Here is a 55,644-nt window from a genome sequence, read left to right on the forward strand (position 1 = left end):
AACTAACGGATGAACAAAGGTGGTATTTAGATAGATATTTGGATATGTCGGAGGAACTCTGTAAGGCATATCACCTAAAAGAAGCCTATAAGGAATGGTTTGAAAACGCTAAAAGTATTGGCGAGGATAATATTATGGAGGTTAAGGAAGGGTTATTCTCGTTTTATGAAATGGTGGAAGACGCTGGTATTCCCGAAATGAAAGAAGCGATTAAAACGTTTATAAACTGGCAAATAGAAGTGCTGAACAGCTTCACTTATAATTATTCCAATGGCTTTTTAGAAGGTATAAATAATACCACTAAAGTTCTAAAAAGAAATGCTTACGGGTTTAGGAACTTTAGGCGATTCAGAGCAAAAATCTTATTGAATCGTCAGTATAAAGGAATTGGGTTACAAATAGGTTAGGGTGGCGAAATAAAATCACCACCCCAACATTTGACTTAGAACCTTTATTTATAAAGTGAAACTTCAATCAGTGGGGGTTTTTGTACTTCCCCCACTGATTGTTAGTTGAACGAACCTTAGCTTTTGACTGGCTGTTGATCCCCCACTTATATTCTTGAATTTCACTCGAATTCCTCTCGTTTAGGGTCTTACAGCCAGTTAACCTGCGATAAATAAAATCGAACTATAACAACGCTTTTCGGGCAATCTGCTTCATTTTCATTATCATAGGGAAACTTTTTTATTGTAACATCGTATAACAGATAAGATATAACTAGGATGAAGAAGTTAGTAATCCGTTTTAACAGATTAGAGAATAGCAGGTGAAAAATTGAAGAAGAAACAAATAACGAAAGATGATCATCAAAACAAAAAAAGATTTCGAATCCTCATGATTCTATTAGCGATTGCTGTTTTCAATATTATAATTGGTGTCGCGTTATTTTCATACTATGAATTTTTTATCAGGGACCATTACCTATCCTTTTTATATAGTTATATTAGTCAAATTTTTATATACACTGGATTTTTATTTTTGTGTATTTTTTTCCTTTATCCTATTACTATTATTACCTTTAAAAATCCCCAGAAGAAGAAAAAGTCAGTCGTATTGGGATTTGCTACGGCGGGAATTATTATTTTATTGTTCACCATATGGTTTGTAGATGTTGGCATTAGTGAAATAAGCAAGGGAGCTATTGATATTAAAGCTTATTCAAAAAAAGAGTGGATTGTAAAAGACTTACAGGTTACAAGGGTATATGAAGGGACGTCGCAATCATCCGTATCTCCTATCACACTTATTACAACTGAGGATGGTGATTTAGTGTTATATAGAGGAACTGCTAGAGTAGGAAGTTGGTATCACATTACATATTTAGAAGAAACGAAAACGGTTATTGATTTTATACCCATCCAAATCATTAAACATGAAAATACCCCCAATCAGATTAAGGCATCCATCTATCTCGGGGGATAAATTCTTCATGAATTATTAGATAGCTTAGTTTCCTATCCCATTCTGAATATAAGGAATCGCTGTTTTTATAAATTTCTCAGGAGAAACAGAACTTCTATTTCTTCTCCATTCCATGGAAGCCCCATAAAGTCCCCAACTTAACATGGTTGCATTAAGTTTTAATCCTTCTTCTACTTCATCTGGATGCTGACGTACTAGCATTCTGAATAAAATAACCTCTAGTTGATCACGAATAATCCGTGCAATCGTTTCTTCATAACCACGATGACAACGATTGGATAATGAAACTTGAAAATCTGTAATGGCAATGAATAAGCTAACCAGATTTTCTTTGGTAAGATCACTGTTCTCATAGTCTCTACAATTCAAATTCACAAATAAAACCTCTGTTAAGGCTTTATCTAATAAGTCATAAATACCCTTAAAATGATAATAAAATGTTGCCCGATTAATCATCGCTTCTGTTGTGATATCTTTAACTGTAATATCCTTAAATTCCTTTTTACTAGACAGATTAATGAAAGAGTCCATGATTAATTTTCTAGTGCGAAGAATTCGCGGATCTGTTTTTGCCTCAGACACTTTAATCCCCCTACTTTTCCGACACTTTCCTTGATGTGTTGGATATCCAACATTTTCGCTTAACTATTGGTGTTCCTTATTGTTATTATCTTATAGACTAGACTTAGGAATCAAATAGAAGGATTAATTTTAAACATCTATTGGAGGAATTTCAAAGGTAGCCACTGTCGGAACACATGTAGGAATGAGCCTATTCACAGACTTTGAGAATAAGAGCAAATTTTAAGCCAGTATCGTTCCATCAAGATACAGTGAATACATTACTAGATGAAGTTATTGCTTGGGCTACTGCATTATAAACGATTCGGGTTAAGGAGGAAGTTTCCGTATGAGCAACAAAAATATGATTTGTGATTTAGAAACTGGAATTTGTGGTGAATCTGGTGATGAAGAAATGGAGTTTATTGACTTTAACAAACCAACAAAAAAAATAGACTTATACTATGTTACCGACCCAATCTGTTCCCATTGTTGGGCTATTGAACCAACACTTCGTCGTTTTAAAGAACAATATGGGCATTACTTCAACTTCCATACTGTCATGGGCGGATTATTGGAAAAATGGCATGATGGGCCAATCGACCCTGCAAATGGTATTTATAAACCAGCAGATGTTGCTGGACACTGGCGTGAAGTAGGCGAACACACACGAATGCCTATTGATGGCTCACTAATGATTGACAATCCGGTTCAGTCATCATTCCCACCATCACGTGTATTTAAAATTATTCAAAAACACCATGGTGATGATAAAGCATTTGAATACTTACGTCGTGCGAGAGAATCACTTTTTGCTTTTAATGAAAATATTGGTGAGAATGCAGAACTAATTGAAATCGTTAATCAGATGGGCTTAAACGGAGAAGTAATTGTTAACGAAGCAAATGAACAATCCGGACAAGATTTACTACTAGAAGATTTTACACTTACAAAAAACCTTGGTGCTAGAGGATTCCCAACCATCATCATCGTTAACGAAGAAAATAAAGGGGTAAAAATAGTTGGTGGGCGACCATTTGAATATTATGTTTCAGGATTAGCTCAAGTCTTAGAAGAAACTCCTGATCCAAAAAAGCAGCCACCCCTTCCTAAATTGCTTAAAGATGAAAAACTTCTATTTGCTAAAGAGTTGGAAGTCATGTACGATATTGAGCCAGCCAATCTAGCTAATTTTATAAAAGAAAACTTAGCTGGTGGAACATACAAAGAAAAAGAAATACTTGGTGAAAAATACTTTATCAGTTTATAATAAAATAGAAGATTAGAAAAACTAAAATTCGTTCGTCATTTAGCGAATGTGTTAGTTTTTCTTATGTCAGCGGAAGGTTTTCATACTTACTTATCTTCGAACCAAAAATAAATATTCTTTCACTAACAATGACACTCTTAAAAGAGCAACGAAGATTATCTACGTTGCTCTTTGTTATATAAGTTTTAGTTTCTAATGAAAGGTGGATTATCATGTATATACCGAGACATTTTAAAGTAGAGGACTTTGAAGAAATCACTGATTTTATCCAGAAGAATTCCTTTGGAACAATTGTAACTGCAAAAGAAGGAAAACCGATTGCTACTCATTTACCATTAGAATTACACAAAGTTGGAAATGATTACTACATCACTGGACATATGGCATATGCAAATCCTCAGTGGAAGATTCTCAAGGAAAATCAAGACAATGTCCTTGTTATGTATCAAGGTCCACATGCTTATATTTCATCATCTTGGTATAACCATGAAAATGTACCTACTTGGAACTATCAATCCGTTCACATATATGGAACAGCCAGTATTATGAGTGAGCAAGAACTAGAGGTAGACCTTATTCTGTTGTTACAAAAATATGAGAGGAATCGTAAAAATGCAGCTTTATGGGAAAACCTTTCCTCACAAACAAAAAAACAAATCAAAGGTATTGTTGGATTTAAAATTAAAATACAAGAATTCCAAGCCACATATAAATTAAGTCAAAATCGAAATGACGAGGATTATCATAACATCATTGAAAAGCTGTATAAAGAAGACTTACAATTTCATAAACTAGCAGAAGTTATGAAAAATATAAGGAGTGGTTTAAATGAATGATAACCCAGCAGGATTTTAGGTAAGGTTTGGAGCATCTATTCTAGATGGAATACTGCTAATGATAGTGTCCGGAATTGTAGGTCTAATGTTGTATAATCAATTTTTAATTGATGGCTTTTCTTTCATAGATATTATGGACATGTTGTATTATTTGTTGCTACCTGTTTTTTGGTATGGCTACACTGTCGGGAAAAGATTATTAGGTATTCGCATCGCTCGGATTGATGGTGAAAAAGTGGGCCTTGGTACTATGCTTCTCCGGGATCTAGTCGCTGGGCTAGTATATACACTAACATTAGGTATAGGAATCATTGTTCGTGCGTTTATGGTCGGTCTTCGGGAAGATAAACGTTCGATCCATGATTTTATAGCAGGGACCTACGTTACTTATAACAATCCTGATTTTTGAGGAACAGCACCCCACTGATTTAGTCTTTCTACAAAATAATTATTTTACTTGTTATAAAGAACTGCATTGCAGCTCTTTATTTCATTCTGGCAATCAAATGCAAAATTTAATAAAAAATACCTAAAACTTACAATTATATCTTATAATCATATTAACTAATTTTATAAAAGCAGAGATTATATTTAGAGTAGGAGAAAAGAAATGAAACAATACATTGGGGACGGGATGCTACTTATTACTGCTATTGTCTGGGGTAGTGGATTTGTCGTCACTGCCATTGCATTAGAATATTTATCAGCATATCAAGTGATGGCTGGGAGATTTGTTTTAGCTACTATTATTCTTATATTACTATTTAGAAAAAGGTTTAAAACGTTCTCGAAATCCATCATTTGGAAAGGTGCCATTCTAGGAACCATTCTTTATATTGGTTTTGCCTTACAAACGGTTGGTTTAGAATACACAACACCATCTAAAAATGCCTTCTTAACAGCGGTAAATGTTGTCATTGTACCGATTATTGCCTACCTTATTTATAAAAGAAAAATAGATCGATATGAAATATTCGGATCCGTCATAGCCATTGTTGGAATTGGCTTTTTGTCCTTACAAGGTTCTCTAACCATCAATATAGGTGATGCACTGTCTTTAGCCTGTGCGGTAGCCTTCGCATTCGATATCTTTTACACCAATCATTTTGTCAAAAAAGAAGATGCAATTTCTCTTACCATCATGCAATTTATTACTGCATCGTCCATTGGAATTATTGCTGTATTGATTCAAGGTGATATCCCAACAACATTTGAGAAAGAAGCGGTTTATTCCATTGTCTATTTAGCAGTGTTTTCTACAACGATTGCATATGTTTGCCAGAATGTAGCTTTCCGGTATACGACAGCAACAAAAGGGGCAATTATCCTTTCCTTGGAATCCTTTTTTGGAATGGTTTTATCCGTTTTATTCTTACATGAAATCTTAACTGGACGAATGATAACAGGAGCTATATTAATTCTGATGGCTATTTTCATTGCGGAATTGAAGCCAAGCTTCCATAGGAAACGTACACTAAGGAATACCTAGAAAAAGTATATCCGTTTCACAAAGAAATTATGAAGAGGTGTAGCAATGGAACTTCGATTAGAAAGAGCAACAGAAAAGGACGCACAATCTATTTTTGATATTCAAGTTAAGGCGTTTCAACCACTGTTGGATAAATATAAAGACGACGATTCTAACCCAGCAAATGAAACGATTGATAGAGTTTTAATTAGAATAAATAATCCTCATGGAGGTTTTTATAAAATAATAGCGGACAATATCTTAGTTGGTGCAATCTGTGTCTTTTGGAAAGAAGGCGTACAGTTTTGGATAAGCCCGATGTTCATTCTTCCTTCCTATCAAGGAAAAGGAATAGCACAAAAGGCGATAACAGAAATAGAAAAAATGTTCCCACAAGCTGTTACATGGGAATTAGCCACCATCTTGGAGGAAAAAGGCAATTGCTATTTATATGAAAAAATGGGCTACAACAAAACAGGAGTTAGCAAGAAATTAAATGACCATGCGACCCTAATTTTTTATAAGAAGATCCTGAAAGAAACCACTCCATGAGATAAGGAGCATGAAAATTGGTATTACTTCATGCTCCTTTCTCAATGATTATAGTTAACGTTAAGAATTGACTTCCCTCTTACTAGAATAACCTCCCTTAACCCTCTTTAATGTCGCTACGATTAGGAAACTAACAATTACTAATAAGACCCACGAACTGACCTTACCAAGATGAACCAAGCTCCATGCTTCAGTTTGGTTTGGATATTTCCAAGCACCAAAAAATGTTGCGATGTTTTCAGCAATCCAAATAAAAAATCCGATGAGTACAAAAGAAAGTGCAAGTGGCATTCGGTAACGTGTTCCATTAACATCATATGTAACCCATGATTTCCAGAAGACTATTATGACAAGTCCAGCTAACCAATAACGAACGTCTATCCAATAATGGTGCGTGAAAAAATTCAAATAGATGGAAACTGCAAGAGGAACAACTAACCAAAATGGTGGCCATTTAATTAGTTCGACTTTTAGTCTTCTCCAGGCTTGGCATAGAAAACTAGCTACACTGGCATACATGAAGCCACTGTATAATGGCACTCCAAAAACTTTAAAAAACCCTTCCTCTGGATAAGACCAGGATCCCATGTGCACCTTAAAGATTTCTAGAGCTAGCCCAATCAAGTGAAACAAAGTAATGACCTTTAGTTCATCCTTCGTCTCCAGACCAGAACGAACCATCCACCACTGCATGAGAAGGAAAATAATTAACAACCAATCATACCTTGGAAGTAATGGAAGTGGTAGGATTTGCGTAACTGCTAAAGAAATAAAAATTACGACTGGAAATACACATGAAAGTGCTTGTTCCCATCCAAAATGAATGAGTTGTTTAAGTGTTCCCGGAAATATCTTCTTCCCAGTCTGGGAATCATTTTGGATGTAGACATTCATTAGTAACGCTCCTTTAATTAATTTCAAGTTTTAACTATACTTTTTTACACTTGGTCTTTTTTGCTTCGATATTGATAGTTTAATAGCATTCTCATATTGATTATAAAATATTTTTTATCGTTTTACAATAAAAGATTATTGTTTTATATTATTTCCTTATTGTTTTTTCCTCAATAGAAAAAGACATCCCTCCTGAGAAATATTCTCAGGAAGGATGTCCCCGGCATTAAAATACCAATAGTTATTAGACATATTGAAGGATTATCAAATATATTGCTATGCTAAAACCTAATATACTCGCCTTCATTTTAGAAGGATGATTTCTTTTATTTCCAAGCGCATAAAAGCAGACAAAAATAAAACCCAATGGAATCCAAAGCTGAAAGACCCCTTCTCGTGTACTATGAGAATATATAGGCGTTATGTACATGCTAATTATGAAGTAAAAGAAAACTGTAAAACGTCGAGTTTCTAACTGTTTGCTCCACCTTACCAATAGGAAGATTATAATAAGTATGATAACCGATATATGTAATGGTGGTAGGACAAGTGTGCCAATGCCCAAATTGAATTCCATTAGGTAGCTCCTTTCTTATTTCATTATTATAATTACGATTTCAACTGACTATATTTTTGATGTATATTTTTTCTCTTTACTAGATTAATGATTTAACCAGTGTGTAATAACTACTCCCAGGAATGTTCCATCTACTATCCTCCAATACTATTCTTCCCTATGAATAAATTGGCAAGTAAATCTCTACCTCTTCTTCGCCATTCTCCATTGGATGATAGGTTTCAATGATATAAGCTTCAAGATTTCTATTGTAACCCTGTTCATTTGCCCATTCTACTAAACTTGAATGAAGCTCCCCAATCCTAGTAATGCTCCCTCTTGTGGTTACATAGTCTTGTTCCGTATCCATATAATCCATTCCAGCTGGTACTTCATTAATAAAGTTGTTAACGATTAATCCTACATAGTAGTGACCTTCCAGATGATTTTCATCTTTTTTCGGTTCATAAAAAGCTATTTCTATTTCCGTCCTGCTTGGGATTTCATTAGCTCGAAGTAATACTTGCTGGGCAAGTGCAGGAACCTCTTTATCAAAGTTTTTAAACGCTCCTCTACCTTTCATAACTACTACTTTAAAAGCTTGTTTCACCTTTTTATATTCCATCATTATCCCTCCAAGTTAGGTTCAAACTCTTTTTCAGCAATCTTCTTTAATTCATTAGCTCTGTTAGCTAGAAATCTAGTCATATATTTCTCTAAAAATAACTTATCAGCAATTTTTCCTAGTGGCCCCAGGGGTGACTTGTACTCAAATGTATCAACCATGAAAGTCCCGTCATTTTCTTCTAAAAACTCATGCGTATGGGTAAATGAATGAAAGACTCCAGTCACCATGACATCGATGAACATTATAGGCTCGTCCATGAAAATGACCTTAGCGGTTAGCTTTTGTTTAATCCCAAAATGAGTAGCTTGCCACGTAACGATATCGCCTTCTTCTAATAATCCTTGCGTAATCCCTGCCACTGCTTTTTCCTTCGTATCGGTTGTCGTTTTTGTATGTACTTCAACATTTCTTGCAAGGTCAAAGCATATCCTTATCGGTGCATTGATTAATTGCTTATGGATGATAATAGGCATTGTATTCTCCTTGTATCTTTTATTTGCTGCTCCAAAGTCTAACTATTATTTCTTGCCAGATCATAAAAAATCTCATACAGTATGAAATTAGTCATGAAGTCCCCATGAAGATTATGAAGTTGCCTATTTAAAGTCGATCTTGACTTCGCTTTACCAGTTTGTATCTCAATGATAGATTCTTCTAAAATAAGTAAACTCCCGATACTATCTACTAAATACTGTCTTTGCTCACTTGTATAATCCTCTCGAACAATAAGATCAAGCAACGTCTGTCTAACATTCCTAGTCTCAAATAATATGATATCCAAATCATCCATATCAAACTTAACGGTATCCTTGCTAACTATCCAATCTTGCTCAAACAATGGTAGTACATATTGTGTGCGGTCAATTGTATAATCCATTATTCCATCTTTCGAATAATTCTGCTCTAACTCTTCTTCAAACAAAGCTTTAAATTCATCTAAATCCTTTATGTATCCGTCAACCATCATAGGGTCTGGTGTATAAGCATAACTTTTATAAATACTAAAGTTCGAATACGGATAACACCAAGTCATAATTAAAATAAATATAGAAATAATGGCAACAACACTGATTAGACCCCTTTTGATACTCACCTTCACTATTAATCCTCCAACATTAAAAATTCTACGTTATTTTTATCGCTTATCTCTGGTTCATGAATATAACTAAATGAGGTTTAATTTTATGCCATAAAAAACCCTTGGATAGATACAATTATCGCAAATAAGGACACAATTATACTTAACCAACCAGATCTTTTCTTCCCTTTTTGAAATTCTTCTATCCCTAAAACTAGCATCATTAACCCCAAGAATAGAATCATAACATGCCCATACTCAAAGTTTTGAGTAGTTAATCCATAAACAGCTAATCCCATCGTTACAATAGAAAATACAATCCGTAGAATTTTCAGCACCATAATACCCTCCTGTTGGAGATTTTTTATACTCATCATTGGAGAACTACGACACTTTAGGCACCCTTTAGCCACTATGTTAGTAAAAAGGATGGTTATGCTGCTTGCAACCAAACAAGTAGCAGCCTCCTTCAATGTAAAAATCAATTTCAATCAGTGGTACAAAGCCTGATTTTAATTTTTCAGGAAGGCCCCTTACTTGTTGTAGCTGTTCTTCTAAATCCTGAATCAGTTCCGTACGTTCTTCTTCCGTCCAATCCTCTTCACTTTGTACTTCTTCCAACTCTTCTTCTATTTGCCGTAAAGTTTGCTCCTGAATTCCTATTAGTTGCTCTTCAAATCCTAATTGATATAGGACATAGCCAAAACGTTCTACTGGATAAGGAGAGGATATCGTCGTATCCCATTCCTTTTCATAGCACTCCTTAGCCTTTATGAATTCCCCCATTTCAATCCATAAATCAGCCGCTTCCATCCAACCAACAAAATCATCTTGTTTTTCATCCCATTGAAGTAATAATTCCTTGGCCATAGCATCCCCAGCTTGAATCAGACAATAGACTTCAAGCATTTGCACATAGCTAGATGGTCTAGCAATTTCATGAAAACATTGTGCAGCCTTTTTCCACTCTTTTTTCCTCACATGAAGAACTCCTAGATTATGTAGGACATTAGGAATGCGGTCCATTTCTAAAACACTGTATAGAAGTGGTTCTGCTTTATCTAAATCATTCTTCCTCATATAGACTTCCGCTAATAGAGCATACGGAAAAGGATGCTCTGGTACTAGTTTTACAGATTCTTCTGCTAACGTAAGACCCGCATCCAAATCCTCTTCTTCGTTTACAAACATCCATGCTAAATTATGGAGATTTTCAATCGAACGATTCTGTTTCACTAAGTCTTCCATTCGTTGTAAAGCCTGATCATACTCATTTGAATTTAAAAAATCTAATGCTTGTTTCACTCCGTGTATCTCCTTGAATTTCTCTTCTATTTCTTTAAACTATCCAACAATACATAACCAAAAATAATCCCAGCAATTGTCGTCATTGTCGGACCACCAATTAAAATTATTTCTGGTATTCGAATCTTTCCTTCACCCATTGTGTATGGAATAATGGACATCACTACAATGTATAAGGATGGTAATCCAACTACAACAAACTTTATCCAATCGAATGTCCATTGCTTTCTTTCTTTTATTTCCATAATGAACAAAGGTAATCTTAGTAACAGTCCGATCACTACAGGGAATACCGCAACAAAGATAGTAATTGGAACAATATTAAATTCCATGTTACTTACTTCTGCTAAATGTAAACGATATTTCATTCCAAAATACAAAACCAACCCGATGCCAATTGTCCAAAACAAATAATAGAGAAATTTTCTAATCTAGATCCCCTCCAATTAATGTTAAAGAGCTAGAAAAACAGACCAAATAATCGAAAGCACAATAAATCCAAACATAATCGCAGTGAAGAACGTTTGATTATGCACATCCTGGCCTTTAACAATTTTCTTGCCAATAGAAACACAATTGATGAAGAAGATAATTGCAATGATTGGCGAAATATAAAAGAAAACCCATTCCATTATTGCTTCCTCCATTTAATAACGTTCTCACTAAATATATGTATGTGTACTTTTATACAATTAGGAAAGAAAAATCTATATAAGTGATTTCTACCCGTTCTACTTAGCTCGGTTTTCCCTTTTAAGGCCTCGACTGATACGGAATGTGAGTTATAAATTCATTTAATTTTATATCATAGAACGCTTCAATATCATCCATTAGCTTTTGTTCCAAATTAATAAATTCAGTTATAATATAATCCAAATCAAAGACATAATCATTATCCACTTCTGCCCAGATTGATTTAAGCCTCGCCTTATTAGAGAATGGTACTAATGAAAGAATAGCCCCATCATCGTACTCATCATATTCAATCGTATAATAGCGGAATTGCGGTACATTATTCTCTGTAAACTTTTCCTTCCACCTAAAAAGTGATTTATAAAACTCTAAGATAGGAAGTTCTGCCTGAAAATATATCTTTTCATTAATATAAATAGAAAATAAGGCATCTACAGCTAATATGGCTGGTACATCTCTACTTTTCTTATTTGAGAAAATTGCTTTATCACTAGTAAACTTGTATTCGAAATGAATTGTATGTAAGTTGTGATCCATGTAAATATTTCAATCCTTTTTATTTATTTTTGTTAATCAAGATTTTCTCCAACGCTTTAGCCTCATCTAAAAACCCATATCCTTCATTTTCATTGTTACTAATGATCGTGGCAGTCCCATCCCCATTAAACCAAATTCTATATTCATATAGTCTTTCCGGCATATTTTCTTCTATAAAATAAAATAATGTAACAAAAACATCCTCTTTTCTAGCCATATCTGCTATAGTATTAGGTTCCCATTTTATCTTTTGAAAAACGTTTTTTATTGTGTTCAGTGTTTCTTCATCTTGAATGATTTTTTCCTCCACGTATATCTCTTGATCATCAGCCACTTGGACATCTACTCTGGTCAACTTTTCAGATGCTTGCTCAGAACATGCAGAAAGACAGATGGAAAGAAATAAAATAAGTGAGAATATCATTATTTTCTTCATAATCATCCCCCGATATCAAACATCAATTCTTATCAGCAACAGCTTCAAAGGTAATGATTTCATTTGTCTTTGTCGGATATTCTCCGTATTGATAATCTGCTGATATCGTTATATCCACAAATCCGACTTGTTCCAAAATCAGTTTAAACTCTTCAACACCATACCAACGAAGTGGAAAGCGTTCTAATTCCGTTTGGATTAATTCCCCATTACGCCATTTCTCATATCGATGATGCGAGACGGTGTGTTGGTTAATATGGTCAACCTCAACCACCTTGCTTTCTAGTGTAAGAATGTTGCCATTTTCAGTTTCCCAAGTTCTTGTTGAAACTTTTTCCGTCGAATAATCAGTTTGTAAAAATATATCTACAATCAATCTTCCCCCATTAGTCAGTTGGTTAAAGAAATTCTTTAATGCTTTAATAGAATCTGCTCTTCTATATAGGAGTAAGAATGATCCAGTTGGTATAATAATAGCATCATATTTATCTTCTAAAGAAACGGACTCCATTTCACCTATAAATAGTTTAGGATTTAATCCTCTATTTTCACAATTTTGACGGCATATCGACAACATTTCTTCTGATACATCAAAGCCATCAACCTTCAAACCTTTCTCCAAAAGTGGAATTAGAATACGCCCTGTTCCAACTGCTGGCTCTAAAATACGCCCCTGACAATCCGCTAATCTAGATTGATAGAATTCAACATCTCCAAAGGATAGACCCACATATTTATCTAAGTCATATACTTCCGATGAAAGATTACTATAATATCCCAGCATACGCTTATCTCCCTTACTTACAGCTTTATATGAAACACAATTTCATCTGCCGCTACTTCGCCTGTTTTAGCAAAACCAACATTCTCATATAATTTTATTGCAACGTCATTTTCAGGTTCTGTTGCTAGTCGTAAATCGATATTTCCATAGCTAGTTTGAAAGTAATCGAGGAACTTTTTCAGCGCAGCCTTTCCGTAACCTTTATTCTGATACGCCTTATCTATCATAAATCTCTCTAACCACCATGAATCTAAGGGATAATCCGCATCAGCGGGATAGAAGGTGTACATAAGGAAACCGATTATTGTTTCACCATCATAAATTCCCAAAGGATATCTTTCCCCCTCTTCGTATTTATCCTCAAGCAATGACCACCAGTTTGGTGCGACAAAATCTTCCTGTTCTTTATGAACAGTCAATTCTACACACGCTTCATAGTTATTTTTATCAATCTTTTTAAATTCCAGTTGCATATTCATCCCCCTCATAATACAAAGAAAGTCCGATTTTCATATAATTTTCTTACCTATCCGAGTTCTAATTAGAAAACTATGCTTTTCCAATCAACTTCTTAAATTCCTTTCTTGCCTTAACTTCAAAGTGAGTGAAAACAAAGAGAAGAACTAGCCCTAAAGCTAACAATACATATCCAAAAAAGTAATGTTCATTAAAATTTAATATAAGACCAATCGAAATTACTAGCGCATTTAAAAGCCGCATAAGAAAATACTTAAGTTCCATCCGAAACCGTCTCGTACTCATGTATTCCTTCCACCTCACATCTAATTTGGTAAAACTTTCGTATTAACGAATGAACTTCCTGATTAACAGCTAATTTTTCTATTCTTCTCTTTCCTAATCTTCTATCAAACATGGAATAGGCCTTGATAATGACATTTTCAGATGTCATTGCCTCTTCAATGGATAAAGTGGCATATTTCATGAACGATTCATAGAAATGAAAGCTTTCAAAAATATTTTGGTTAACCAACGTTGTTTCCACTTCATCAGAAGCTTTTATTAACTCTTCCCTTTCCACTGAGTTAAACATGTTTTCCCAGTTTTCGTCATAGGGTATGGATGTTAACTTTTTATTCTCTTTCGTTTGCTTATATAACTTTTCATATTGAGTAGTATAAGTCACATCGGAGGCAGTAATGATTTCCTTTTTGTCAAAAATAATCCACACTCTACCTGGACTATCATGAAATTTACGGTATACTGTAGCATGAATTTGTATCCTTCCTTTTAACTTGTCACATAGAAAACCTTCTAGTGTTGTTTTTGTCTTACTCCATTGCAATATTAATCACCATCTCTATTCACGTTTTCTAACTATTAATCAACTACATTCTCTCCAAAATTAAATAATCCTTTGTCTTTCTGATAGAAATATTATTTTTTTCAGCAAAATCCAATAGATGCCCATATGCCTCTGAATTGTCGATGACAGCTAATCGAATACTTACTCCATTGTTTAATCCTATTTTCGCCGCTTTCTTAGCCCAACCAATCCGGAAGAATTTAATCTCACTAATTTCTTTAGGATAAACGTTTCTATTAATGAGGGATAGATTCAGAAATGAAACTTGATGAGTAAGATAATCATCCTGTATTTTAATTCTAAAACGAATAGTAACAAGTCCGATTGCCAATATCAATACTACTAAAAATGCTGGGATTGATGGTCCAAATTGTTCAGCTAATACAATCCAAAAGATAACTTAAAAGAAAGTTATGAACCAATTTAATCTGACAGGTCTAATGTGATAGCTCAATCTATTTCTCCTCTCTTTATATTTTACGTTGATTATGTTTTTTAGGTTTCACTTACTAAAAAGTGATCCTTCAAGACTACAATCACCTAATTTCTAGACTTTTTCTGGTATCATGAAGACATAGTGGATACAATACATTCAAACCACCTTATACATGGAGGGATTTCAAAATGGAAAATGAAAAAGCAGACCGATTGAAAGTAATGCTGGAAAAAGCATTACAACCTATCGTTGAACGTCTAGACCGTATTGAAAAAGAATTAAAGGAAATAAAAGAAACAAACGAAAAGTAATGGTATGTCTCCAATGGAAACAGGTAGGATTTCTTACGTCCTATCTTTTTTTACATTGGCTATTTCTTTATAATTTTTAATAAAGTAATTTACCGTATCCCGATGGGTTAGTATTTCTGCTGCTTCATCCATATCTAAGAAGATAATCTGACTGATTTCACTATCAATTGACCGAAGCGAATTTATATCTCCAAAAAACTTCACAAGAAACATGGTTGTTTCCTGGCTCTTAAAGCCAATCTGATTACTAATTTTATCCGGAAAATCAAAGCATATTTTTTCCTTTAATACTTTAATAATCTTAAATTCAATTGAACCCGTTTCTTCCTGCAATTCTCGTAATATAGAATGCTGCAAATCTTGATCTTCTTCCTCTACTCCGCCTTTTACAAAATCCCATTCCCCTTCAATGGTTTGTTTTCCTTTTCCCGTATTGATATTGGTTTTATGTACAATTAATAATTTATCTCCTTGATAAACGATTGCTCCTACAGCTTTTCTAATCATTACGCTTTCTCCTTCTTCATAACGGTAAAAATTCTTTCACATTATGGCGAAATATATCCTCTCTTAGCAATCTCGATAAAAATAGTAATTGTGGGAATGGCTGCAACACTAAATTCTTATTCATTTCAGACTTAATAATCGATAATCCATTATTTCTTTCAAAATCATTCAGAGTAAGTTTGTTGCAGCATAGTTTATGAATATCTTGGGGTGAAAGTAATAGAAGCCCTTTTGTTTCTGCAGCCGGTCTAGGAGCTGTATCTGTATAGGAAAGGTACATAACTGTTTCCGCAGTACCTTCTCTTCCTTTTATTAGAATAGGCCTAATTGGATCTTTCATTAATACGTCAATTGGCTCATCGTCCCATTCAAGAATGTGGTACGTTTTTAATGCGTCCAATATATTAATGTGTACTCCTGCTTCCTCTAATACCTCCCGCTTAGCTGTTTCTATAGCTGTTTCACTTTTTTCTCTATGTCCACCTAGTCTCACTATTCCCAGTACGTTACCGGCTTTGTTCGGACCAACCTGAAACACAAATCGACCTTGATATAATACATAAGCACCCGAGGTTCTGAAGTTTACTAGTTTCATTGGTAATTCTCTCCTAAATTTCATTCACGTTTAGCTGTTACTCGGAAAGTAACTTACATATTATGTTAGCATAATATTCCAAATACTCATATTAAAAATTAGGCTGTTTTCGTAAAGTTTGTTGCTTATCACTTTCGCAGTTGATGGAAAATGTGCGGTAACTACTGTAAACATTTCCTCACTCCTAGGAATGAGTAGGTGTAGTGCTAAAATCCCGCTCCGACAGAATACTCCGCTTTCCACGGGCACGGCCTCAGCCTCCTCACGGAAAGACCACCGCTGCGGGGTCTTCGGACTCGTGCTGTTCCCGTAGGAGTCTCCGTATTCTGCCTGCGCTAGTATTGGCTTTCTAAATAAAAATTGTTTTATCACATATTTTCATTAAAAATCACTTTTAATCAAATTCAAGCTAAACCAGCTCCGGAAATACACGGAGACTCCTGTGGGAGGATAGGCATAGGTGAGACCCCGCAACGACGAAGGAGTGAGGAGGCTCACCAGCCGCCCACGGAAAGCGAAGTGTATTTCCGGAGCGGGTACGATGCGCTACCAAAAATTATTAGTTACCGCACAGTCTACAGAAATTGTGTAATTAACAACAATCTTTTAGAAAACACCCGAAAATTAATACTATATATTGAATTAATGGGACACACGTATTAAAAAGAAACCTTTAATGGACTTTTTTCATACACTTTTTATAGAGGTGATAAAAATGGCGAGGGTAAAATATACAGATAGTGACGTAGCTTTAGTTGCTAGGATGATGAGGGCAGAAGCTGAAGGTGAAGGGCAATTAGGGATGTTAATGGTTGGTAATGTCATTGTCAATCGACTAGCAGCAAATTGTTTGGACTTCGTTGGATTAAGGTCGATATCGGATGTAATTTATCAAGTTCAAGGTGGTAATTATTCCTTTGAAGCAGTACAAAAAGGGAATGTCTTTTACAATAGAGCAAGAGGTGTAGAAAAGAGGTTGGCTAAACAAACCTTAGATTTTTGGCGGGAACATCCCTCTAAGTATGCACTTTGGTATTTTAATCCTTACGCTCCATGTCCTCCTACATGGTATGATCAACCATTTGCAGGACAGTTTAAACAACATTGCTATTATGAACCAGCTGCAAATACATGTGAGAGTGTTTATATGGGGTAATAATTTTTCTGTTTACCGTGGTTATGATGGGCGGAAAGTATAATAGCTTTCCGCCATATATTTGGGCCATTTTATAAATTCAGGATTTCCTGCCCTGACTTAGTGGTGTTATAAGGAACTAACTATATTTATATAACTACAGATATTCTCTTAATAATCCATCCGCTAGCTTTACATTTTCTATTAAATAGTCTGGCAAATCAACATGCGATATAATTTCCTCCGTTGTCTTCCAAATAACCTCATCAACCTCTTCCGTACTTTTAGCATAAGGTTCCCCTGATTTATGTTGACACAGGAAAACAATATCAACAACATTCATACCAGAATCAGATACAAATGAAGAGCTATTTACATACCCAAGAATAGTTACCTCAATTCCCACTTCTTCAAGAATTTCTCTATGTAATGTTCTTTCCAAAATATCCGTGGAATTTCCCTCTATCTCACACTTACCACCAACAAGTGAAAGAGAGCCCCCTGCATGTTCTTCTTTTTCACTTCTACGGATTAATAGCCATTTTCCCTCCCGGTGAATGGCACCTTCTACATTTACGATGAACATGATAATCCCCCTTGAATTAATTACTACTATGGTTTCTAGTCCCTTAGGAAATGTTCTTTTCCATTTTACGAATATAGGTTATTTGACCAATATGGTAGGCATTATGTGTGGTAGCATTTCCAATTAATGCCCACCATTCTGCTTCCACTGGGAAACCAATAACCTGTGATTCTAGCTTCTCTTTTGAAATCAATTTTTGCCAGCGTAATAGCACCTCAAGTAATTGTTCCTTAAGCTCCGGGAAGCTTTTATCTCCTGGGACTAGAAAGCTATCTGCATTATCATTAATAGGTTCCACAGCATGAACATTTGATTTTTCATACCGTAATTGCCACACCTCATTCCAATAGATAAGATGTTGTACAATCTCTGCGATACTATGACTCTTCTTATCTGGCTTCCAATTTGCTTCTTCTTCTGAGATTCCTTCCACAGCTTCTTGAAAAGATACATACCAGCTGCGGTCATTTGCATTGGCTAACAACTGGTCTAACAATACCGTTTTAGCATGAATCATTTTTATTCCACCTCCTTGCTATTTGATGACCTTCTAGAAACTCATGAAGAAAAATACTCCATCGGCTCTGTGCAACGAACATACCCATTCTTCTCATAATAATTAATAGCATCATCACTTGGCCAAACAATTACAAACTCGTAATTATTTTCTTCAATCCATTTATTAATAGAACGTAGTAATTTACTACCAATGCCTTTATTTCTGTATTCCGGAATTGTAAAAACATTTGTCATATATGCGAATGGATGCGTTATTCTGCCAGGACGTGGCACCTTTTGTATTAATTCTATGTAAATATGAGACACAACTCTATCATTTTCTTCCGCAACCCAGATAAACCAATCACGCCCATTTAAGGCATTTTTTAAAAAGGTTTGGCACTCCTTTTCGAAGTCATCGTATGATTCGTTCGCTTTACTCTCATCATGTTCGATGGTGAAATCCCATCTCATTTTTATTAATTGCTTTATGTCTTTCATTTCAGCTAATCTGATATTCATTTGTACCCTCTTCTCCATTATTAGCGTGGAATAATCCATTATTATTTTTTAATCCCCTACTAATATGGTCTGTTTTTTTAATACCCAATAATCATTATAGATAAAGTTCAACTCCCATTACCTCAAAATGGTGGTCAAATGCAAAGATTTTTTGGATTTTTTGTTCTTTCATTAGGGATACACTTATAGCATCACAATATGAGATTTTTTGATCACTGTATTGTTCAAGTATCTGAGAGGCTGTTTTTCTAATTAACACATCTATATCAGCAATAATAAAGGGGGGACCTGCTAGTACTGTCTTAAGGAAAAAAGAAGCTCTGTGATAACCTATACGGTATCTTAAGATGTTATAGGTCTCATTAATAATGGCATCAGAAATAATAAACTCTATGTTAGTTAACTTTGAAGCGATGTCCCGTGCCTTGGTGTGGTATTGGTCATTAACATTATTTAAGGCAATCAAGGCACTAGTATCTACAAAACACCTACTTTTTTCCATCTGTATATTTCTCCAGTAGATAGTTGTCATGGTTTACTGAGAGATCCACAGGTGTATCAGCAAAATCTCGTTCAGCCCCTATTGCCATATCAAATAAAGGATTTTTCTCCTCAGCGTTTTTTGCAGCGTACTCCCTAATAGCTTCTCTTACAATTTCTGCTTCAGACATTCTCTTTGTTTTCGCTATATACTTTAAAATTTCTTCATCTTCATTGGTCAGATGAAATTGTTTTCGTTTCATTGGTTTTTCCATATTATTTCCCTCCTACACACCAATTATATCAAGGGTGTGTAGGATATTCAAGCGTATTATACCAAATATTCAGATTTTATTCTTTCATTTTACTTATCATGGTCTTTTTTCCCATGGCTCCAACGTACCTACAATAGTTTTTCTCTCTCTACTTTTAATTGCTTCAATAACTCCCTCTGATATTTCTTGATGTGTTAACCATCTAGAAGACACTCCATTGTAAATAAAACCTAACTGTACCTCTTTTACAATACAATTATCCGGGACATCCGCTTCATAGGCAGTAATACTAGCTAAATGACTACTACTGCCCTTTACAATCACTAAAGTCCACGTATGGTTCTTCTGCAGTTCAGAAATTTGTTTCTTAATTGTCGGGATAGCATCTGGTGCAGTGCTATGAATCCAAGCGACTACTAAATCTATCTCACCGTATTCTTCATATGCAACTTCTATCTTATGCATTAAATCATCTATATTGGAATAATCCATTTCTTCTGCCTTGAGTCCATGTTTACCATATTTTTCGCCCAGTCGTTCTAATCGTAGTCTAAACTACCAAAAGCAACAGTATGATTGGCATGTTCCGCAACCCACCCAGTTGCCTTAGCAAGCATTCCTGTTCCACCAAAAACTAATACATGGTTTAAATTCAATATAATCCCCTCTTACCCGTTATAAATAGTTTTCACATAATCTACTAGTCTTAGTTTTTCTGTAATAACATGTTCTCCAACTTTTATATAACCCAATTTCTCATAGAAATGATGATTTTTACTATTCAAGTGGGGTGTATCTAAACTCCACTCCTTTGCTTGGGAAAATTCACTTTCCATCACTTGCATAATCCTAGTCCCTAATCCTAGCCCCTGAAAATCAGGTGATATAAAAATTCGATTAAGACGGTATTTACCATCGCCTAAATCCCGGACATCTATGCCACCGATAATTTCATCATTAAGCCAAATCGTGTAATGAAAGAATAATTCTATCTTCATTCGTAATCTCTCAATTGGCTCGTTTACAGGACTGCTTTCGTGGTCCTGGTACTTCTCTAAGTCGTCTTTGAAAGCTTTCTTCTGTATTACCAAAAGCTTAGAGGCTTCCTCTTTTTTAGTTCTTAAAATGATTAAGTCCATAGTTCACCCTTCTTCCTTCTGGTTCAGGTTCTAAACCTGAGAGCTATTTAACAGAAAAGAAAACAACCAGTCCCCCAATTCCTGCCAAATTGCTTAGAGCTCCACCAAAGCGTGTAGAGAAGATATACAGTAATGCATAATTCTGGAGCCCAATTATCTTCCCCCCCCTTTGCTTTAAAAACAGGATAAGCGTTTGATGAGACGGTACCGTTTAAACTACTTTTTATTTTCGAATTCTACATCCTCCACACGTTTGAAATACCAATTTTTCATCTCGAGCGCAAAGTCTAGAGGAAGATCTTGGATCGTTTCCACATGTACAGGAGTAGAACGATTGGTAGTTGAAACAGTCGCGACTTGAAAATGGCTTTGAAGTCTGGATTGTGAATAGCTCATCTCGACTATGTTTTTCCGCTTTGTAATAAACATACGACTCGTTAGACCACCCTCCCACCATTGGACCTGATCATCTGTTACGACATACCTGGTATGGATATAATTCAATATCCTATTCAATAAAATAATACCTAATAATAGAAGACTCCATCCCCACCAAGCAATATGGAGAAAATCTGGTTTAAAATAAAACAAAACAGCCGTTACGATAATCCACATCCAATTCAGCCGAAACAACTTAAGCCATAAAGCAATGCGTGGCAACCTTTCCAACTGACTATTCACCTGGTAGATAGGCAATATTTCTTCTATTAGCTTATAGGCACTTTCCAATGGTAAAAAAGGATATAAAGAATTAACATTTACGGAACCATCCTCCTGATTCGGTTTGGCGGAACTAATTAATTTCACTTCTGCTAATCCTAATAATCGTTTCAAAAACGACTGTTCCATTTCCAACCCTTGAATTTTCTTCTTTTCAATTGCAAAATAACTTTCATTCAGTATCCCGCGATCAATATAGATATGGGTAGCATCTGAGGAAATTTCATACTTACCATAGCGGATAAATGTTCTTCCAATACCAAATGAAACCGCAACAATAACAGCAATCGCAATCATAATACCGAACAACCATGAACTATCCAATAGCATTTGAAGTATCCCTTCAAATCGACCCTCCAAAAATGGTTGTATATTATCGAGTAATCCAGCAACAATTGGAATAATAGCAAGGAAGCTTAATGATGTAAAACTAGCCTTCCATAAATCCTTCTTCTTCGGTGTGAAATGAACCGTTCGATAAGAATCTTGAACTGGTTCCTGTTCCACCTCTTCTTCCAATTCCATAGTCGATACTAGTTCAGGCTCACTTACTTTTACTTGATTAGCCTTTACTAAATCAATTAATTCATCAGCATGTTTCTTAGATATTACCTCGAAATGAATCCCATCCTCTACCCCATCCATTGCTGTTTCAAAGGTTAAAGAAGTCAAGCCTACAATCTTATGAAAAACAGTTGTCTTTCGGGTCACATTTTGAACTTTATTAAAAGGAATCGTGCTAGATTGTTTGACAAATATCCCCTTATGTATATGAAAAACTCGGTCTTTCCACTCATACTTTTCAACAAACCACGAGAGGACAATGGAAATTAATCGTACGATAATATAAAGCAAAAATACATATCTTCCATACTTCCAAATCCAGAATTCAGATTCCCTATTTAGTACAAACAATAAAATTGCAATAAAAAAATTACTTTTCACCAATTGATAGATTCGAAATGCAATGGTTAACGGATGATAACGCATTATTCATCCACTTCCTTCAGTTTTGCAAACTCAGCTATTTTTTCCCTTAACGCGAATGCTACTTCTTCTTCCAATGCTGGAATCGCATGGGAGGAACCAACTGTCTCTACTTTAATCGAACGAGCCCTGTATCGCTTTAAAATCGGCCCTTGACTCGTTGTGACCGATTGTATTTTAGTCATTGGAACGGTCACCCATTCTTTCTGAAGGATTCCATAGCTCAATTGAAGGTATTCATCATCATACTGATAACTCCAACTTCGATATAAATAAGTAGGTTCAAATATAGACCAGATTATTCCTAATATAGTTAACACGGTTAAACCAACTAAAATCCAGAAAGTCCATATCGGCCAATCAAAAAAGGATTGTAACCAAAACAGTATCCCTATAACCAAAAGTCCAATAATATTCCCAATAGTTTCTGAGATTCTTCGTATTTTTGGAAAAGAAGGAGATAACGAGTTTTCTAGTTTTATGTCATTCATGGGCGATTTCCTCCAAATATATTATTCATCTATAGGTTATACGAAATAATAGACAAAAGGTTTTCATTTTGTTGTTATCTTTCAACTCAATTTCAGGGACAATGTATTTTTCCGTTACTTCCAGCATATGGATAATCGGTAGGCATTAATACTTATAGAGAGGAATTTGATATTGAAAAGAAAATTACTATTCAGCTTGATGGGGTTAACTGTATTACCCCTCCTATTAGCCGGTTGTGGAGATGACACTAGCATAAAATTCAAGGATAAGGAAACGAGTAGTGAATATGAAGTCGAAACAGATGAGGAAGGAAATTCAACCATAAAAGTTGAAACAGAAGAAGGAGAAATTGTTTCCGAAACTGGTAGTAGTGCTAAAATACCTGAAGCTTTACCAGCAGATTTTCCTTGGCCCAAAAATATGATCATCGAAGTAACTCAATCCCATTCAGATGAAAGTACAGAAACACATACTGTCCTATTCAACTTTGAAGAAGAGGCTGATGAAATATTTGAAGCGATGAAAAATTATGCTACGGATAATGGATTACCGATTAATTTGGAACAACAAAGTGAAATGGACGGAGAGAAGTACTTTTTACTCAATGCTGGTACAGAGGAAAATGGTTTTCAAATAAGCATGGAGGCAAGTTCTGGAATGGTCATCTTTTTTGCTCCCAAGAAATAATTTTAAAATAGAAGTACTTTATTACTGCTCTTGACAGAAATAAAGTTATGTACATTATTCTAAAGAATCATCATAGGGTAATATTATGAGCAATTATGCTTAGTAAATAACAGGACTAAATAATGATGTAAAGGAGATGAGAACATGTCTGATTTGCAAAATGATAACAATGAGCAATCAGAAAAAAATAAGAAAACAAATGAAAGTAAAAACAAAACATCATCAGGGATAGAGGAAAACGTAGCAGGTTTACTATGTTATTTGCTTGGATTTGTTACCGGACTAATCTTTTTACTTATTGAGAAAGATAACCACTTCGTTCGTTTTCATGCTTTACAATCCATTATTGTTTTTGCTGCTTTATTCGTTCTCAATATCGTAATTGGTCTTATCCCACTCCTTGGTTTTGCAATTACTGCATTATTAGCACCTCTTTCATTAGTTCTATGGATCGTGTTAATGATTCAAGCTTATCAAGGAAAACTATTTAAATTGCCTATGATTGGAGATATCGTTGAAGTTCAGTTAGAGAAGATGAAGGGCTAATTATCATGCGAGCCAAAATAAGATCACAAGTGATTTTACTCTACTCTAGAACGCCCATTGCAATAACAGCTTAGCAGTGTTATTATTGTTCTATTATTTTAGGGGGGTTTTTAAAATGGCATTCATTAAATTCCGATTAGCTTATTTAACAATTAAATAATAATAAGACTCTACTAAGTGGTAGGGTGTTCGGAATGCGTCTGTCTTTTTAAAAACTCTATAAGTACGATTAAAAAAGGAGACTTGTCTCCTTTTTTGTGTTCTTAAGACCTGATTAAAAAGGAGTGCTTGCGCTTTCCTCATCTCCATTCCTGCTTTCCACCTACATTAGAATGGGTCTTAAAAAAAAGGAGACATTTATGAATAATAACAACGAACCAAAAAAATATGAATTTTTAGTAGATGACCCAAATGTAAAGGTATTGCCAATCATGCTTTCATTAATTATTGGTGCTTTTTTCGCTGTATTAAATGAAACATTGTTAAATATTGCACTTACTACATTAATGGGTGAATTTAATATAACCTTACCAACTGTTCAATGGATGGCAACAGGTTTTATGCTGGTGATGGGAATTGTCATACCAGTATCCGCTTTGTTACTTCAATGGTTTACCACAAGGCAACTTTTTCTGGGAACCATGATCATTTTCACCATTGGGACTACGATAAGCGCGTTTGCTCCAACTTTTTCAATATTATTAGTTGGACGACTAATACAGGCAGCTGGAACAGGACTTCTAATGCCAATCATATTTAATGTTTTCTTATTGATTTATCCGCCACACCGACGTGGGAAAATCATGGGAATCATTGGTCTAGTCATCATGTTTGCTCCAGCTATTGGACCTACTTTGTCCGGGGTGATTGTTGAATATTTAGGATGGCGATATTTATTTATTACTGTAATTCCGTTTGCGCTATTTTCAATCGGATTTGCATATAAATATTTAATTAATGTTTCAGAGGTTACCAAACCTAAAATTGATATCTTGTCATTATTCTTTTCTACAATTGGGTTTGGAGCTATTATATATGGCTTCAGTGCCGTCGGAGAAAGTAAGGAAGGCTTCTTAAGTACGAATGTATATTTTCCAATTATTGCTGGGATCATTGGAATTGTATTATTTTCTATTAGGCAATTTAAGTTAGAAGAACCCGTGATGGATTTAAGAGTATTTAAATATCCAATGTATACGCATGCGGTTATCATGTTTTTAATCATTATCATGTCCATGTTTGCCTCAGAACTTATTTTGCCTATCTATATGCAGGGACCTTTGGCTTTAGCTCCAGCTGCAGCAGGATTAATTTTATTGCCTGGGAGTATTCTAAATGGGGCAATGTCTCCGTTTATGGGATATTTGTTTGATAAATTTGGACCACGTTTATTGATGATTCCTGCAACCCTTGTTTTAAGTGGGACCTTATTTATGATGAGTAGGTTAACTATAGATACGCCTTTATGGGTTGTAATTGTTGGTTATATCTTATTAATGATATCTGTTTCTGCAATAATGATGCCTGCGGAAACCAATGGATTAAATCAACTCCCAAAACAGTTGTATCCACATGGGACAGCTGTTATGACAACCTTACAGCCGGTTGGTGGTGCAATTGGGGTTTCCGTATTTATCAGTATCATGAATGCAAAGCAGCTTCACTATTTGGAAGATGCTAGTAATCCAACAGATCCTATCACCAAGAATCTAGCAATGGTATCAGGCGTGGAGCTTGTGTATTTTATCGCATTTGCTATATCAATTGTTGCCGTTATCTTAGCATTCTTAGTATACCGAGCAGTGCCACAAGACTTGGATGAGAAGACTCAAAATGATTTACAGCAGAATAACAAATAATTCAAAAGAGCTACGACATATACTTTGTCGTAGTTTTTTTAGTAGTTTATAATGCATAAAGACTTTTCCAATAATTTAAAACTATCTATTTCCCTATATTTTAGTCCACTAAAGGTAACACAAACCAAAACGTATGATAGTTTCCTATCGATTCTATTCCTATACTACCATGATGGTGTTCAATAATTTCTTTGGAGATTGCTAATCCAAGTCCCGTTCCCTCATAATCATTTGAATGTAAGTGTTCTATACGATAGAACCTCTCAAAGATCCTATTGTGTTTATATATTGGGATAGTTTGACCTGGCCCACTTATTGACAGCTTATAGTCATTCTTACGTTTTTCACCTGTGATCATGATTGGACTATTTCCATCATAATAACGAATGGCATTATCGATTAGATTACTAATAACTTGTGAGATTCCACCATTTGATACATTGACTATTCCAGAGTCCAATTTTAAATCTACGGAGATAGTTGTTTTCTTTAATGTCCAACGAAACATATCAATTGATTGACTAACTAGTACAGCCATATCTTCTTGAGTTCTTTCGGAAAAAGTTTGTTTGGATACATAATCCCATTCCTTAAGTTGCTCCATCTGTTCCACTAACTTAATAAGTCGCTTCGATTCTCCATATAGAGATTGATACAATTCTTCATCCGCTTCCACCACACCATTCTTTAACGCATTTAAATAACCACTTAAATTGGACAATGGTGTGCGAAATTCATGAGATAGGTCTGATACAAGTTTTTGTCTATGAGTCTCATTTTCTTTTAATTGCGCCACCAATCCATTGAAATGATCAATTAATTCTCCAATTTCATCTTTAGATTTTACGTTAATGGAGGAAGGATAATGACCTTTTTTCATGAGCTTTGTTGAATGAATTAATGCTCGTAACGGGTTAAGTAGCTTTCTTGTAAAATAAAATTGAATAAGACTTCCAATTACAATCGTAATAATACTAAATATCCACAAATACTGAAGAAGTGTTGATTCAAAATGGGCCTGTCTATGGCTACTCATTATTACCAAGCCATCTGCCAAAATACATGCTGTATTATAGATTGCAAAACTACTAATTACCACAAAGGAAGTAATAACAATAATATTAATAAACGTTAATCGAATTAAAAATTGTTTTGGAACAAGTGATTTACCATTCTTTTTATGGAACAAATTTATACCCCATTCCTCGAACGGTTTGTAGGCGTAGGGGGAAAGCAGGGTTTTCCTCGATTTTTTTTCGAAGCTTTTTAATATGGGCATCAATGGTTCTCTCCAGCACTATTTTTTCTGCTAATGGGTACAGCTGTTCCACAAGACTTTCCCGAGAAATAACAACATTTGGATTCTCCATGAAATAATAAAGAAGGTTGAACTCATGCTTTGTTAAATTCAAACTTTTTTCAAATAGCAATACCTCACCTTTTCGTGGTTTAATGCATAACCCATCATATGTAATCTTTTGACAGAACTGACCAGTTCGCCGTAATACAGCCTCCACATGGGCAAGTAATTCATCCGGATCAAATGGCTTCACCATATAATCATCGGCCCCCATTTTCAAGCCCTTTATTTTGTCATCTGTTCGTGACTTGGCAGAGAGCATAATAATAGAAACCTCATTCCGCTCATCTTCTCGAACCCATTTACAGAATTCCTCTCCGCTTAGTTTTGGTAGCATTAAATCTAGGATAATAAGGCATGGATGCTCGGATAGGAAGATTTCCTTTGCTTCTTCCCCATCACTCGCTTCTACTACTTCATAACCTGCTCTTGATAAATAAATTCGGACAAGCTCCCGAATCATCTTATCATCTTCAACTACTAAAATTACTGGCTTCACTCAAGTCACCTCTTTACAACTATAGTAGAGGATTAATCCATTTTTTCCAATTCTTGAACCATTAGCTCATAATTCATTGCACCAAATGCCTTATAGTGAATCAAACCATTGGAGTCAATCATAAAACTAGTAGGTATGGGTTGAATCATATATAGCTCCGCCACCTCAATATTCTCATCTAACAGAATAGGAAATGTTAATTCATATTCATTCACAAAATCCTCGACTTGCTGTAAATCCTTTTCTGCATCTGTTAAATTTACTGCTAAAATAACAACATCTTTATCCTGATGAAACTGTTTCATATCTGGCATCTCTGCCCGACATGGTGGACACCATGTTGCCCAGAAATTTAACATCACGCGCTCCCCGCGAAAGTCGGATAGTTTTACATTGTCACCTTCTAATGTTTGCAACTGAAAATCAGGAGCAATATTACCAACATTTAAGCCGATTACAGTATCCTCTTTCCCCTTGGAGCTAGATTGTTCTTCGGCCTCTATTGAAGATTCACTAGTATCCATTTTTTCATTTGAATCAATAAAATCATAGACAGCCCAACCTAACATTCCCAATATGACGACGATAAGAATACTTTTTTTCATGAAATATTCCCTCCACTTACTCATCCTAATTTTGACAACCATGTATCTTGAACTAAATCAAGAAGAAATCCTGAAATACGTGGCAGCAATCCAAAAAACAATACAAGTCCCATTATGATCATGATGACGCCACCTATTTTCATAATCAGTTGACTATGCCGTACAATCCACCTTGTAGAACCAAGGTAGAAGGTTAGCACAATAAATGGTAATGCAAACCCAATCACATAGAAAAACGTGTAATACATCCCTTGACCAGGATTACTTGCAGCAAGTAGTAGGATGGAACCAAAGATAGGACCTATACATGGCGTCCAGCCTGCAGCAAATCCAAGACCGATAAAGAACGTTCCCAAGAATCCTACTGGTTTCTTTGAATAATGAACTCGTTTTTCCTTCATTAACGTTGGTATAGTTATCCACCCTGCAATAAACAGCCCCATTATGATAATGAAAATTCCCGCAATACGTTGAATGAATATTCCGGAATTCCCTATCAATAAATGCTGTACCCATTGTCCTAGAAAGGAAGCACCAGCACCTAAGCTAATAAATACGAGAGATACACCTAGTAAGAAAAAAAGTGAATGACTTAATAACTGGCGACGTATCTGTGTGTTTTTCTTTCCTTGTAATTCTTTCACACTAATCCCTGTAATATACGACATATACGCAGGAAAAATTGGTAATACACAAGGGGATAAAAAAGATAACGCTCCTGCCCCTATCGCTAATAGCGTACCTACCATTAACATCGTATCTGCTTCAATACCACTCACTATATCCCCCTCTTTCTATAGTTAGTAATAATCATAAAAGTTCCAATCAGGAAGAACACCCCTATAAACCAAGGTGATATCATATAACCAAATACGGTTATATATGGATGGTATAAGGATATCCCTACCATTCCAAATGACCATCCAACTAGCATAACGATAATTAATTTAGTAGTTGTTAGGCGCTCTTGAAGTAAAAAGTATGATATAAGTAGCATTGTGAATAAAACTAAATATCCTAAACTGAAAGGATTATTATTCCAAACTAATTGGATAAATTCATAGACAAAGGATGCCATTAAAAATACATGGATGAAAGTATCCATAAAGTGTAGGACTTTCATTTTTTTATATTTCGACTTATATACATGAACAGCTCCGCTAAATAGAACTGCTACATAAAATGCAACGGAATTACTTGGATAGGCTAATACTGCTAATGGATCACTAATAAAGATCTGCCAATTTGCAAAAATTTTTCCAAGCCAAATAAAGAGGATGAAATTTATCAAACTTGACGTTAATTCCCCTATTTGTCTTTTCTTTGCATCCTTTGGTAAGTCGGTCATGATATAAAAGGAAATAAGTCCGGCTAATACACTTATCGCAACTATACCAATCATTATTAATTTACTTGCTATCGCCATAAGATATTTCCCCCGTTCTGACGTTTACATTACCTATAATGGACATCTATTGTGAAAATTTGATGAAAGGATCGAACTTTTTTTGAAAAGCTTGGATTCCATAGCTGATCCCTATTAATACCAAGCACCCATTCCGCCCTTAACATTATAAATCTTTTCAAAGCCCTGCTTTTTTAATAACTTTGCTGCTCTAGCACTTCTCATACCACTTTGACAAATCACAACAATCTCTTTTTCTTTATCTAATTGATTAACTTTATTAATTAAATTAGATACTGGAATATTTTTAAATGGTGGACAGTGGTTCGCCTTAAATTCATTCGGTGTACGGACATCGATGAATTGAACATTTTTGTCATTAAATTTATTTTTTGTTTCCTGGACCGTTATATTTGTGATACCTTTTGTTGGAATAAAACGATTAACGGCAAATGCTGCTATAACTAGTAATATAATCCATTCCATATTCTTATTAACTCTCCTTTATATACCTGTATGGGTATATTTATATTTAAAAGAAAAAGTCCAATAACTTTTTCCAAAGTCAATTGAACCTTATCTACTTTTCACTAATAAATTTACTGCTTCTTTTACTAGTTCTCCCGTGCTTTCCCCTTTTTCCATATTTTCACGTACACATTGCTCTAGGTTCATGCTAACTATTAATCCTATTGTACGGTCAATGGCACTTCGGGTAGCTGATAATTGGGTGATTACATCACGGCAATCTTTATTCTGTTCAATCATACTTAAAACACCTTTAATCTGACCTTCAATTCGTTTTAAGCGATTCACCACGGATTTATCATATTCCACCTATTTTCCCTCCTTTAGTAAAGATAAAAACATATACTGACTATTATACCCCAAATGGTATAATAGTCAGTTATTTTTATTTAAAATTATATGCTGTAACAATTTTCTCTCTTCCAGTAACTATATCATTGTAGTATTCGTATAAGTTAATTCCTAAATACGAACCTGAAATATTATAGATATTTTCATAGCCTAAATTATTTAATGCCATCACCATATTATAACTTCGTTGACCAGAACGACAGTGAATATAGACAGGTTGATCTGTTGGAATATCATTTAATCTTTCCCGAAATTCACTCAATGGAATATTGACGGCGTTTCTTAAATGACCTTGAGCGTATTCCCCTTTTTCACGGGCATCAATGATAAAAGCATTGTTTTCTACTAGTTTACGAACATCAGAAACCTTTACTTCTTTATAACGCCCTTCCAATTGGTTCAATGCTACTAATGCGGCATGATTCACTACATCTTTTGCTGTTCCTAACATTGGTGAATAGGTTAATTCCAAGTCTTTTAAGTCTTCCAGCGTACCATTCATAGTAATCATTGTTGCAATGACGTCGATTCGTTTATCAACATTCCCCTTACCAATAGCCTGTGCACCTAGGATTCTACCAGTTGGGTATTCGTAAACCAATTTAAAATGCATTGGATTACTATTTGGCATCAACCCAACCTTATCTCCAGGCATTATATAAACAGAATCGTAGTTCATTCCTGCAAGTTCTGCCGTTCTCGCATTTAAACCAGTTGACGCTGCATTTAGGTCAAATAAATGAATGGATGATGAGCCAATAATACCTTGATTTCTAGTTGCAATACCATACATATGGTCTGCAGCAGCCCTTGCTTGTTTTTGAGCAGGTCCTGCTAATGCTAATCTTGTTGGCTTATGCAATAGGCGATGATAAACCTCGATTGCATCTCCTACAGCATAAATTGCTTTATCACTTGTTACATAATTATGATCCACCTTAATCGCTCTTGTTTCGCCAATTGCTAATCCAGCTTCTTCTGCTAAGGTGGTTTCCGGTCTTACTCCAATTGCTAATACTACTGCATCTGCCTCTACTTTCCTGCCAGAATTCGTTTCTACATAGCCATCTGCAATCTTGGCTAAACCATCATCCAAAATAAGCTCAATGCCATGATCCACCATTTCTTTATGAAGAATTTGTGCCATATCATAGTCAAAAGGTGCCATGACTTGATTAGCAAATTCGACTAAGGAAACTTCTAGTCCCGCTAGTTTCAAGTTCTCAGCAACTTCCACACCAATAAATCCGCCACCGATAACGGTGATTTTACTAACACCCTCTTGTTTTACAAATGTGTTGATTTTCTCAATATCTTCCACATTTCTCACGGTGAATACATTGTCATTATGAATTCCCTCTATAGTTGGACGAATTGGTATTGCCCCTGGGGAAAGAACTAATGTATCATACGTTTCCTCATAGGTTTGATTTGTTGTTAAATCTTTCACCATGATTGTTTTCTTATCACGGTTAATTTTCTGTACTTCCTGATTTACTCGAGCTTCAATGTTATATCGCTTTTTAAATATTTCAGGGTTCATTAAAACAAGCTTTTGACTATCTTCTACAATTCCACTTAAATGATATGGTAAGGAGCAGTTTGAAAACGATACATGAGGACCTCTATCAAACATAATAATTTCTGCAGATTCATCCAGCCTTCTAACTCTTGCGGCAACAGAAGCCCCACCAGCAACTCCACCAACAATCAGTACTTTTTTTCCCATCTGTGACACTCCTTTGTTCATTCTATTTCTCCCTGCCAAGCCATCATCCCTCCGTTCATATTCGTAACATCAAACCCTTCTTCTAGTAAAAATTCACATGCTGATGAACTTCTTCCACCAGATTGGCAAACCATGTAATAGTGTTTGTCTTTATCAAGTTCTTCCAAAGAATATGGTAAATCACCTAATGGAATATGTTTTGCCCCAGGGATTATTCCCATTGCTACTTCCACATCCTCCCGAACATCAATTATATTCAACACTTCTTTATTCATTAACTTTTCTTCTAGTTCTTTTGCTGTAATAGTATTCATATTACTTCTCCTTTTTACCCCCATAGGTATATTTTAAATTAAAAAAATAAGTCCTAATGACAATTTAAATAATATACCCCATAGGGTAATTTGTCAACCGTAAAATAGTGATTTTTCAAATGACAAATTAGTAACGAAGTACAGACCAATCTGTCACACTGATTTTCTCTAACTCTTCAGCAGCCTCTTCTGGACTAATTGAAAACTTCCCCCTCACCCAGTGTGCTAAGTATCCTATTGATCCATAGCTAGCAAAAATCCCGTAGCTATTATCTCCATATACCTTTCCTAATTTTTCCGCTAGTGCATTGGATAGATACTGGACATATACTGGATTTTTGAATTCATGCTGGTAATAATATCGGTATTCATATATGTGCTGACAGATTTCCAATGTCGTCACTTTTCTTAAAGTGGATGTAGTTATCCCCTCCGTTGGCACATTTTCATAAAAAGCTAAGAATTTGGAAGTGATTGTCACACGTATGAAATCCATCAGTTCGTATTTATCCTGAAAGTGGATGTAAAATGTTGAACGACTAATTCCTGCTTTATTCACAATTTCTTTGACGGAGATTTCTTCAAACGCTTTTGACTCAAGCAGTTTGATAAAGGCTTGAATGATATACTCTTTTGCTGATACATTTTCATCTAGTACATACATGATACGAATCCCCCTAAGAGAATGGACATTTACAGGCAAAATGTCGTTTGAATTTAGTTAAATTATACCATACGCTAATAATGTAACTTAACTATTTAGGGGGTAAAAAACAATGGCAGAAGTTTATGTGATTACTGGCGGTTCTGGTGGAATGGGGAAAGCGATTGCAGAATTAGTTGGCAAAAATGGAACCGTGCTTTTAGCGGATGTGAGCGAGGAACGTTTAGCTCAATCAAAAGAAGAACTAAATACAAAAGGAATTACCGATGTACATTATCAAACAGTGGACATTACAGACAGAGAAAATGTAAAAGCTTTAGCAGAAAAAGCCGCTTCTCTTGGTAAATTAAAATCTATCATCCATACAGCGGGACTATCCCCTACGATGAGTGATTCCAAACGAATTACAGAAGTGAATTTAGTAGGAACTGGAATAGTGTTAGACGAGTTTATCACGCTAGCAGAACCAGGAACAGTGGCAGTATGTATTTCATCCATGAGCGGTCATTTTGTTCCGAAACAAGGACTATATACAGAAGTGTTGAAAAATCCTTTAGCAGAAAATCTTGTAGAAACAATGGAACAAATGGCTAAAGGCGATCCAGGGGCAGCCTACAGCTTGTCCAAGTTGGGCGTTCTGTTAATCGTGGAAGACCAAGCATGGGCATGGGGACAAAAAGGGGCACGTATCGTTTCCGTATCTCCAGGAACTATTAATACTCCAATGGGACGAAAAGAGGCAGCTGGACAACCTCAAATGAAAGTGATGTTGGATAATACACCACTCGGCCGTGAAGGGGAATCCATGGAAAGTGCAACAGCAGTACAGTTTCTAATTAGTGATGCAGCGTCATACATTACTGGTACGGATCTTCGTGTGGATGGTGGAACGACTGCTAATATGGCGAAATTACAAGCTGCACAGGGAAGATAATTTATTGAATGTAGAGCCAAGGAACCTGGGACAGCGATTACTCGTCCCACCGAAAAGGTTTACCCCTATGGCTTTTAAGGCTGACTTTTAACAAGTCAGCCTTTTTCAGTGTTTTAATTTGCATTCATTGCTTTTAACATTCTCTCTGGATTAAATCCAGAAATCCACTGACCATTAATATTGGTTTGTGGGACAGTTAGTCTCTTTGTCCTTCCTATCAACTTAATTCTCTCGACTGGATTTAGGTCAATTATAACTTCCTTATACGTAATATCAAAGGAGTCTAGAAAAGTTTTGACCATTCCACACACTGGGCAAAGCGCTGATGTATATACCGTTACAGATTGTTTCATATAGCTAAACCTCTTTTACCTGGCAAATTGACTTCTCGTATTTCTCTTATCGCTAATCAAATAAATGATGAAAGAGTCGATCCCTGTCCTCAAAAAATTGTTTCATAATCTTATAGTGACCCGTATCTTCTAAACTTGTTTCCTCCATTCCCTCTTCTGTCAGCTGTATGATTTTCGCCTTGGGGTAGGCCATTATAATAGGGGAGTGAGTTGAAATAATAAATTGTGATCCGTCATTCGCTAAATCATGGATCCTAGCAAGCATTGATATTTGTCTCAAGGGTGATAATGCTGCTTCCGGTTCATCCAATATGTAAAGTCCATCCTCCCCAAACCGATGAATAAATGTAGCAAAAAATGATTCCCCATGTGAAAGCTCATGAAGAGAAGTTCCACCATATGAATCAACAATATTACCACCTAATTCCTCGATATTGGTAGCCAAATTATAATAGGACTCCGCCCGGAAGAAAAAACTATCCTTTGGTCGATACGCTCCCTTCGCTAAACGAATATACTCATGTAGGTCTGAATGTGAATCATAACTAGAAAAATTAAAATTAAGGGTACCACCCTCAGGATTAAATCCTAATCCAATGGCAATCGCTTCTAATAAAGTGGATTTCCCCATTCCATTTTCTCCGATAATATACGTTACATTCGGATGAAATGCTATTTTACGGAAATTCCTAATCACAGGAAGATTCAAAGGAAACCTATTATAGGAATCTATCGTTTCTTGTTTTAAATCAATACTTTTTAGGTATTGGTTATCATTGTTTAACAGCATGTTCACATACTCTCCTCATCCTTACAATTACACTCAAACTCTTTGAATTTATATTCTTTGTAAAGTTGTCCTTTACTAAAATCTTTAGAATCAGATTCATACACCTTAACCACTGGTGCAATATCCTGTTGAGCAAATTCTTTAACCTTCTCCACTAGATTATCAGATGAATCAACCAGGTATTCATTCATGTCTTGGTACAAATTGTTATGTTCACAAACATCAAATGTAACTGCCAGGTAATATTTAAGCAATGGATCATCTCCTCTTACAAGCTTTAGCTTTTACTAATAGTTTACATGATTTTACAAATAAATGAATCTATCATTACCTAGCTAAGCGTTACTTATACTTCTTTCTAAAAAATGTAACAACCAATTGAAAATCCTAATAAAATATCACGTAGCCCAATAAGTAATTCGGGATTACTATAGTTTGAGGAGTGAGCATATGCCAGCCATTACTGGAAAAAAATATATCGAACGGATTGATAAACTTCAAGCGAATGTATGGGTGGATGGTAAACCAGTACAGGGAAGAATATCTGAACATACTGCATTTAAAGGAATTCTGAGGAGCCAAGCGGCATTATATGATTTACAGCATGATACAACTGTAAATCATATAATGACATACTCATCTCCCATAACTGGAGAACCTGTAGGAATGTCCTATTTACAACCGAAAACGAAAGAGGACCTTGTGAAAAGGAGAAAGATGACCCAACAATGGGCGATTGCAAGTAACGGCATGATGGGTAGGAGTCCGGACTATATGAACACGGTCTTAATGGCCCTTGCATCATCTTCCGGGTTTCTAAAAGGAAAAGAGAACTGTTTTCCAGAACGGTTAGTCGCTTTTTATGAGTATGCTAGAGAAAACGATTTATCTCTGACACATTCATTTGTTAATCCTCAAGTAAACCGTGCGCAATTTTACTTTGAAGATTCCGATGAACCGATTGCTGCTAAGATCGTCGCCAAAAATGAAGAGGGAATCATTGTAAAAGGTGCAAGATTATTAGCGACAAGAGGTGGGATTACCGATGAAATTGCTGTATTTTCAGCAGGTGGTATACAAGACAAAGCAAATGGATTTGCATTTTCTATTCCAAGTAATCAAAAGGGATTGAAATTTATAAGCAGAGAATCTTTTGTTGGTGGCGACTCCACCTTTAATTATCCATTAAGTTCACGTTACGAAGAAATGGATACTATTGTTGTTTTCGACGAATGCCTTGTACCTTGGGAACGAGTTTTTTATTATGATAATTTACCAGTTTCTAACACGTTTGCAACTAGTAGTTCATTCCATCCATTCTCCTTACATCAAGCTATCTCTAGACAAATTATTAAGACGGAGTTTATTTTAGGGGTCGTCCAGTCAATTATCGATTCGATTAATATTTCGGATTATCTCCACGTTCAAGAAAAGGCATCTGAGATTATTATTGCTTTAGAAACTTTAAAGGCATTGGTTATTAAGTCTGAAGTGGAAGCAAAGTTAGATGAGTGGGGATTTATGCGACCAGATCAACGAACATTACATGTAGCGAGTAATATTTTTCCAAAGGTTTATGCAAGATTTAGTGAAATTATTCAGCAGATAAGTGCCAGTGGAATAATGTCTATTCCTACAGAGAATGCATTTCAATCCGAATTGAAAAAGGATTTGGATCATTATTTACAGTCAAAATCGGATGATGCCGAAACACGTGTAAAGCTATTCCGCCTGGCTTGGGATTTAACCATGAGTGCTTATGGTACACGTGAAGTCCAATATGAGCGATATTTTTACGGTGATCCGGTGAGGTTGTCTAGCCAGTTGTATTATACGTATGATAAAGAACCGTTTGTCAAACGAGTAAAGGACTTTATAGAAATAGATTAAACGAAAAGGTTATTAATTATTGTAAAAATTAGGATATACTTACTTTGTACTACTAAAAAGGGGGAAGTAGGTTTGTCAAAAACAGCAATTATATCTGATATTCATGGCAATTTAACTGCATTAGAAGCTGTACTTGAGGACATTGGAAAACGTGGTGTCGACCAGATTTTTTGTTTAGGTGATTTAGTCGGAAAAGGTCCCCGTGGCTCTGCGTGTATTGAACTTGTAAAAAAGCATTGTGATAAGGTTATTCGTGGGAATTGGGATGTGTTTATCCAAGAAGAGACAGATAATGAACATCTAAAGTGGATTCAAAGTCGGTTGACAGCCGAGGATTTTAAGTATTTAGCTTCCTTACCTTTTCATATCGAATTTGAATTAAATGATAAGCTTATTCGTTGTTTTCATGCTTCACCAAGGAGTGTTTTTGAACGAATTGCACCCGAGTATCATTCAAAGGAAAAGTGTTTGTCTCTTTTTGAAAATAGTGAAGAAACCAACTCCCTCCACTCATCGCGCACCCCCGATATAGTCTTTTATGGGGATATACATGTAACGTGGTTAAGAAGCTATGATATCGGCCTACTTTGTAATGTAGGAAGTGTAGGATTAGATGTAGTTGATGCAACCTATGTAATTGTTGACGGTACATACGGATCCAATTCCATTAACTTTGTACGTGTACCTTATGACAGAGAAGCAGAGCTTAAAGCGGCAAAGGCATTAGGGATGGTAGGTTATGAAGAATATTATAAAGAGATTATGTATGAACTATTTAGCTAATTCTAAGCGTCTTTTATTGTTAGAAAGAACCATAAGTTGATTTACTTTATACAAAAGGGCTACAGGTCATAGTGCTTTAATTTTAAAACACATATAACCTGTAACCCTATTTCACATCATGTGACTAAATCATGTTTAAATGCATATATTACTGCCTGTGTCCGGTCCTGCACTTCAAGTTTTCCTAGAATATTACTAACATGTACCTTCACTGTCTTTAATGCAATATACAATTCATCGGCAATATCCTGATTTGATTTACCTTGCGCAACTAATAGAAGAATTTCCATTTCTCGGTCAGTTAATTGATCATGAAGATGAGCGACTGGCTTTTCACGCATTTTGGTCATAATCTTCCCAGTTACTTCTGGTTCTAAAACGGATTGACCCTCGTAAGTGGAACGAATAGCTTTTGCAATTTCTTCTGCTTTTGATGTTTTAAGCATATAACTTGTAGCCCCTGCTTCAAGAGCTGGATATACTTTTTCATCATCAAGAAAACTTGTAACAATAATAATTTTTGCTTCTGGCCATTGATCCACAATCTGTCTAGTTGCTTCAATGCCATCCATTTCCTTCATGACAAGGTCCATCAAAATAATATCTGGCCACAGTTCCAATGCGAGCTTAACAGCAGGAGCACCATCACTTGCCTCTGCAATCACTTCAATATCTGGCTGTGCTGAGAGATATGCTGTTACCCCGATACGTACCATTTCATGATCATCCGCAAAAAGTACTCTAATCACCCGAGTTCACCATCCTTCTTTAATATAGGGACCTTTACTTCTAACTGCGTTCCTTGATTAGGTAATGAAATAATCTTGATTGTACCACCAACCTCGAATGCACGTTCTTCCATATTCTGCAAACCATACGATCCGGTTTTCACCGTATTCAAATCAAATCCAACACCATTATCCTTTACGCGTAAAATAGCAGTATTATCACGTTTTATCAGCATGACAAGAAGGGTAGTTGCCTTAGCATGCCGGAGCGTATTGGAAACTGATTCCTGTAAAATCCGGAATAATTGATCCTCGACACCTTTATCAAGCTTGAAATCCTCTGCCTTCCAAGAGATGTCCATAGGAACCTTCTGTTTTAGCTCCACCAGTAATTCTTCCACACCTTCAAGAAGTGATTTCCCTTTCAGTGCCACCGGGCGCAAATGTAGCAGCAATGCCCTCATTTCAAGTTGTGATTGTTGAATCATATTTTCAACTAGTCGTAATTGCTTTTTTGTAGTGTCTTTCATTTGACCGCTAGTTTCATTAATAGCCGACATCATCATGGATGCAGCAAATAATTCCTGACTAACCGAATCATGTAGTTCCCTAGCTAATCGATTACGTTCCTGAACAACAATTTCTTGTAAGCTTTGCTCCCTCTCTTCCGCCCTCTGTGTTGCAAGGTTTTGGAAATGCTCGGCTTGTTTTTTTATCTTTTCTTGTATTTGACTCATTTTCTGTTCAAGAGTTTTTAATTCTTTAAAAGAAACCTCTTCTAAGTCGATACTCTGACCCTTTACTAAACTATCTAGTTTCCGTTCAATATGATTAATTCGCTGCTTCCAATACCCACCAATTGCACTTCCCATAATCGCACCGGATATAGTCGCAATTCCAAGGACGGTTACTAGAAAGGAAACATCTCCAATTCTCATTTCCCAAAGCATGGACCAGCTAAATTCTTCATGCAAGAAAAAAGTTAATCCAACGGATAGAACAACTAATACCAAACTATACATTATCCCAATCATCATATGGCGAAGAACAGTCATCATATGCGTTTCACCTCGATATCACCGGAGAATAATGATGTAATAATCTTCACTCTAGGATAGGTTGTATCATAGTTTTCAGTTTGGTATAGAAGTGATTTATTAATTAGATTCGTGTCTTTCTCATCAAAGATATAGGCTCTACCAAATACGGAACTATGATGAATACTGACTTCTACTTCATAAGGAACATAAATTTCGATATTTCCAACCAGATGGCGAATTGAAATTACTGCAGTCTCATTAGGAATTACTGTATTACTTAAATCAATCACCCGGTCCCCAAAAGCACCATGAATATTAACATCTCGCCATTGATAGGCAGTGTCCTCTGTCTGCAAGTCATCGAAAAATGTATTCTCAAAAAGTGGTTTAACTTTAATTACTTTTTCATCATTTATGACGTTGTGAGGAAGATTTGGTTCCAGGTGTTTACTATTTTTTGATTCATAATAATCTTTAAGCCATAGCACAATAACCACGACTATTAGAAAACGAACCGCCCATAAATTTAATATAGAAAAAACGAAAAAGACTAAAAAGATCCAAAACAGAACTTTTCCCCATAAATGCTGGAAATTTTTCCACCCAATATAAGCAAATAAGGCAGAAAATAATGCCGGGATAATGGCTCCACCAAAATGAAATATTATTTCAAAAATAAGGAGGATTACTCCTATGATCACAATCCAGTTGAGTGTATCTGTTTTTAGTTTTTTGAACATAGCAGGAATCCCCCCTATACTTGTGAACTCATACAGGCCCAATCCCTTGGGCCCGTGACATGAGTATACCATTTTTAGGTAGTTTTGCGCATTGCAATTAATTCGTTTTTTCTTTCGCATCTATTTCCTTTTCTAATTTAGCAATTTTGCTATCAAAGGTGGACTTATAGTATGCACTGTTTACTTTATATTCCAGATTGTCGATGTAACGCTCCATCTCTGCAAACTTTGAAAAAGGTTTATCAGATACTTCTTCCATCACACGATTAATTTGATGATTGGCATGAAGTACATTCTCACGCCCCATCAATTCCATTCGACGAAGACGCATATCTTTAATACGATGCTTCATTTCTTCATACTTTTGTTCTAATTCTTCCAATTGTTCGATTGCTTCTTGACGGGAAGCTTTCATTCGCTCCGCACGTGCTTGATATTCATCATGCTCTTTTTGTGCAAAGGCATGCATTTGCTCTTCACCAGCTTTTTCAGCAATTGCAGCTTGTTTCTGACGCTTTTCAGCCATTTCCGCTGCTTTTAAATATTCTTTTGAAAACTCATCCTTCAATTTATATTGACGCTCAATTAATTTGCGAACCTTTTCTACCTCTTGTTCAGCTTGACGTAAATATTGATTTAAAGAACCTACTGGGTTTTTCTGTTCCTTTTTGTCTAGTAAATCATGTAAATCCGCTTCGATTGAATCTTTTATACGTGTGAATACGTTTGTCATTTTATTCTCTCCTTTTTTTGGTTGTGGCCCAGGGTGGGCACATACCTACTGCGTTCGGGCTCATAATCTTGATTCTTGGTAGCATGGTTTCTACTTTCAGGTTCATGCTAGTTCTGACAAGCCCATTTTTCCAGATCCAACAACCCTAATTATTCAACTCTGCCCACTGGCGTTCAAAGTTTGCAAATGGATCATCATTATCTTCAGGAACAATCGGGTCATGATCATCTTTTTTCCAGTTTTTAACTATCCAGTATAGTCCAAATGCAGCTGCGATTCCGATTACTGCATAGATGTTTGAAAATGCAATTCCTAGAATAAATAATCCTAAGATAATCCAGCCAATTTTTGCTGCAACTGAATCACTTTTGACGAACTTCTTAAACACAACATAAAGTAACCAACCACTTAAACCTAGTAAAACCATCGGTCCTAAATTAGCTAACAATACAAATAGGGCAATTAACCCTCCAACAAACAACATAAATTTTCTCATGTTTTTGCCTCCTTTCTTTATCTTGATTTCATCTTACCGAGAAAAGAGGTTTTGGATAATGAGCCTCAGCTATATTTTGAACTAGGGCTTAGGGCTTACGTCGAGTAAGGCTTGTATAAAGTGGCTCTTCATTCTGTTGGGATTTTATTGCTCGCTTTATTAGGGTTAACAAAAGAACTGTATTCTGTTAATTACACTATTTCTATAAACTGTACGGTAAGGGTTAAGAAATATTGAGATGCGCACCGCTTCTAATGTAAATCTAGGTTGCAATGATATATAGGAGCATCGTTCACATCATTTTATCGGAGAACCTAGTTCGAAATGATGTATAGGAGCATCTTGCACATCATTTTGCCGGAGAACCTAGTTCGAAATGATGTATAGGAGCATTTTGCACATCATTTTGCCGGAGAAGCTGGTTCGAAATGATGTATAAGAGCATCGTTCACATCATTTTGACGGAGAACCTAGTTCGAAATGATGTATAAGATCATCTTGCACATCATTTTGACGCCAACATGGTTCAAAATGATGTATAAGAGCATCATTCACATCATTTTGACGGAGAACATGGTTCGAAATGATGTATAAGAACATCATTCACATCATTTTGGCGGAGAACCTAGTTCGAAATGATGTATAAGATCATCTTGCACATCATTTTAACCGAAGCCATTTAGGTTCACAACTTATATTATTAATAAAGTTACCGCACAGTTTCCATCAACTGTGAAAGTGAAAAGAGTATATCTTTATGAAAACAGCCAAATAAAAAATGGTTCATACGTTCCTTTTAACAAAACGCAAAAACCATTCTTCTATTAAAATAGCTAATAATAACGGTAATAATCCACTATCGATTATTTTTTATTATAATTTACAATTAGAAACATATAATATAGAGTTATGTGAAATATGGGTACATCTTTGGCTTTATTACAACTGGAAAGAGATTTCCATGTTTTATGAGGTAATGCTTTTAGGGAATTTGATATGGAATGTTCCATTACTTGTTTTTCTTATTAGTATTTCCATTGTATATTCTTTTGTTCTATTTACAAATATAAGAATATACCATAAAAAACCGTTGTTCTTTTTTCTTTCCTTGATTTTACTCCAACTACTTATTGGTAGCCCACTTACAGCTTTTGGCCATCTTTCCTTCAGTATTCATATGATACAAATGAGTATTCTTTTCTTTATTATCCCACCTTTACTATTGGCAGGAATCCCTAAGGTACTTCTAGAACTCACATTTAAGTTACCCTTAGTAAAAAAGATAAGTAAACTGTTTCTCTCTCCAATGTTAGCTTTATTTTTGTTTTCCTTATTATTTTTTCTATATCATGTACCGGTGATTTTAGGAAGTATCTCGCAAAGTACATTCTTGCACAATGGATTTTTAGTTTTATTGTTCATTCTATCCATTCAAATATGGTGGCCAATTGTTTCACCTGACCCAAAACAGAGATTCTACAATGAACAAAGAAAAAGGTATCTTTTTTTAAATGGGTTTATTTTAATGCCTGCATGTATATTATTTATTTGGAATGGAATATTTGATAATGTACAGAATCCCTTTATGAATCAGGTGACAGCACTAATGTGTTTACCGCCTCAAGCTGACACTACTAATTTACTTCCTTCCCTTTTTAGCACAAAGTATGACCAAATTCTAGGTGGCGCTTTAATGCTTGTCATTCATAAATTTAGCCTAATTCATCCAATTCGCCCCACAAATCCCTTAGAAGGCGATGTGGATTAACTTCAAGCGGTCCTACCCTATATCCCCCTTATTTGAACCAAACTCATCTGGCTTTGATTCCAGAACCTTAACGGTGCAACACTAGTACCTAATCCACTATCAATATAAAGATACTGCTCCCCACCAATCTTAAATATTCCTTTATCCAACTCTGGGAAAAATCCTTGATCTGGAGCCACTACCGCTCCAATCAAAGGAATCCTCACCTGTCCCCCATGCGTATGTCCACTTAATATCAAATCGGCAGGAATATCCTGATACTTTTCTATTACACCAGGTGAATGGGAAAGCAGCACAGTATAAAAATCCCTATTCACATTATCGAATGCTAGACTCATATTTTCATGATTAGTAGATTCATTATCAATTCCAACTAGATTAATAGTAGCTTCTCCTAGCGTGACTTGGGTGTTCTCATTATTTAACATGGTCACTCCTCGTTCTTCAAGACCTACTAATAATTCTTCCATATATATATTTTCCCACTCATGGTTACCTGTGACGAAAAAGGTATTTGGATTTATTACTTTTAATTCCTCAACTAGTGAAAAAACATTAGAAAAGTCCGTTGTCTTTCTATCAACTAAGTCTCCTGTAAGCACGATTAAATCAGTATCTATCTTCTTAACCGTTTCTATTAATTTTTCATTATTACCACCAAAGACTTTATTATGTACATCACTAATTTGTAAGATAGAAATTTCAGAACCTGTTGGGATTTTGTTCGTTTGGAACTCGACTCTGTTTACTTTGAAAACGTTGGTATCATAAATGACTTTACCTGCAGTACTAAGGATGAATAGGATGCCAAGGGCAAAGACAATTCTTTTTTTGTATTTTCTAAAGTAAGTAAACTCCTTATTTTTTCTTGGCATACTAAACATCTCCTTTTTTTAACCCATGTAGTTTTCAACCAGCTCATAACTTCTTTCTTTCGTCCACTTTGTGAGTGTTGCCGAATAGACAAATGGCTGTATGGATCCACCTTTATATTCATCTGCGGCCGCATCTGCTGCTGCATCTCTTTCTTCCATCCATTTACGTTGCTCTACTCGTAATGTATCCATTTCTTCTTTAGATAACTCTTCCTCGAGTACACCGTATACTTCATTCAGTGCAGCATCCCATTTTTTGTAGATTTCATCTTGGGCTTGATTCATCTCAGATTGGTTCCCATTTTCTACGATTTCCTCTAACTCTGCTAAATCAGCTTCGACATCCTTTAATTTCTGTATGTAAATTTCCTTCTTGTTCACTGTCCCATCTTCAGACAGAGTGGTAGTACTGGTTTCTTCCACATTATCCTTGTTGGCAACAGTCTCAGACTTGTCCTCTCTGTCTTCTGAGCCCACTTCCTTCTCTCTGTCTTCACTCACTACTTCCGTATCTGTTGTTACATCCTCTTTATTTGGTGAAGCATCCTCATTACTACATCCAACAATGAGAAGAAAGGGTAAAATTAATAACAGTAATTTCTTCATGTATCATTCTCCTCCCTTAATAGTAAAATCCTCTTCATTGTAACAAAATTTACCAATTTTCGACAACTTCACCTTACAACCAAACAGAAAAGGCGGCCATACATAGCCGCCTCTCTTAAGATATTGCACTCTTTAATTGCTTTACATAAAAGTATCGTACAATTAAAAAGTATATAATTTGGATTACAGCGAAGCTTCCTAAAACGAGTGAAGATTCCATCGTTAAGTCATAATTAAATAAATGAGATAATGCTGTAAGTGCGACAGCTCCATGGACTAACGCCACAACAATTGGCGATAGAAATAGAAGTGCGATTTGTCGGTTGACCACTTTTTTCAATTCAGATTGTGTGAGACCTATCTTAGCAATTGCTTGAAACTTACGCTTATCCTCATCCAAGTCCGTAAACAAACGGAAATAAAGGAAACTTCCAGCGGAAACGAAGAAGACAATTCCTATGAATAAGCCAATAAATAGAATCGGTCCATAGGCTTTATTGATTTCGTAAATGGTATAATCGACTGCGAACACTTTATGTGGGACCTGTTCTTCTATTTTTCTTCCTGCTTCAATGATTGGATCGTTTTCCACATTATCCGCTTGCCAGGCAGCACTCATATCGCTTCTAATCGGATTGCCAAGTTGGTCATAGATAGTGTCATTCACAATATAATAACCATTTATTTCTGTTAATACTTCCGATTCAATGACTTGTGTTGGTTTAACTTTTTGTCCGTTCTCTAATGCAATAGGGGTCTGTATTAAGGTTTCACTAGCCTTTGCCCCATCCATTAGGATTGCACTACTCTGTTCTACTACAATCACTTCATTTTTATTTGGTTGAATTTCCTTTTCACCAATCAATGCGGCGAAACGATTGTAGTCTGATGCTTTGACGATCAAGATTCCACTATCATCATCCATGACATCAAAGTAATGAAGATCCATCATTTCCATCTTTGTCTCCACATTTTCTTCCTCTAAGACAGAATTAATCGTACGAATATCCTGTGATATAACCTCTTCACTATCTCCTAAGAATGGATGATACGTATACGTATATGCATTGACTTGCTTAACTCCTGTGGTTAGATAAGATTGAAATCCATATAATGTCCCAATTGCACTAAAGGCAACTGTAGAAATAATTGCTACCATGAAGAATGTTCTTGCATTATCCTTCATTCGAAATGATAAGTCAGAGAACAGTAGCATATTCGTTTTCCGCCAAAAGATTGGCTTATTATTTTTTAACCTTCGAATGATATACACACTCAATTGTGTAAATAACAGGTACGTTCCAAGTGTAACAACGACAATAACCGGTATCAATGCAAAGACAACTTGCACACCTTTTACATACAAAGCAGTACCATATCCCGCAATCAGTAATAATGCGGCTAATACTGCCAAAATAACAGAAGCTTTTGGCTCCCCTTTAGATTTTTTATCTCCTTTAATTAAATCAATCAGTTTTTTCGTACGAAGAATAAATGATACAAAAACCGAGATAAAGAAAAATAAGATAATAAAACTGATAAAGGTTACAACAATCGCTAATGTTGGAAAGTAAAAATTAAGTGATTCATTGATAATTAATACATTCTCTGCAATTAATAGAATAGCCTTTGCAAATACTAATCCGGCTAATATACCACCAACTGTCGCAACAAAACCAATCAATATATTTTCCAAAAATACCATGAGACGAATTTGCCCACTAGATGCACCTTGGATCATTAATAAACCAAACTCTTTCTTTCTGGATTGTAAGAAGGAACTCATGGAATACAAAACAAAAAAGAAAGAGAACACATAAATAATTCCACCAGCTACAGCCATTCCAAATAGCGCATTTTCATTAATCGAGCCACCAGAAAAAGCAGGATGAAAAGCAAAAATGGCAAAAGTAAAGAATACCATTACTGTAAACATACTGCTTAGGAAGTAAGCAATATATAGTCTTTTATTACGTAAAACGTTGTTAAACGCGAATTGACGAAAAGTCATTGCCATCTCCTCCCATCAATGACAGCATATCTATTATTTTCTGGAAAAATGCTTGTCTACTATCACCACGATGAATTTCCGAGTGTAGTTTCCCATCACGAATAAAGACAACCCGATCAGAATAGCTTGCTGCTTGTGGATCATGGGTTACCATTAATAAGCTTGTTTTTTCCTGTTGATTAATGGTAACAAGCATTTCCATTACATCTTTTGAAGCTTTTGAATCCAGGTTTCCAGTTGGCTCATCAGCTAGGAGTAATTTTGGTTCATGAATCATCGCACGTGCTATCGCTACCCGCTGTGCTTGACCACCGGATATTTCATATGTCCGTTTATTCATAATCCCAGAAATACCAAGACTATTAGCAAGCTTATTTGCCTTCTCTTTCATTTCTTTCACACGCGCACCGTCCAATGTCAATGGCAAAACAATGTTTTCTTCAACAGTCAATGTATGCAATAAATTAAAATCTTGAAAGATAAAACCTAACTCATTTCTACGGAATTTTGCTAAGTCATTTTTCTTTAGCTTATGAGGATTTTTCCCTTCCATTTCTACCTCTCCAGTTGTTGGTGCATCAATGGTAGAAATAATATTGAGTAAGGTAGTTTTTCCACTTCCAGATGGTCCCATTATGGCCACAAATTCACCTTTATCGATTTCTAAATTAATATCAGTTAGGGCTCTGTAAGCAACTTTGCCCTCATAAATTTTACTAACCTTTGTAAGTTTAAGCATAATTGTTCTCCTCTCTTCCACAGCTTCTAGTAACAGTATATCCTGAGTGCTTTAAGAAGAACCATCGATTTTCCTTTCAATAACCTTACATGGATGTAAGGTTTGGAATATAAATGGTGCCTGTCACTTCCCGAAATTTGTCGAAATCTCGGCATATTTCATGGGAGTGACAGGCACCATATAACCGTTGTATAATGCTAGTAGGTTGGCTTGGAGGTGATAGAAATGGCGAAAATGTGTACACATCAGCCAATAATTGTAACGACTCATGCAAAGCCAGTTATTAGAGGGCGAAACTTTGTATGAGATAATTTGATACAATCGCCTAATTCATTTCTGATAATTGGCTTTATACCTTGTTATCGTATCGGTATTAAAATAATGAGGAGCTAACAGAAATGACAAAAGAGATGAATATACTTTTAAAAAACATTCCATTCCTAAGACATGATCAGTACAACTTTATTAAATTTCAAATAAAAAACATTCTTCATGCCTATGCAACAACTAAGGATGAAGGGGTAATTTACACCGTTAAGTTAAGTTCATTGGATAAGATTTTTTCTTTATTTACAAATCTTAATGAGAGTCAAGTGGCACTATTGTCAAAGGTTGTCGATATAGAAGAGCATTATCAGGCGGATTCTTTGTTAACTGAATTAAAATCCTATGTAATTCCATTTAGAAATACAACAGAAAAAACAATAACCAAACTTTTTCCAAAAGTAAAGAAGTTAAAAGCCCCGGATCTAAAAACTATTGATTTTAGGGAAATATCGTATATTGGTTGGTATGATATTCGCTCAGAAAGAAAGTTTCTTGTAGCAGACTACAATGGAGAATTAATAGGAATCCAAGGTACTTTTATGAAAAGCATTAAAGGTATCTGCTCATTATGTAATAGTTATGAAGAAGTTGGATTATTTACTGCTAATGTTAGGTCGGGAAAAGAAACGTATACAAATCGTGGAAATTACATTTGTGCAGACAGTGATAATTGCAACCAAAATCTTACCTCATTAGAAAAATTGAAGAAATTCATCGAACTATTAAGTAACTAACTTGTTAGCGGCGTCACCCCCTTCTACGAATTGGGTAGTGACGCCCTTTTAAAAATCAATAATCAAAAGATAGGCTAAGGCTATAAGAGGAATGCTTCCAAAACTTACTTAATAATGGACAAATGGTTAATAATATATGTATATAAAAAAAAGTGACAGAGCCCATGTAGCGGTCTCTGTCGCTTCTAGTTTAATCATTTAATTAACATTATGGGATAGTTCATGAATGTCACCTTCCTAATTACTTTTATGCATGCAGTAATTTACGACGTCTCTCCGCATTACGAGTCCACAGTTTTACATATTCCAGGATCACTCCATTAGTCCGATTATTCTTTATAACCGCTAATTTAGTGTCATCAAGATACTCATTCGCAGGATTTATCGGGTACTCCCCACAAACATCTACTCCAATAATGTCTTTGAATTGAATGAGTGCCTTAACCATTTTCATCATTTGTTTTAGTTGGAGTGAACCATGGTCCCATCCTGTTAAAGCGTCTTTTTTATTGAGGACGTCTTTATCCATGCTTATATACACAGATTCAGTGGAGATATTCTTAATAATTGATTTGGTGATAGTTGTCAGATCTGATTGTAGCGAGTTTTCGGTGTATAGTACAACTCTGTTATGTATCGAGTCAGGAATATGGTGGATTGCTTCTTCGCTCACACCAATAATGAATACTTTTTTCAGCATGGGAAGATGTTGGAGTGATTCCAATACCCACGAGCCACAGGAAATAATATTGTCACTCGGACTTGGAAGTGTATCAGTATGATGGTCGAACAGAACCAAGGTGTATGGTTTGTCGATCTTAGCTTGGAGTACATAGGACATATAGTGGTAATTACCGCTTCCTAAAAAATAAATTCCATTCACGTTTAGCTTGTTAATTTTTTCTGCAATTTGTCTTAAACTATCCTTCTCACAAAACAGACTAATATTAGGCATAGATTCATAGTCAATCCATTCATACTGATTGTTTTGGTAAAAGTTTTGTGTTCTGTAAGCCCCATCAAAATTGAATAAGGTTACATTGCTTTTCATTTTATTTTTCCTCCCGTTAAATTTTTGTAAAAATTTATACTATTATTATAGCATTCTATTTGGACTTTCTGGGAAATGAAGTCTATACAAATTCTTACAATATACTCTGCTAAAGAAATGTAGCCTAGTTCATGACGAACTAGGCTACAAGATTACAATAATTCCCTATTCTTTTTATAGGAACGTTTTAAAGAAATGAAGCTTGTAAAAAACCATAATACTCCAACAACTAGTAATAACCCAATAAAATCTATCCATTCTGTATTGTTAGCTGGGAATCCAACAATAAGTAGATATAATAACGCGTAAATTACTACAATTCCACCTATTTTGTTCAAAATACGTTTTATCTCTTTTTTATATGCTGTTTCTGTAGCAATATCTGTATATTCGATACCAGATAATATATACCTTCCCATTACATAAAAAAGAAAAATAGCTATTGGGATTAGTAATGCTAATCCCGTATTCATTGGATAGAACTGATTACAGATTACCATTACAACTAATGAAAGCAAAAGAAGGATTGCCCCTTCCGATAGAAAATACAACATTCTTTTTTCCTTATATTCGTCACTAGGTATAAAGAAAGCAAGCCATGATTTCATTTATTCTCTACCTCCCAAAATAGTTCATCTAACGTTTTATTTAATTCCTTCGCTATGGCAATACAAAGTTGAAGACTTGGATTATATTCGCCTTTCTCAATGAGTCCAATTGTTTGCCTAGTCGCTGCTACCCTCGTTGCTAATTGCTCCTGTGTCAGCGACAGGCTCACCCTTGCTAATTTCACATTATTTTTCATATATCCACCTACAATATGCAAGATATTTATTACTTTATGTAATATATATATGTCATTATGTTAATTATATATTACATTGTGTATATAAAGCTGTCAATAGAAATGATGAAAATTTAAAAAATACAGGCATTCAAGTAACGCTCTGTTAACTGGCTAATTTATTAATTAGATGGCAATACTGAATGGAATAAACTAACCGAATGGAGATGGATTATTAATGGATAAATGGGAAGTTTATGATGAAGTAAGACGACTTCAAATGGAATTAGTAAAAGTTGATATAGAAGGCTGGTATAATAACGAGTTTCTCACATGGCAATGGTGGATCTTGCTAATTTTACTCATAGGTCCATGGATTGTATTTCTATTGTTATATGATCGGAATAAGATCGTTTCTACCATGTTAGTTGGAATGATTGTAGCTCTTATTACTCTTACTTTTGATGTCTTAGGAAGTGATATGAATTTTTGGGGTTATCCCATAGAACTGATAAGCCAGGGACCTGGGGCGTTACCCTTTGATTTGGGTATTGTAACGGTTACTTATATGATGATGTATCAACAACTTACCAAATGGAAACGGTACATTTCCGGTTTAATTATTATGACACTATTTTTTGCTATTATCGGAGAGGGATTATCCGAACTGTTAAATTTATATAGAAGGATTGAGTGGAGAACAATTTATTCAATTATATATTATTTAATGGTTGGGATTGGAGTTAAATGGTTTGTGGATAGGCTTGTAGGGATAGAGAAAGAATCAAAAAGTAGTTAGATGTTAGGTATAATCACAAACTAAAAATTCAATTGCATGAAAAGCGAACAGATACCTTACCTGTTCGCTTTACTAGTTTTAGTTCAATTTACACTTTTTAGTGCTTCTTCAACTGAAATCTCACCAGACATCAAACCAATTGTCTTCTTATACGTCTTCTCTTCATCCAATGAAGCAACAACCGCTCTTGCCACATCTTCACGAGGAATGGACGTCTTGTCGAATTTTTCCTCTACTGCTACTTTTCCTGTTCCTGGTTCATTCAATAAAAGCCCTGGCCCGAAGATTGTATAATTTAAGTTGCTTTCCACAAGCATACGGTCTGCATAATGTTTTGCAACCATATATGGCTTGATTGGGCTATCTTTCCATGATTCACGATCATATGCTTTGAATGCACTTACCATCACATAACGGTTTGCCCCAACTTTTTCCGCTGCTTCCATTGATTTCACAGCACCATCTAAATCAACTAGTAATGTTTTGTCTGGGCCTGTTTTTCCACCAGATCCAGCGGTGAAGATTACTGTATCAGTACCTTTCATTGCCTCAGCAAGATCATCCACACTACCCTCTAAATTGGCAACTACCGCATTTATACCAGACTGTTGAAGTTGTTCTGCTTGCTCTTTACTACGTACCATCGCAGTTAATTCATGTATATCACTTTCTTGAAGAAGTTTTGCAATATGTTTACCAACCTGACCGTTTGAACCGATTAAGAATACTTTCATTTTGATTTCTCCCTTCTAGGTTAATACCTACATTGTTTCAAATCGGGAAGTAATTTTCAAAGATGTTGCTTAAAAATTAGAGTTGTTGGATTGATAATCAGAAGAAGCATGTGAACCTATGTGATTCACATGCTTCTCAAATTAAGGAGAATTGAAAACTTATGCAATTACTTGATAACCCAGTTTCTCAATTGTATCTTTTAGCTCATCTGCAGTTACTAGCTCCTCGTTAAAAGTAGTTTTCACCTTGCTAGAGTTAAACATTACTTTTGCTTCATCTACACCATCCATTTTGCTTAATTTAGTTTCGATTTTTTTAATACAAGATGGACATGTAAGTGGTTCTAATTGGAATTTTTTAGTTGCCATATGGCATCTCTCCTTTGTTTTATTATACTTTTATTCTAATATGCTTTTCTGTTTCATTCCTTGACCTAGGTCAAGTTTTTACTACTTAATCTTCTTCCCCATCCAAGCTATCTTTGCCAAGGTATGCTTGTAGCATCCAAATAGTTTGATCTAGAGAATGTTTATAACCAATTAACATATCCTCCGTTACAGAATCAACCTCTTCGTTTGCTAGAGTGATAGATTTAATGGTGACATCGCGAATCGTACGGTAATCATTCACTAGATTTTCAACCATTTTTTCTGCCGGGATTTTATTATAGTATGGTTCTTCAGTGATAAAGGAATGCTCTAGGTATTCAGCCAAAGTAGAATATGGCTTCTCCCCTCTTGCTATTAAACGCTCTGCGAATTCATCGAAATATTGGTTTGCTTCGTTATATAATGCTTCAAACTTTTCATGAAGGGTAAAGAAGTGTGGCCCTTGTACATACCAATGATACTGATGAAGTTTCACATGTAAGACTCCTAGATTTGCAACGATGTGGTTCACCATAAATTCAGTTGTAGCATATTGTGCTTGAGTATGTGTTGCTGTCATATAAATCTCTCCCTTTTCTTTTGATAGTTTTACTATAATAAACATGTACCCTAAATTCCTTGATCTTAATCAAGCTTGTCTAGGATAATCTCTACAGACCTACACAATGGATTAAACGGTTTTTACTATTAAGCTCATTTCTGCTTCCATATTTTTATGGTTAAATCTTATAAGTCTCATCGCATTTAAAATTACTAGAAGGACACTTGCTTCATGGATAAACATACCCGATGCAAGATGGACAGTACCGGCTAGCACCCCAGCTAATAGGATAAAAACAATCCCCACTGCTAAGAAGGTATTTTGCTTCATATTTCGAATCGTTGCTTTTGATAGTGAGTAAGCATGGGAGAATTGCATTAATTTATCAGCCATCAGGACGACATCTGCCGTTTCCATGGAAATATCTGTCCCACCTTCGCCCATTGCGAGACCGATATCTGCTGTTGCAATAGCTGGAGCATCATTGATTCCATCTCCTGCCATAGCGACTACTCGGCCCTCAGCCTTCAGCCGCTTTACAAACTCTACTTTATTTTCTGGCAAAAGTTCTGCATGGAATTCATCAATACCTAGTTGGTTTGCAACTAGCTCGGCAGTGTGTTTATTATCACCCGTTAACATAACAATTTTCTTAATACCATTCTTCCTCATTTCGGCAAGTGCTCTTGAAGCGTCCTCTCGGATTTGGTCTGCAATCGAGAAGATACCTGCAATTTCCCCATCTATACTTGCAAAAATAGCCGTGTTTCCTGCTTTTTCCCTTTCAACTGCGTATGTGTTGACTTCATCTGAGATGTTGACTTTTTCTGCTTTCATCAGTTTTCGATTACCGATGGCTAGTATTTTCCCTGCTAATGTAACCCGGATACCGTTACCTTTAATGACTTTACTATCTTCTGGTTCCATATCTAGATTTAGGCTTCTCGCTTGTGCTTCTTTTACTATGGTTTGCCCTAAGTGGTGTTCTGAGATTGTTTCCGCTTGAGCTACCAGCTGTAAAAGTTCTTCTTCAGACTGGTTATTGAAAACTTTAATATCTGTTACTTCTGGTTTTCCTTTTGTTAACGTTCCAGTCTTATCGAAAACTAATGAGTCTACTTTAGAGAACTTATCCATCACTTCTCCACCTTTAACAAGAACCCCATGTCTTGCACCATTTCCAATTCCAGCTACATTGGAAACTGGAGCACCAATGACTAATGCACCTGGACAAGCGACAACTAGGAAGGTAATTGCTAAATGAAGATCTCTTGTTAGGATGAAAACGAGTACCGATACTATAACAACTGCTGGTGTGTAGTAATTCGCAAATTTGTTTAAGAATTTTTCCGTTTTAGATTTAGACTCTTGTGCTTCCTCAACTAGCTCAATTATTTTAGCAAACGTTGTATCGTCTCCAACTTTTTCAGCTATAATTTCAATATAACCATTATCTACAATTGTTCCACTAAAGACTTTATCGTCTAGCTTTTTCATTGCAGGTACAGATTCTCCAGTAACAGCTGCTTCGTTAAGTGAAGCATTCCCGGTAATGATTTTTCCGTCTATTGGAACCTTCCCACCAGAACGGATAATGACACGATCACCAACTTCCACATCGTCAATTGAGATAGTTTCTGTTTGACCATTACGGATTACAATAGCTTCTTGTGGTGCCATTTCGGTTAACTCTTTTAGTGAAGATCGAGTTTTTTCCAAGGTGCGTGCTTCTAGATAATCCCCGAAAAGAAATAAAAAGGTTACCACAGCTGACTCCACATATTCCCCAATAATCAATGCACCAATAACAGCAATGGTTACAAGCAATTCTATACTGAATGCTTTCATTCGTATTGCCTGATAAGCTTTGATGAAGATTGGAATTCCCGCAATTATCGTTGTTATGATTAAGATTGCTTGCCTAATATCTAAATAGCCCATGAGATTAACGATAAATGCTAGAATCAATAATCCCCCTGATATGAATGTAATTGGCTTTTTCCTTTTATTTATCCAACGAATAAACATACCACCAACTCCTTCTTTCGATTTACTTAGATCTGCAAAACGATATAACCCTTATAGCTTAATCATAAAGCAAAATCACAAGAATAAACTTGACCTAGATCAAGTTTCTGGTGCCTGTCACTCCCCGAATTTTGTTTGAATTTGTCGAACGAAAAAATTACTCTTGCATTACAAGGTAAAGCATGTTACCTTT

General features: G+C 35.5%; 73 protein-coding genes and 1 pseudogene. 18 read left to right on the forward strand and 56 right to left on the reverse strand.

What is annotated here, in order from left to right:
- The coding region (locus K332_RS0109505; protein WP_026907247.1) for an ISL3 family transposase at nt 1–407 on the forward strand (407 nt) is incomplete at its 5' end.
- Between the two features lie 370 nt (nt 408–777).
- A complete protein-coding gene (locus K332_RS0109510) occupies nt 778–1,425 on the forward strand; it encodes a hypothetical protein (RefSeq protein ID WP_026907248.1) in 648 nt (215 codons plus the stop codon).
- A 24-nt stretch (nt 1,426–1,449) separates the two neighbouring features.
- On the opposite strand, the gene K332_RS0109515 is transcribed toward K332_RS0109510, so the two are convergent.
- Nucleotides 1,450–2,007 carry a TetR/AcrR family transcriptional regulator gene (locus K332_RS0109515; RefSeq protein WP_026907249.1) on the reverse strand — a complete coding sequence of 186 codons (558 nt, stop codon included), beginning with the start codon at nt 2,005–2,007 and terminating at the stop codon, nt 1,450–1,452.
- A 328-nt stretch (nt 2,008–2,335) separates the two neighbouring features.
- Between K332_RS0109515 and K332_RS0109520 the strand changes: the two genes are divergently transcribed.
- The 5 genes and pseudogenes from K332_RS0109520 to K332_RS0109540 all read left to right on the forward strand — a co-directional run bounded on the left by K332_RS0109520 (nt 2,336) and on the right by K332_RS0109540 (nt 6,112).
- On the forward strand, nt 2,336–3,256 hold the full coding sequence (locus tag K332_RS0109520) for a DsbA family protein (RefSeq protein ID WP_026907250.1): 921 nt from the start codon (nt 2,336–2,338) through the stop codon (nt 3,254–3,256).
- A 212-nt stretch (nt 3,257–3,468) separates the two neighbouring features.
- Nucleotides 3,469–4,092, forward strand: coding sequence for an FMN-binding negative transcriptional regulator (locus K332_RS0109525; protein WP_026907251.1), 624 nt, complete (start codon nt 3,469–3,471; stop codon nt 4,090–4,092).
- A gap of 22 nt (nt 4,093–4,114) precedes the next feature.
- Nucleotides 4,115–4,501 (forward strand): annotated as a pseudogene (locus K332_RS22280) (RDD family protein); the annotation flags it as partial.
- A 201-nt stretch (nt 4,502–4,702) separates the two neighbouring features.
- Nucleotides 4,703–5,581, forward strand: a complete 879-nt coding sequence (locus K332_RS0109535; RefSeq protein WP_026907252.1) for a DMT family transporter — start codon at nt 4,703–4,705, stop codon at nt 5,579–5,581.
- Nucleotides 5,582–5,626: 45 nt separating this feature from the next.
- Entirely contained in the window at nt 5,627–6,112 is a 486-nt protein-coding gene (locus tag K332_RS0109540) for a GNAT family N-acetyltransferase (protein WP_026907253.1), read from the forward strand.
- 60 nt (nt 6,113–6,172) lie between these two features.
- Here the strand turns inward: K332_RS0109540 and K332_RS0109545 are convergent, their stop codons facing one another.
- The 15 genes from K332_RS0109545 to K332_RS0109620 all read right to left on the reverse strand — a co-directional run bounded on the left by K332_RS0109545 (nt 6,173) and on the right by K332_RS0109620 (nt 14,678).
- Nucleotides 6,173–7,006, reverse strand: a complete 834-nt coding sequence (locus K332_RS0109545; RefSeq protein ID WP_051359412.1) for a DUF817 domain-containing protein — start codon at nt 7,004–7,006, stop codon at nt 6,173–6,175.
- A gap of 734 nt (nt 7,007–7,740) precedes the next feature.
- Nucleotides 7,741–8,187, reverse strand: coding sequence for a GyrI-like domain-containing protein (locus tag K332_RS0109555; RefSeq protein ID WP_026907256.1), 447 nt, complete (start codon nt 8,185–8,187; stop codon nt 7,741–7,743).
- Between the two features lie 2 nt (nt 8,188–8,189).
- Nucleotides 8,190–8,663 (reverse strand): SRPBCC family protein, encoded by a 474-nt coding sequence (locus tag K332_RS0109560; RefSeq protein WP_026907257.1) that lies wholly within the window; start codon nt 8,661–8,663, stop codon nt 8,190–8,192.
- 38 nt (nt 8,664–8,701) lie between these two features.
- The gene (locus K332_RS0109565) at nt 8,702–9,289 is read right to left on the reverse strand and encodes a hypothetical protein (RefSeq protein ID WP_026907258.1); all 588 of its coding nucleotides are present in this window, start codon (nt 9,287–9,289) and stop codon (nt 8,702–8,704) included.
- A gap of 83 nt (nt 9,290–9,372) precedes the next feature.
- Nucleotides 9,373–9,609, reverse strand: a complete 237-nt coding sequence (locus tag K332_RS0109570) for a YczI family protein (RefSeq protein WP_342665451.1) — start codon at nt 9,607–9,609, stop codon at nt 9,373–9,375.
- A gap of 76 nt (nt 9,610–9,685) precedes the next feature.
- Nucleotides 9,686–10,573, reverse strand: coding sequence for a tetratricopeptide repeat protein (locus tag K332_RS0109575; protein WP_026907260.1), 888 nt, complete (start codon nt 10,571–10,573; stop codon nt 9,686–9,688).
- A gap of 26 nt (nt 10,574–10,599) precedes the next feature.
- Entirely contained in the window at nt 10,600–10,905 is a 306-nt protein-coding gene (locus K332_RS0109580) for a hypothetical protein (RefSeq protein WP_245604657.1), read from the reverse strand.
- A 120-nt stretch (nt 10,906–11,025) separates the two neighbouring features.
- Nucleotides 11,026–11,205, reverse strand: coding sequence for a hypothetical protein (locus tag K332_RS0109585; RefSeq protein WP_026907262.1), 180 nt, complete (start codon nt 11,203–11,205; stop codon nt 11,026–11,028).
- Nucleotides 11,206–11,326: 121 nt separating this feature from the next.
- Complete coding sequence (locus tag K332_RS0109590) at nt 11,327–11,803, reverse strand: DUF7878 domain-containing protein (protein ID WP_026907263.1); 477 nt, start codon at nt 11,801–11,803, stop codon at nt 11,327–11,329.
- Between the two features lie 19 nt (nt 11,804–11,822).
- Nucleotides 11,823–12,239, reverse strand: coding sequence for a hypothetical protein (locus K332_RS0109595; protein ID WP_051359413.1), 417 nt, complete (start codon nt 12,237–12,239; stop codon nt 11,823–11,825).
- A gap of 22 nt (nt 12,240–12,261) precedes the next feature.
- The gene (locus tag K332_RS0109600; RefSeq protein WP_026907265.1) at nt 12,262–13,023 is read right to left on the reverse strand and encodes a class I SAM-dependent methyltransferase; all 762 of its coding nucleotides are present in this window, start codon (nt 13,021–13,023) and stop codon (nt 12,262–12,264) included.
- Nucleotides 13,024–13,040: 17 nt separating this feature from the next.
- Nucleotides 13,041–13,496: a GNAT family N-acetyltransferase gene (locus K332_RS0109605; RefSeq protein ID WP_026907266.1), complete on the reverse strand. Its 456-nt coding sequence runs from the start codon at nt 13,494–13,496 to the stop codon at nt 13,041–13,043.
- Between the two features lie 76 nt (nt 13,497–13,572).
- On the reverse strand, nt 13,573–13,785 hold the full coding sequence (locus K332_RS0109610; protein WP_156914177.1) for a hypothetical protein: 213 nt from the start codon (nt 13,783–13,785) through the stop codon (nt 13,573–13,575).
- Nucleotides 13,754–14,326, reverse strand: a complete 573-nt coding sequence (locus tag K332_RS0109615) for an SF0329 family protein (protein WP_026907268.1) — start codon at nt 14,324–14,326, stop codon at nt 13,754–13,756. Before K332_RS0109615 ends, K332_RS0109610 begins: the two co-directional genes overlap by 32 nt.
- Nucleotides 14,327–14,369: 43 nt before the next feature.
- The gene (locus tag K332_RS0109620) at nt 14,370–14,678 is read right to left on the reverse strand and encodes a hypothetical protein (protein ID WP_026907269.1); all 309 of its coding nucleotides are present in this window, start codon (nt 14,676–14,678) and stop codon (nt 14,370–14,372) included.
- Nucleotides 14,679–14,971: 293 nt separating this feature from the next.
- On the opposite strand from K332_RS0109620, the gene K332_RS24690 reads away from it, so the two are divergent.
- Entirely contained in the window at nt 14,972–15,094 is a 123-nt protein-coding gene (locus tag K332_RS24690) for a hypothetical protein (protein WP_281170913.1), read from the forward strand.
- A 33-nt stretch (nt 15,095–15,127) separates the two neighbouring features.
- Here the strand turns inward: K332_RS24690 and K332_RS0109630 are convergent, their stop codons facing one another.
- The gene (locus K332_RS0109630; protein WP_026907270.1) at nt 15,128–15,601 is read right to left on the reverse strand and encodes an NUDIX hydrolase; all 474 of its coding nucleotides are present in this window, start codon (nt 15,599–15,601) and stop codon (nt 15,128–15,130) included.
- A 16-nt stretch (nt 15,602–15,617) separates the two neighbouring features.
- Nucleotides 15,618–16,196, reverse strand: a complete 579-nt coding sequence (locus K332_RS0109635) for an NUDIX hydrolase (RefSeq protein WP_026907271.1) — start codon at nt 16,194–16,196, stop codon at nt 15,618–15,620.
- A 715-nt stretch (nt 16,197–16,911) separates the two neighbouring features.
- Between K332_RS0109635 and K332_RS0109645 the strand changes: the two genes are divergently transcribed.
- On the forward strand, nt 16,912–17,352 hold the full coding sequence (locus K332_RS0109645) for a cell wall hydrolase (protein WP_026907273.1): 441 nt from the start codon (nt 16,912–16,914) through the stop codon (nt 17,350–17,352).
- Between the two features lie 136 nt (nt 17,353–17,488).
- Here K332_RS0109645 and K332_RS0109650 read toward each other — a convergent pair whose 3' ends face one another.
- From K332_RS0109650 to K332_RS0109695, 9 genes are all read right to left on the reverse strand, one after another.
- On the reverse strand, nt 17,489–17,917 hold the full coding sequence (locus K332_RS0109650) for an NUDIX hydrolase (protein WP_026907274.1): 429 nt from the start codon (nt 17,915–17,917) through the stop codon (nt 17,489–17,491).
- Between the two features lie 43 nt (nt 17,918–17,960).
- Entirely contained in the window at nt 17,961–18,434 is a 474-nt protein-coding gene (locus K332_RS0109655; RefSeq protein ID WP_026907275.1) for a DinB family protein, read from the reverse strand.
- A gap of 41 nt (nt 18,435–18,475) precedes the next feature.
- Entirely contained in the window at nt 18,476–18,937 is a 462-nt protein-coding gene (locus K332_RS0109660) for a GNAT family N-acetyltransferase (protein ID WP_026907276.1), read from the reverse strand.
- Between the two features lie 94 nt (nt 18,938–19,031).
- Complete coding sequence (locus K332_RS0109665; protein WP_026907277.1) at nt 19,032–19,439, reverse strand: type II toxin-antitoxin system VapC family toxin; 408 nt, start codon at nt 19,437–19,439, stop codon at nt 19,032–19,034.
- A complete protein-coding gene (locus K332_RS0109670) occupies nt 19,426–19,692 on the reverse strand; it encodes a ribbon-helix-helix domain-containing protein (protein WP_026907278.1) in 267 nt (88 codons plus the stop codon). The genes K332_RS0109665 and K332_RS0109670 overlap by 14 nt, the downstream gene beginning before the upstream one ends.
- 96 nt (nt 19,693–19,788) lie before the next feature.
- Nucleotides 19,789–20,184: a Rossmann-fold NAD(P)-binding domain-containing protein gene (locus K332_RS0109675; protein ID WP_026907279.1), complete on the reverse strand. Its 396-nt coding sequence runs from the start codon at nt 20,182–20,184 to the stop codon at nt 19,789–19,791.
- 176 nt (nt 20,185–20,360) lie between these two features.
- Nucleotides 20,361–20,831 (reverse strand): GNAT family N-acetyltransferase, encoded by a 471-nt coding sequence (locus K332_RS0109685; RefSeq protein ID WP_026907280.1) that lies wholly within the window; start codon nt 20,829–20,831, stop codon nt 20,361–20,363.
- A gap of 216 nt (nt 20,832–21,047) precedes the next feature.
- Nucleotides 21,048–22,541, reverse strand: coding sequence for a PH domain-containing protein (locus K332_RS0109690; protein ID WP_026907281.1), 1,494 nt, complete (start codon nt 22,539–22,541; stop codon nt 21,048–21,050).
- Nucleotides 22,541–23,029: a PH domain-containing protein gene (locus K332_RS0109695; RefSeq protein WP_026907282.1), complete on the reverse strand. Its 489-nt coding sequence runs from the start codon at nt 23,027–23,029 to the stop codon at nt 22,541–22,543. Before K332_RS0109695 ends, K332_RS0109690 begins: the two co-directional genes overlap by 1 nt.
- Before the next feature lie 172 nt (nt 23,030–23,201).
- On the opposite strand from K332_RS0109695, the gene K332_RS0109700 reads away from it, so the two are divergent.
- The 3 genes from K332_RS0109700 (at nt 23,202) to K332_RS0109715 (ending at nt 26,122) form a co-directional block, all read left to right on the forward strand.
- On the forward strand, nt 23,202–23,717 hold the full coding sequence (locus tag K332_RS0109700; RefSeq protein WP_026907283.1) for a hypothetical protein: 516 nt from the start codon (nt 23,202–23,204) through the stop codon (nt 23,715–23,717).
- Nucleotides 23,718–23,861: 144 nt separating this feature from the next.
- Nucleotides 23,862–24,263 (forward strand): DUF4870 domain-containing protein, encoded by a 402-nt coding sequence (locus K332_RS22285; protein ID WP_026907284.1) that lies wholly within the window; start codon nt 23,862–23,864, stop codon nt 24,261–24,263.
- Nucleotides 24,264–24,622: 359 nt separating this feature from the next.
- Nucleotides 24,623–26,122 carry an MDR family MFS transporter gene (locus K332_RS0109715; RefSeq protein ID WP_026907285.1) on the forward strand — a complete coding sequence of 500 codons (1,500 nt, stop codon included), beginning with the start codon at nt 24,623–24,625 and terminating at the stop codon, nt 26,120–26,122.
- A gap of 100 nt (nt 26,123–26,222) precedes the next feature.
- Here K332_RS0109715 and K332_RS0109720 read toward each other — a convergent pair whose 3' ends face one another.
- The 10 genes from K332_RS0109720 to K332_RS23260 all read right to left on the reverse strand — a co-directional run bounded on the left by K332_RS0109720 (nt 26,223) and on the right by K332_RS23260 (nt 33,577).
- The gene (locus K332_RS0109720) at nt 26,223–27,311 is read right to left on the reverse strand and encodes a sensor histidine kinase (protein WP_036688595.1); all 1,089 of its coding nucleotides are present in this window, start codon (nt 27,309–27,311) and stop codon (nt 26,223–26,225) included.
- Nucleotides 27,301–27,981, reverse strand: a complete 681-nt coding sequence (locus tag K332_RS0109725) for a response regulator transcription factor (RefSeq protein ID WP_026907287.1) — start codon at nt 27,979–27,981, stop codon at nt 27,301–27,303. The genes K332_RS0109720 and K332_RS0109725 overlap by 11 nt, the downstream gene beginning before the upstream one ends.
- A gap of 32 nt (nt 27,982–28,013) precedes the next feature.
- On the reverse strand, nt 28,014–28,586 hold the full coding sequence (locus K332_RS0109730) for a peroxiredoxin family protein (protein WP_026907288.1): 573 nt from the start codon (nt 28,584–28,586) through the stop codon (nt 28,014–28,016).
- Between the two features lie 20 nt (nt 28,587–28,606).
- Nucleotides 28,607–29,365, reverse strand: coding sequence for a cytochrome c biogenesis CcdA family protein (locus tag K332_RS0109735; RefSeq protein ID WP_026907289.1), 759 nt, complete (start codon nt 29,363–29,365; stop codon nt 28,607–28,609).
- Nucleotides 29,365–30,012 carry a hypothetical protein gene (locus K332_RS0109740; protein WP_026907290.1) on the reverse strand — a complete coding sequence of 216 codons (648 nt, stop codon included), beginning with the start codon at nt 30,010–30,012 and terminating at the stop codon, nt 29,365–29,367. Before K332_RS0109740 ends, K332_RS0109735 begins: the two co-directional genes overlap by 1 nt.
- 114 nt (nt 30,013–30,126) lie before the next feature.
- Entirely contained in the window at nt 30,127–30,477 is a 351-nt protein-coding gene (locus K332_RS0109745; RefSeq protein WP_026907291.1) for a rhodanese-like domain-containing protein, read from the reverse strand.
- A gap of 90 nt (nt 30,478–30,567) precedes the next feature.
- Nucleotides 30,568–30,828: a metal-sensitive transcriptional regulator gene (locus K332_RS0109750; protein WP_026907292.1), complete on the reverse strand. Its 261-nt coding sequence runs from the start codon at nt 30,826–30,828 to the stop codon at nt 30,568–30,570.
- 76 nt (nt 30,829–30,904) lie between these two features.
- Entirely contained in the window at nt 30,905–32,599 is a 1,695-nt protein-coding gene (locus K332_RS0109755) for an FAD-dependent oxidoreductase (RefSeq protein WP_026907293.1), read from the reverse strand.
- 17 nt (nt 32,600–32,616) lie between these two features.
- Complete coding sequence (locus K332_RS0109760; RefSeq protein WP_026907294.1) at nt 32,617–32,913, reverse strand: rhodanese-like domain-containing protein; 297 nt, start codon at nt 32,911–32,913, stop codon at nt 32,617–32,619.
- 127 nt (nt 32,914–33,040) lie between these two features.
- Entirely contained in the window at nt 33,041–33,577 is a 537-nt protein-coding gene (locus K332_RS23260; RefSeq protein WP_026907295.1) for a TetR family transcriptional regulator, read from the reverse strand.
- 112 nt (nt 33,578–33,689) lie between these two features.
- Between K332_RS23260 and K332_RS0109770 the strand changes: the two genes are divergently transcribed.
- Nucleotides 33,690–34,511 (forward strand): SDR family oxidoreductase, encoded by an 822-nt coding sequence (locus K332_RS0109770; RefSeq protein ID WP_026907296.1) that lies wholly within the window; start codon nt 33,690–33,692, stop codon nt 34,509–34,511.
- A 113-nt stretch (nt 34,512–34,624) separates the two neighbouring features.
- On the opposite strand, the gene K332_RS0109775 is transcribed toward K332_RS0109770, so the two are convergent.
- Genes K332_RS0109775 through K332_RS0109785 form a run of 3 tightly spaced genes read right to left on the reverse strand, consistent with a single transcriptional unit; the run spans nt 34,625 to nt 35,908 of the window.
- Nucleotides 34,625–34,864, reverse strand: a complete 240-nt coding sequence (locus tag K332_RS0109775; RefSeq protein WP_026907297.1) for a glutaredoxin family protein — start codon at nt 34,862–34,864, stop codon at nt 34,625–34,627.
- 52 nt (nt 34,865–34,916) lie between these two features.
- Nucleotides 34,917–35,654, reverse strand: a complete 738-nt coding sequence (locus K332_RS0109780; RefSeq protein WP_026907298.1) for an AAA family ATPase — start codon at nt 35,652–35,654, stop codon at nt 34,917–34,919.
- 2 nt (nt 35,655–35,656) lie between these two features.
- Nucleotides 35,657–35,908: a hypothetical protein gene (locus K332_RS0109785; RefSeq protein ID WP_026907299.1), complete on the reverse strand. Its 252-nt coding sequence runs from the start codon at nt 35,906–35,908 to the stop codon at nt 35,657–35,659.
- Nucleotides 35,909–36,104: 196 nt separating this feature from the next.
- Between K332_RS0109785 and hpaB the strand changes: the two genes are divergently transcribed.
- Both hpaB and K332_RS0109795 read left to right on the forward strand, forming a co-directional pair.
- Complete coding sequence (hpaB, locus tag K332_RS0109790; protein WP_026907300.1) at nt 36,105–37,544, forward strand: 4-hydroxyphenylacetate 3-monooxygenase, oxygenase component; 1,440 nt, start codon at nt 36,105–36,107, stop codon at nt 37,542–37,544.
- Nucleotides 37,545–37,616: 72 nt separating this feature from the next.
- A complete protein-coding gene (locus K332_RS0109795) occupies nt 37,617–38,327 on the forward strand; it encodes a metallophosphoesterase family protein (RefSeq protein ID WP_026907301.1) in 711 nt (236 codons plus the stop codon).
- Between the two features lie 116 nt (nt 38,328–38,443).
- Here K332_RS0109795 and K332_RS0109800 read toward each other — a convergent pair whose 3' ends face one another.
- From K332_RS0109800 to K332_RS0109820, 5 genes are all read right to left on the reverse strand, one after another.
- Entirely contained in the window at nt 38,444–39,076 is a 633-nt protein-coding gene (locus K332_RS0109800; protein WP_026907302.1) for a response regulator, read from the reverse strand.
- On the reverse strand, nt 39,073–40,113 hold the full coding sequence (locus K332_RS0109805) for a sensor histidine kinase (protein WP_026907303.1): 1,041 nt from the start codon (nt 40,111–40,113) through the stop codon (nt 39,073–39,075). Before K332_RS0109805 ends, K332_RS0109800 begins: the two co-directional genes overlap by 4 nt.
- On the reverse strand, nt 40,110–40,835 hold the full coding sequence (gene liaF / locus K332_RS0109810) for a cell wall-active antibiotics response protein LiaF (RefSeq protein ID WP_026907304.1): 726 nt from the start codon (nt 40,833–40,835) through the stop codon (nt 40,110–40,112). Before liaF ends, K332_RS0109805 begins: the two co-directional genes overlap by 4 nt.
- 97 nt (nt 40,836–40,932) lie before the next feature.
- On the reverse strand, nt 40,933–41,568 hold the full coding sequence (locus K332_RS0109815) for a PspA/IM30 family protein (RefSeq protein ID WP_026907305.1): 636 nt from the start codon (nt 41,566–41,568) through the stop codon (nt 40,933–40,935).
- A 145-nt stretch (nt 41,569–41,713) separates the two neighbouring features.
- Nucleotides 41,714–42,064, reverse strand: a complete 351-nt coding sequence (locus K332_RS0109820; RefSeq protein ID WP_026907306.1) for a lmo0954 family membrane protein — start codon at nt 42,062–42,064, stop codon at nt 41,714–41,716.
- Nucleotides 42,065–43,025: 961 nt separating this feature from the next.
- On the opposite strand from K332_RS0109820, the gene K332_RS22295 reads away from it, so the two are divergent.
- On the forward strand, nt 43,026–43,832 hold the full coding sequence (locus tag K332_RS22295; protein WP_169727361.1) for a cytochrome c oxidase assembly protein: 807 nt from the start codon (nt 43,026–43,028) through the stop codon (nt 43,830–43,832).
- 17 nt (nt 43,833–43,849) lie between these two features.
- On the opposite strand, the gene K332_RS0109830 is transcribed toward K332_RS22295, so the two are convergent.
- The 4 genes from K332_RS0109830 to K332_RS0109845 form a co-directional block, all read right to left on the reverse strand.
- Complete coding sequence (locus K332_RS0109830; RefSeq protein ID WP_026907307.1) at nt 43,850–44,707, reverse strand: metallophosphoesterase; 858 nt, start codon at nt 44,705–44,707, stop codon at nt 43,850–43,852.
- 18 nt (nt 44,708–44,725) lie between these two features.
- Complete coding sequence (locus K332_RS23265) at nt 44,726–45,313, reverse strand: lysozyme inhibitor LprI family protein (protein WP_051359415.1); 588 nt, start codon at nt 45,311–45,313, stop codon at nt 44,726–44,728.
- Between the two features lie 115 nt (nt 45,314–45,428).
- A complete protein-coding gene (locus K332_RS0109840; RefSeq protein ID WP_026907308.1) occupies nt 45,429–47,324 on the reverse strand; it encodes an FtsX-like permease family protein in 1,896 nt (631 codons plus the stop codon).
- Nucleotides 47,299–48,063 carry an ABC transporter ATP-binding protein gene (locus K332_RS0109845; RefSeq protein WP_026907309.1) on the reverse strand — a complete coding sequence of 255 codons (765 nt, stop codon included), beginning with the start codon at nt 48,061–48,063 and terminating at the stop codon, nt 47,299–47,301. Before K332_RS0109845 ends, K332_RS0109840 begins: the two co-directional genes overlap by 26 nt.
- A gap of 398 nt (nt 48,064–48,461) precedes the next feature.
- On the opposite strand from K332_RS0109845, the gene K332_RS0109850 reads away from it, so the two are divergent.
- Nucleotides 48,462–49,124: a FusB/FusC family EF-G-binding protein gene (locus K332_RS0109850; RefSeq protein ID WP_051359416.1), complete on the forward strand. Its 663-nt coding sequence runs from the start codon at nt 48,462–48,464 to the stop codon at nt 49,122–49,124.
- 247 nt (nt 49,125–49,371) lie between these two features.
- On the opposite strand, the gene K332_RS22305 is transcribed toward K332_RS0109850, so the two are convergent.
- The 3 genes from K332_RS22305 to K332_RS0109865 all read right to left on the reverse strand — a co-directional run bounded on the left by K332_RS22305 (nt 49,372) and on the right by K332_RS0109865 (nt 50,980).
- Complete coding sequence (locus K332_RS22305; protein ID WP_051359417.1) at nt 49,372–50,175, reverse strand: arginase family protein; 804 nt, start codon at nt 50,173–50,175, stop codon at nt 49,372–49,374.
- A 152-nt stretch (nt 50,176–50,327) separates the two neighbouring features.
- Entirely contained in the window at nt 50,328–50,783 is a 456-nt protein-coding gene (locus tag K332_RS0109860) for a hypothetical protein (RefSeq protein ID WP_026907311.1), read from the reverse strand.
- Nucleotides 50,780–50,980: a helix-turn-helix transcriptional regulator gene (locus tag K332_RS0109865; protein ID WP_026907312.1), complete on the reverse strand. Its 201-nt coding sequence runs from the start codon at nt 50,978–50,980 to the stop codon at nt 50,780–50,782. The genes K332_RS0109860 and K332_RS0109865 overlap by 4 nt, the downstream gene beginning before the upstream one ends.
- A 217-nt stretch (nt 50,981–51,197) precedes the next feature.
- On the opposite strand from K332_RS0109865, the gene K332_RS0109870 reads away from it, so the two are divergent.
- On the forward strand, nt 51,198–51,758 hold the full coding sequence (locus K332_RS0109870) for a CBO0543 family protein (protein WP_026907313.1): 561 nt from the start codon (nt 51,198–51,200) through the stop codon (nt 51,756–51,758).
- Nucleotides 51,759–51,841: 83 nt separating this feature from the next.
- Here the strand turns inward: K332_RS0109870 and K332_RS0109875 are convergent, their stop codons facing one another.
- The 4 genes from K332_RS0109875 to K332_RS0109890 all read right to left on the reverse strand — a co-directional run bounded on the left by K332_RS0109875 (nt 51,842) and on the right by K332_RS0109890 (nt 55,451).
- Nucleotides 51,842–52,492 carry an SDR family oxidoreductase gene (locus tag K332_RS0109875; protein WP_026907314.1) on the reverse strand — a complete coding sequence of 217 codons (651 nt, stop codon included), beginning with the start codon at nt 52,490–52,492 and terminating at the stop codon, nt 51,842–51,844.
- 159 nt (nt 52,493–52,651) lie between these two features.
- Entirely contained in the window at nt 52,652–52,861 is a 210-nt protein-coding gene (locus K332_RS0109880) for a heavy-metal-associated domain-containing protein (RefSeq protein WP_026907315.1), read from the reverse strand.
- Between the two features lie 85 nt (nt 52,862–52,946).
- Nucleotides 52,947–53,441, reverse strand: coding sequence for a Dps family protein (locus K332_RS0109885; RefSeq protein WP_051359421.1), 495 nt, complete (start codon nt 53,439–53,441; stop codon nt 52,947–52,949).
- 111 nt (nt 53,442–53,552) lie between these two features.
- Nucleotides 53,553–55,451: a heavy metal translocating P-type ATPase gene (locus K332_RS0109890; protein WP_036688602.1), complete on the reverse strand. Its 1,899-nt coding sequence runs from the start codon at nt 55,449–55,451 to the stop codon at nt 53,553–53,555.
- Nucleotides 55,452–55,644 lie beyond the last annotated feature (193 nt).

Origin of the sequence: Paucisalibacillus globulus DSM 18846 (assembly GCF_000482485.1) — a bacterium.
GTDB classification, from domain to species: domain Bacteria; phylum Bacillota; class Bacilli; order Bacillales; family Amphibacillaceae; genus Ornithinibacillus; species Ornithinibacillus globulus.

Coding starts and splice junctions, on each gene's coding strand:
- K332_RS0109595 (WP_051359413.1), bottom strand. CDS start 12,239: ATGAAGAAAATAATGATATTCTCACTTATTTTATTTCTTTCCATCTGT.
- K332_RS0109605 (WP_026907266.1), bottom strand. CDS start 13,496: ATGCAACTGGAATTTAAAAAGATTGATAAAAATAACTATGAAGCGTGT.
- K332_RS0109820 (WP_026907306.1), bottom strand. CDS start 42,064: ATGAGAAAATTTATGTTGTTTGTTGGAGGGTTAATTGCCCTATTTGTA.
- K332_RS0109815 (WP_026907305.1), bottom strand. CDS start 41,568: ATGACAAACGTATTCACACGTATAAAAGATTCAATCGAAGCGGATTTA.
- K332_RS0109845 (WP_026907309.1), bottom strand. CDS start 48,063: ATGCTTAAACTTACAAAGGTTAGTAAAATTTATGAGGGCAAAGTTGCT.
- K332_RS0109695 (WP_026907282.1), bottom strand. CDS start 23,029: ATGAATGACATAAAACTAGAAAACTCGTTATCTCCTTCTTTTCCAAAA.
- K332_RS0109880 (WP_026907315.1), bottom strand. CDS start 52,861: ATGGCAACTAAAAAATTCCAATTAGAACCACTTACATGTCCATCTTGT.
- K332_RS22285 (WP_026907284.1), top strand. CDS start 23,862: ATGTCTGATTTGCAAAATGATAACAATGAGCAATCAGAAAAAAATAAG.
- K332_RS0109655 (WP_026907275.1), bottom strand. CDS start 18,434: ATGATTCATGCTAAAACGGTATTGTTAGACCAGTTGTTAGCCAATGCA.
- K332_RS0109525 (WP_026907251.1), top strand. CDS start 3,469: ATGTATATACCGAGACATTTTAAAGTAGAGGACTTTGAAGAAATCACT.
- K332_RS0109875 (WP_026907314.1), bottom strand. CDS start 52,492: ATGAAAGTATTCTTAATCGGTTCAAACGGTCAGGTTGGTAAACATATT.
- K332_RS0109715 (WP_026907285.1), top strand. CDS start 24,623: ATGAATAATAACAACGAACCAAAAAAATATGAATTTTTAGTAGATGAC.
- K332_RS0109755 (WP_026907293.1), bottom strand. CDS start 32,599: ATGGGAAAAAAAGTACTGATTGTTGGTGGAGTTGCTGGTGGGGCTTCT.
- K332_RS0109600 (WP_026907265.1), bottom strand. CDS start 13,023: ATGCTGGGATATTATAGTAATCTTTCATCGGAAGTATATGACTTAGAT.
- K332_RS0109560 (WP_026907257.1), bottom strand. CDS start 8,663: ATGCCTATTATCATCCATAAGCAATTAATCAATGCACCGATAAGGATA.
- K332_RS23260 (WP_026907295.1), bottom strand. CDS start 33,577: ATGTATGTACTAGATGAAAATGTATCAGCAAAAGAGTATATCATTCAA.
- K332_RS0109665 (WP_026907277.1), bottom strand. CDS start 19,439: ATGGAAAAAAGTAGGTGTTTTGTAGATACTAGTGCCTTGATTGCCTTA.
- K332_RS0109585 (WP_026907262.1), bottom strand. CDS start 11,205: ATGGAATGGGTTTTCTTTTATATTTCGCCAATCATTGCAATTATCTTC.
- K332_RS0109780 (WP_026907298.1), bottom strand. CDS start 35,654: ATGCTGTTAAACAATGATAACCAATACCTAAAAAGTATTGATTTAAAA.
- K332_RS0109770 (WP_026907296.1), top strand. CDS start 33,690: ATGGCAGAAGTTTATGTGATTACTGGCGGTTCTGGTGGAATGGGGAAA.
- K332_RS0109870 (WP_026907313.1), top strand. CDS start 51,198: ATGGATAAATGGGAAGTTTATGATGAAGTAAGACGACTTCAAATGGAA.
- K332_RS0109535 (WP_026907252.1), top strand. CDS start 4,703: ATGAAACAATACATTGGGGACGGGATGCTACTTATTACTGCTATTGTC.
- K332_RS24690 (WP_281170913.1), top strand. CDS start 14,972: ATGGAAAATGAAAAAGCAGACCGATTGAAAGTAATGCTGGAAAAAGCA.
- K332_RS23265 (WP_051359415.1), bottom strand. CDS start 45,313: ATGAAGAAATTACTGTTATTAATTTTACCCTTTCTTCTCATTGTTGGA.
- K332_RS0109555 (WP_026907256.1), bottom strand. CDS start 8,187: ATGGAATATAAAAAGGTGAAACAAGCTTTTAAAGTAGTAGTTATGAAA.
- K332_RS0109660 (WP_026907276.1), bottom strand. CDS start 18,937: ATGAATATCAGATTAGCTGAAATGAAAGACATAAAGCAATTAATAAAA.
- K332_RS0109685 (WP_026907280.1), bottom strand. CDS start 20,831: ATGGACTTAATCATTTTAAGAACTAAAAAAGAGGAAGCCTCTAAGCTT.
- K332_RS22305 (WP_051359417.1), bottom strand. CDS start 50,175: ATGAAAAGCAATGTAACCTTATTCAATTTTGATGGGGCTTACAGAACA.
- K332_RS22295 (WP_169727361.1), top strand. CDS start 43,026: ATGTTTTATGAGGTAATGCTTTTAGGGAATTTGATATGGAATGTTCCA.
- K332_RS0109590 (WP_026907263.1), bottom strand. CDS start 11,803: ATGGATCACAACTTACATACAATTCATTTCGAATACAAGTTTACTAGT.
- K332_RS0109670 (WP_026907278.1), bottom strand. CDS start 19,692: ATGGAAAAACCAATGAAACGAAAACAATTTCATCTGACCAATGAAGAT.
- K332_RS0109580 (WP_245604657.1), bottom strand. CDS start 10,905: ATGGAATTTAATATTGTTCCAATTACTATCTTTGTTGCGGTATTCCCT.
- liaF (WP_026907304.1), bottom strand. CDS start 40,835: ATGTTCAAAAAACTAAAAACAGATACACTCAACTGGATTGTGATCATA.
- K332_RS0109885 (WP_051359421.1), bottom strand. CDS start 53,441: ATGACAGCAACACATACTCAAGCACAATATGCTACAACTGAATTTATG.
- K332_RS0109805 (WP_026907303.1), bottom strand. CDS start 40,113: ATGATGACTGTTCTTCGCCATATGATGATTGGGATAATGTATAGTTTG.
- K332_RS0109650 (WP_026907274.1), bottom strand. CDS start 17,917: ATGTTCATCGTAAATGTAGAAGGTGCCATTCACCGGGAGGGAAAATGG.
- K332_RS0109540 (WP_026907253.1), top strand. CDS start 5,627: ATGGAACTTCGATTAGAAAGAGCAACAGAAAAGGACGCACAATCTATT.
- K332_RS0109630 (WP_026907270.1), bottom strand. CDS start 15,601: ATGATTAGAAAAGCTGTAGGAGCAATCGTTTATCAAGGAGATAAATTA.
- K332_RS0109740 (WP_026907290.1), bottom strand. CDS start 30,012: ATGGCGATAGCAAGTAAATTAATAATGATTGGTATAGTTGCGATAAGT.
- K332_RS0109860 (WP_026907311.1), bottom strand. CDS start 50,783: ATGAAATCATGGCTTGCTTTCTTTATACCTAGTGACGAATATAAGGAA.
- K332_RS0109675 (WP_026907279.1), bottom strand. CDS start 20,184: ATGGATTATTCCAATATAGATGATTTAATGCATAAGATAGAAGTTGCA.
- K332_RS0109775 (WP_026907297.1), bottom strand. CDS start 34,864: ATGAAACAATCTGTAACGGTATATACATCAGCGCTTTGCCCAGTGTGT.
- K332_RS0109610 (WP_156914177.1), bottom strand. CDS start 13,785: ATGAGTACGAGACGGTTTCGGATGGAACTTAAGTATTTTCTTATGCGG.
- K332_RS0109730 (WP_026907288.1), bottom strand. CDS start 28,586: ATGAAAAAAAGTATTCTTATCGTCGTCATATTGGGAATGTTAGGTTGG.
- K332_RS0109545 (WP_051359412.1), bottom strand. CDS start 7,006: ATGAATGTCTACATCCAAAATGATTCCCAGACTGGGAAGAAGATATTT.
- K332_RS0109865 (WP_026907312.1), bottom strand. CDS start 50,980: ATGAAAAATAATGTGAAATTAGCAAGGGTGAGCCTGTCGCTGACACAG.
- K332_RS0109890 (WP_036688602.1), bottom strand. CDS start 55,451: ATGTTTATTCGTTGGATAAATAAAAGGAAAAAGCCAATTACATTCATA.
- K332_RS0109570 (WP_342665451.1), bottom strand. CDS start 9,609: ATGGTGCTGAAAATTCTACGGATTGTATTTTCTATTGTAACGATGGGA.
- K332_RS0109760 (WP_026907294.1), bottom strand. CDS start 32,913: ATGAATACTATTACAGCAAAAGAACTAGAAGAAAAGTTAATGAATAAA.
- K332_RS0109690 (WP_026907281.1), bottom strand. CDS start 22,541: ATGCGTTATCATCCGTTAACCATTGCATTTCGAATCTATCAATTGGTG.
- K332_RS0109745 (WP_026907291.1), bottom strand. CDS start 30,477: ATGGAATGGATTATATTACTAGTTATAGCAGCATTTGCCGTTAATCGT.
- K332_RS0109645 (WP_026907273.1), top strand. CDS start 16,912: ATGGCGAGGGTAAAATATACAGATAGTGACGTAGCTTTAGTTGCTAGG.
- K332_RS0109850 (WP_051359416.1), top strand. CDS start 48,462: ATGACAAAAGAGATGAATATACTTTTAAAAAACATTCCATTCCTAAGA.
- K332_RS0109830 (WP_026907307.1), bottom strand. CDS start 44,707: ATGCCAAGAAAAAATAAGGAGTTTACTTACTTTAGAAAATACAAAAAA.
- K332_RS0109840 (WP_026907308.1), bottom strand. CDS start 47,324: ATGACTTTTCGTCAATTCGCGTTTAACAACGTTTTACGTAATAAAAGA.
- K332_RS0109635 (WP_026907271.1), bottom strand. CDS start 16,196: ATGAAACTAGTAAACTTCAGAACCTCGGGTGCTTATGTATTATATCAA.
- hpaB (WP_026907300.1), top strand. CDS start 36,105: ATGCCAGCCATTACTGGAAAAAAATATATCGAACGGATTGATAAACTT.
- K332_RS0109520 (WP_026907250.1), top strand. CDS start 2,336: ATGAGCAACAAAAATATGATTTGTGATTTAGAAACTGGAATTTGTGGT.